Raw genomic sequence first — 57,199 nt, 5'->3', positions numbered from 1 at the left:
ACTGGAACACCACGTCGGCGCCCCGGTCGTTGGGCCCGTGCCGCCAGCGCCGCTTCAGCTCCACGGCCGGGTCCTCGTCGGCGGCCAGCACGTTCGCGCCGAGCGCCGCGGCGACGGCGAGCCGGTCGGGGGTCTCGTCCACGACCACGACCTCCGCCGCGTCGTACGACAGGGCGAACGACGCCGTCAGCAGCCCGACCACGCCCGCGCCCATCACCACGACCCGCCGCCCCCGCACGCCGTCGCCCAGCTCCCGGACGTTCGGCCCGTGCAGGTCGGCGGCGGCGTGCAGCAGGCCGTTGGCGCAGATCGGGCCCATGTGGGCCACGTAGATGCCGAGCATCGGGTTCAGGTCGTCCGGCAGCTCCACGAAGCGATCCTGTAGGGGGTCGGCCACGTAGCCGGTGCGGTGCCCGTAGGCCATCGCGACCGTGGCCCCCTCGCGCACCGCTCGGGTGCGGGTCTCGACCACCGTGCCGACCTGCATGTATCCGATGCCGCGCACGGGGTAGGCCACCGAGGGCGTGCCCTGCCGGAACAGGCCGAGCGCGGGATCCCAGGTGGAGGTCAGGTAGGGATTGTCCCCCTTGACGTAGGTGAGCTCGGTGCCTGCCGAGATCCCGCTGTGCCCGGTCTCGACCCGGAACCCGCCGTCGGGCACCTCGACCAGCTTGTCCTCGACCAGCGTCACCTCGCCCGGCGCCTCGATGCTCAGCATCGCGCCCATGACGGGACCCATGGACGTGCCGTACGCCCTGTCCGCGTGGCCACCGTGGTCACCCATCGAGCATCACCGGCTCCCGCTGTCGTGCCGACCGCGCCAGCGCGAGCGCCAGCCGGTGGGTCTTCAGGGCCTCCCGGTACGGGGCCCGCACGTCGGCCTCTCTACCCTGTACGGCGTCCACGAACGTGCGATCGACCATCGTCTTGGCCTTGCCGCCGTCCTGGACCTGCCGCTCGCCGTCCACGACCAGCTCCGTCTCAGTCAGGTCGAGCGCGATGCCCTCGGCGTGCACCTCCAGCCCCACCCGATGCTTGTGGCGCAGGAGGCAGGTGGTGGCCAGCAGCCCGGTCGCACCGTCCGTGAAGCGCATCACCGCCGCCGTGGCGTGGTCGATCTCGCCGTTCACCGGGCTCTCGGCGGGCACGGCGTGCACCATGCTCACCTCGCCCACCAGCAGTCTCGCCAGATCGAGGACGTGGACCGCCTGCTCGACGGTCTGGCCGCCGGACATCATGGGGTCCAGCCACCACCCGACCGGGGGAACCTTGTCCAGCCAGTGGCCCAGGGCCAGGCGCACCGGCCGGTCGGCCAGCAGCTCCCGCGCCTGGTCGAGAATGTCGAGATAACGCCAGTGGTGACCGACGGCGGACGGCAGGCCGCGCCGGTCGATCTCGTCGGCTATCTTCTCCGCGGTCCCCAGATCAAGTGAAAGCGGCTTCTCCACAAAAATAGGGATATCGCAGGCCAAGATGTCGAGCTCTGGATTACCGTGCGCGAATGGAGGCACACAGACGTAAACGGCATCCAGACCGCCGGCCTCCAGCAGGTCGGTGTGGCTTCCGTAAGCGGGGGAGTCGTGCTTCGACGCCAGTGTTTCGGCCCGGCGCGGATCTGTGTCCGCGATTCCGGCGATCTTAACATCGCCGAAACCAGACAGGACCTCAGCGTGCCTCGCGGCGACATTACCGGCACCTACCATGCCGATACGGGTAGTGGGGATCATAACCCGGCATATCCCACGGTCAGCAGAAAACAAACAACCATGTTCGAAGACGCATGGATAGGGCAGATGTCGCCGACCGTGACCTGAAAAGATCGGGGATGACTGCATGGAGACAGATCTTCGCGCCTTGGCAAGGGTCCGGGAGTGGTACGGGCCGCATTCGAGCACGGCCAGGGAATGGCCGCTCGACGCCCTGCTCCCAGCCAAGGGGACGACCACGGTGAGCGTCGTGCTGCCGGCGCGTGACGAGGAGTCGACAGTCGGCGACATCGTCACCGTGATCCGCCGTGACCTCGTGGAGCGGACACCGCTCGTGGACGAGATCATCGTCGTTGATTCCAACTCCACCGACGCGACCGCGGTCAGAGCGGCCGCGGCGGGAGCGCGGGTGGTGGCGCAGCGAGCGGTGTTTCCCCAGCTCCCGCCCCTGACCGGCAAGGGCGAAGCGCTGTGGAAGGGGCTGGCCGCGTCCAGCGGGGACATCGTCGTCTTCGTGGACGCCGACCTGCGCAACTTCGGCTCCCATTTCGTCTCCGGTCTCCTCGGGCCGCTGCTTCTGGACAGGAACATCCAGTTCGTCAAGGCCGCCTACGAACGGCCTTTCACCGGTGAGGACGGCGTGGTCAGGCGCGGTGACGGCGGGCGCGTCACCGAGCTGGTCGCCAGGCCGCTGCTGAACATGTTCTGGCCGGAACTGTCCGGCTTCGCGCAGCCGCTCGGGGGTGAGTACGCCGCCCGCCGGGAGACCCTGGAGCGGGTGCCGTTCGTCACCGAGTACGGCGTGGAGTTCGGGCTCCTGGTCGACCTCCTGAACCTGGTCGGGCTCGACGCCATGGCGCAGGTCGATCTCGGCTCCCGTACGCACAGCCACCAGTCGGTGGCCGCGCTCGGCCGCATGGCGGGGCAGATCATGGCCACCGCGTGGTCCCGGCTGGAGCGCCAGGGGCGCGTCCTCACCTCGGAGCCCCCCTCCCACACGCTGCTGCAGTTCGGGCTCGAAGGGCAGGCCGATCTGGTGGACGTGGCCGTGGCAGAGCGGCCTCCGCTGGCCTCCCTCGTACTGGAGGAGGATGTGGCATGAACGTTCTGGTGAACGCGGGACCGTGGCTGGCGGTCCCGCCCCCTGGCTACGGCGGCATCGAGAACGTGGTCGCCACGCTCGTCCCGGCCCTGCGCGAACGCGGGGTGCGGATCATCCTGGCCTCGGTGGGGTCGAGCACCCTCGACGTGGACGAGCTGATCAGCGTCTTCGAGCAGGGGCAGTTCGCCCACCTGCAGAAGCCGTACAACCAGGTGATGGGCATTTCGCACGCCCACCAGGCGCGGGTGGCCGCGGAGCTGCGCCGTCGCGACGACATCGACCTGGTCCACGACCACCTGGAGGTCGTCGGGCCCGCCGTGCTGTCGGCCCTGGACGGCCCGCCCGTGCTGCACACCCTGCACTGGGACCTGCGCAAGCACGCCGCCTTCTACCGGTCGTTCCCGCAGTCGATCGCGGTCAACGGCGTCTCGCACTCCCAGCTCGCCCGCGCGCCCAGGGCGGTGCAGGACGTCGCGCTCGGCGCGGTGCACCTGGCGACCCCGCTGGCCGACCGTGACCTGCGGGTCGAGCGGGGCGAGCACCTGGTGGTGATGGGCCGGGTCTGCGGGCTCAAGGGCCAGCACGTGGCCGCCAGGGTCTGCCAGAAGCTCGGCCTGCCGCTGGTGCTGGCCGGCCCGGTCAGCGGCCTCAACACCCCCGCCGAGCTGGACGTCGTGGCCCAGGATCCCTACCATCCGCTGCACGGCCACGCCGACGTCCGCTACTACCTGGACCACCTCGGCGCCTACCTCGACGGCGACCTCATCGCGTGGGCCGGCTCCCTGGGCGGCGACGAGCGCGACACCCTCTACGGCTCGGCCCGCGCGGCCCTGTTCCCCATCCAGTGGGACGAGCCGGGCGGCACGGCCGTGGTGGAGGCGATGGCGCTCGGCGTGCCGCCGGTCGCCCTGCGCCGGGGCTGCATGCCCGAGATCATCGACCACGGCCGCACCGGCTTCCTCGCCGACACCGAGGAGGAGCTGGCGGAGTGGGTCCTGCGGGTGGACGAGCTCGACCCCGAGGAGTGCCGCCGCGAGGCCCGCGTCCGCTTCTCCCCGGCGGTGATGGCCGACCGTTATCTGGAGCTGTACGACCAGGCGGTCAGGCGCGGCCGCTAGGCCGGCCGCCGTCCCAGAACGGAGGTCGTCAGGCGAAGCCGCGTGGCAGCACGGCGACGGGGCACGGTGAGGCGCGCAGCAGCTTCATCGCCTGCTCGCCGATGAACACCCGGTGCGGCTGCGCGTCCTCGCTGGCCGCGCAGACCAGCAGCTCGCCGGGGAGCCACTCGGCCGCGGCCACGGCGGCGGCGACGTCATGCCCCTCGGCGACCTCCGCCTCGGCCTCGATGCCGGTGCCCTCCCACGCCTGCCGGACGGCCAGGGCGAGATCGTCCCTGAGCCGTCCCCGGTCCTCGGTCCGTAGGTCGAAGGTGATCAGCCGGAGCGGCACGCCCAGCCGGAGCGCGGCCTGCGCCACCTGCTCGACGGCGGTGTCGCACTGCGGGCGGTGCACGTAGGCGAGCGTGAGCCGGGTGGGGCCGTCAGGCGGCACGTAGCCGGCGGGCGTCAGCATCACCGCCTCCGGTGACAGGTGCAGCAGGTGGTCGGTGGTGCTGCCGAGCTGGATGCGGCCGTGCGGCCCGCCGTCCGCCGACCCGGCCACCACGAGGTCCGCCCTGATCCGGCTGGCCAGCACCGCCAGCCCGCGACCGGCGCCCCTGCTCTCGAACGCCATGAACTCGGCCGGCACGTCCTCCAGCCGGACCGCCGCGTTGGCCAGGCCCGCCTGCGCCTCGACCGCCAGGCCGGGGCTGCCCGGCGGGTAGATCGACACCACCGTGAGGTCGCCGCCGGTGACACGGGTGATGGCGGCGCCCAGGGCGAGAGCGTCCCGCCCGCCCGAGTCGTCGGTGTAGCCGACGATCACCTGCCCTCCGATCACGAGAGCCTCCATACCCGGTCCGAGGTGGGGATACGCAGCCTTCCTCGGGGACATGAAGGCAGTAATCATCCGAAAGGCCGAGGTGTCGACAAAGATCCACTCGTAAGGTTCTGTCCATCGGCTGTTAACAGATTGGACACCCGTTGTACCGCGACATCGTCGACTTCGCTCTCACCACGCCCGCATGGCTGCACACGCTCGCCGAGGTCGGCACCGACGCCGGGCTGTTCCTCTTCGCGGCGCTGTTCATGCTGACGTGGTGGCGGGCGAGGAACGCCCCGCCTCGCGACCTGGCACTCGCCATCGCCGGGCCGGCCGGGATCGTGTGCGCGTACGTCAGCAGCGAGATCGTGAAGATCCTCATCCGGGAGGAGCGGCCGTGCCGGGACGGGGTCGCGACCATCGCCGCCTGCCCGCCCGTGGGCGACTGGTCGTTCCCGAGCAACCATTCGGTGATCGCCGTCGGCGCCGCCGCGACGCTCGTCCTGATCTGGCGCACCCTGGCCTGGGTGGTGCTCCCGCTGGCCGCGGTCATGGCGTTCTCGCGGGTCTTCGTCGGCGTGCACTACCCGCACGACGTGGCCGCCGGGGCGCTGATCGGTCTGGTGCTCGCGCCGCTGTTCACGCTCCTGCTGGTCGGCGCCGTCACGCCGGTCGTCCGGCTGGTCCGCGCCCGTCTGTCAGTCCCTCAGCGGGCGTAGGTCGTCAGGCCGACCACTCGTGCCGGCCGAGGAACCCGCGCTCGCCCGTGGCGTACTCCTGGAAGGCCCGTTGCACCTCGTCGAGCTCGGCCACCTCGGTCCTGATGAGGTCCGTCTCCTTGTACTCGAGCTCGTAACCGGGCGAGACCTGGATGAAGTGCTGCCCGAAGTTCACCAGGGCGACGAACGGGTTCTGCGGTGACAGGGTGGCCAGCACGTCATGCACCAGGCCCAGATCGGGGTCGTGCACGATCAGGCCGTCACCGGTGTGCAGCTGCATCCCCTGGTGGACGCCGAGCGGCGCGACGTTGTGCACGAGATCGCGCTGCGGGTCGTAACAGGCCACTCCGTGCGCGCGGGCGACCGTGAACACCTGGCCGGACAGCTCGTCCATCGAGTCCAGGTCCATCGCCACCAGCACCTGATCGTGGTAGACGGTGACGAGTCCGGGCAGCTCCTTGGCGATGTCCGGCAGTTGCCCGGCGACGGGCTCGGTCTTCTTGACCTCCAGGTAGGCGGCTCGCGCCTGGTCCCTGGAGATCGGCGCGGGCTCGTTCCAGACCATCAACTCAACGCTCACCCGTCCATCTTGTCGAACCGGTGCCGCATCTGCGTAGGTAGTGGCCGGAAGAACGCGAAACCCTCGTCCCACCAGACCTTCACCCGCGTGGCGCTCCAAGCCCACCGATCCCGCCAAGTACGGACATGGGCGGGCTAAGGCGGGCTAAAGCGGGCTAAGGCGGGCTAGGGAGTGGCCGGGGTCTCCGAGCCGGGGACCAGCTCGACCGTGCAGTACATGCAGCGGCGCGCCTCCACCGGCACGTCGCTGATGCACTCCGGGCACTGCTTCGTGGTGGCCGCCTTGTTCCGGTCGAGCAGCGCGAGCAGCCGGGTCATCGGCAGGACGATCAGCCAGTAGACCACCGCCGCGATGATCAGGAAGGTGATCAGGTGGTTGAGGAAGTCGCCGTACTTGAACTCGCTGCCGTTGACGGTGAAGGAGTACTCGGCGAAGTTCGGCTGCCGTCCGCCGGTGACGGCGCCGATCAGCGGCGTCACCAGGTCGGTGACCAGCGCCTGCACGAGCCCGCTGAACGTGGCCCCGATGATCACCGCGACGGCCAGCTCGACGATGTTGCCGCGCAGAATGAAGTTCTTGAATCCGCCCATGGCACCGCAATATAGCCGGTCAAGAAACGGTCAAACCTTGTCCTGGGAGGCGGGCGTACGCCAGGGCGGTTAGCCGCTCGCGACGGGGTACAGAGTGATCGGCGCGAGGCGCGGGGAAGGTAAGAGGTTGCCGCGGGCGGGGCGGACGAAACCGGGGTTGTCCGGTGGAGCGAGAGGACACACCATGGAAAAGACCGTGAGGGAGCTTCGATGATCGAAGTGTGGCCGGGAGACCCGTACCCACTCGGGGCGACCTACGACGGCGCGGGCACGAACTTCTCGCTCTACACCGAGGTGGCGCACTCCGTGGAGCTGTGCCTGTTCGACGAGGACAACTGGGAGTCGCGGGTGCCGCTCACCGAGGTGGACGGCTTCATCTGGCACGGCTACCTGCCCGGCATCGGTCCCGGGCAGCGCTACGGCTACCGCGTCCACGGCCCCTACGAGCCGGCCCGCGGGCTGCGGTGCAACCCGGCCAAGCTGCTGCTCGACCCGTACGCGATGGCGATCGAGGGCGGGGTCGACTGGCACGAGGCGGTGTACGGCTACCGCTTCGGCTCACCTGACACCCGCAACGACATGGACTCGGCCCCCTACGTGCCGCGCTCGATCGTGATCAACCCGTTCTTCGGCTGGGGGCACGACCGGCCGCCCGCGACGCCGTACCACGACACGGTGATCTACGAGGCGCACGTGCGCGGCCTCACGATCAGCCACCCCAAGATCCCCAAGCACCTGCGCGGCACGTACGCCGCGCTCGGCCACCCGGAGATCCTCGACCACCTCACCAAGCTCGGCGTGACGGCGCTGGAGCTGATGCCGGTGCACCAGTTCGTCACCGACCACATCCTGGAGCAGCGCGGCCTGTCCAACTACTGGGGCTACAACTCCATCGGCTTCTTCGCCCCGCACAACCGCTACTCCAGCCAGGGCCAGCGCGGCGGGCAGGTGCTGGAGTTCAAGGCGATGGTGCGGGCGCTGCACGAGGCGGGCATCGAGGTCATCCTCGACGTCGTCTACAACCACACCGCCGAGGGCAACCATCTGGGGCCGACGCTCGGCTTCCGTGGCATCGACAACCCTGACTACTACCGGCTGGTCAACGGCGACAAGCGCTACTACATGGACACCACGGGCACCGGCAACAGCCTGCTCATGCGGTCCCCGCACGTCCTTCAAATGATCATGGATTCGCTGCGCTACTGGGTCATCGAGATGCACGTCGACGGCTTCCGCTTCGACCTGGCCTCGACGCTGGCCCGCGAGCTGCACGAGGTCGACCGGCTGAGCTCCTTCTTCGACCTGGTGCAGCAGGACCCGGTGCTGTCGCAGGTCAAGCTCATCGCCGAGCCGTGGGACGTGGGCCCCGGCGGCTACCAGGTCGGCAACTTCCCGTCCCGGTGGACCGAGTGGAACGGCCGCTACCGTGACACCATCCGCGACCTGTGGCGCGGCCAGGCGGCCACGCTGCCCGAGTTCGGCTCCCGGTTCACCGGGTCGAGCGACCTCTACCAGGACGACAGCCGCCGCCCCGCCGCCTCGATCAACTTCGTCACCTGCCACGACGGCTTCACCCTCCAGGACCTCGTCTCGTACGACCACAAGCACAACGAGGCGAACAAGGAGAACAACCGCGACGGCACCGACGACAACCGGTCCTGGAACTGCGGCGAGGAAGGCCCGGCGGGCTGGGCCATCGAGTCGCTGCGCGAGCAGCAGAAGCGCAACTTCCTCACCACGCTCTTCCTGTCGCAGGGCGTGCCGATGCTCTCGCACGGCGACGAGCTGGGCCGCACCCAGCAGGGCAACAACAACGGCTACTGCCAGGACAACGCGCTGACCTGGGTGGACTGGTCGGATGTCCGGGAGAACTGGCTGCTGCTGGAGTTCACGCAGAGCCTGGCCGCGCTGCGCAAGCGGCATCCGGTCTTCCGGCGCAGGAGGTTCTTCTACGGCAAGCCGGTGCGTGGCCTGAGCGACATCGCCTGGCTGACGCCGTCCGGGGAGGAGATGGCCGACAGCGACTGGACCGTCGGCTACGCCAAGTCGCTGGCCGTCTTCCTCAACGGCGACGCCATCACCGAGCCCGACCGGCGGGGCAGGCCGATCCGCGACGACTCGTTCCTGCTGCTGTTCAACGCCCATCACGACACCATCAAGTTCACGATCCCGAAGGATTACGGCGAGATGTGGCAGACCGAGATCGACACCGCCATGCCGATCGGGCTGGACGTGCGGATGTGCCGGGCCGGCGAGGGCGTGGACGTGCCCGGACGCAGCGTGCGGGTGCTGCGCCGTGTCTAGGCCCACCTCGACCTACCGACTGCAACTCACTCCCGACTTCGGCTTCGCCCAGGTGGCGGAGGCCGCCGGCTACCTGCGCGAGCTGGGCGTCAGCCACCTCTACCTGTCGCCGATCCTGCAGGCGACCCCCGGATCCCGGCACGGCTACGACGTCACCGACCACTCCAGGATCCGGGAGGAGTTCGGCGGCGCCCAGGGCTTCCGCGAGATGGCCGAGCGGCTCGCCACGCTCGATCTGGGCGTCATCCTCGACCTCGTCCCCAACCACATGAACACCGAGAACGCCCAGTTCTGGTCGGTGCTTCAGCACGGCCGGGACTCGCCGTACGCGAGCTGGTTCGACATCGACTGGGACGGCGGGACGGTGGCGCTGCCCGTGCTGGGCGACGACACCGAGCCGGTGGTCGACGGCGACCTGCTGCGCTACCACGAGCACGCCTTCCCCCACCCCGGCCACTACCGGCTCGTCGACTGGCGCGAAGGGCCCGGCTACCGGCGCTTCTTCGACGTCTCCACGCTGATCGGGGTGCGGGTCGAGGATCCGGCGGTGTTCTTCGCCACGCACGAGGTGATCTTCTGGCTGCTCGACGAGGGGCTGGCCGACGGGCTGCGGATCGACCACCCCGACGGCCTGGCCGACCCGCGCGGCTACCTGGACCGGCTGCGCGCCAGGTCAGGCGGCGTATGGACGGTCGTGGAGAAGATCCTCATCGGCGACGAACGGCTGCCGGACGACTGGGCCTGTGACGGCACCACCGGCTACGAAGTGCTCAACCGGGTCAACGGGCTGTTCGTCGACCCGGAGGGCAAGACGCCGCTCGTCGAGCTGTTCACCCGGCTGACCGGCGAGCGGGACGACTACCTGCCCGTGGTCATGCGGGCCAAGCACCAGGTCATCGACCTGTTCTTCGGCGCCGAGGTCCGGCGGCTGGCCCACGCGGCCGCCTGCGCCCCGGAGGTGGTCGCCGAGCTGCTGGCCGCGATGCCGGTCTACCGGGCCTACGTGGTGCCCGGCGAGCCGCCGCCGCCCGAGGCCGTCGAGATCGTCGAACGGGCCGCCGCCACCTGCTCTCCCGCCGTCCGGCCGCTCGTCCAGCAGGTCCTGTACGGCTCCGCCGAGGTGATCACCCGGTTCCAGCAGGCCTGCGGGCCGGTCATGGCCAAAGGGGTGGAGGACACCGCGCTGTACCGGTGGTTCCCGCTGTCGTGCCTGAACGAGGTGGGGGGCGAGCCGGACCGGTTCGGGACCTCGGTGGAGGAGTTCCACCAGTTCTGCGCGGAGATGCGGCCGGACTCGATGACCACGCTGTCCACCCACGACACCAAACGGTCGGAGGACGTACGGGCCCGGCTGGCCGTGCTGTCGGAGCTGCCGGAGGAGTGGGCCGAGGCCGTGTCGCAGTGGTCGTCGGAGCTCGGCTTCGACCCCCACCTCGACTACCTCGCCTGGCAGAACCTCATGGCCGCCTGGCCGATCTCCGCCGAGCGGTTCGCCGCCTACCTGCTCAAGGCGGCGCGCGAGGCCAAGACCGCCACCTCCTGGATCCGCCCCGACCCCGGCTACGAGCAGCGACTGCGCGACTTCGCCGAGGCCGCCGTCCGGCTGCCGGTGGGCCGCTTCACCGAGCGGATAGACGGCTTCGCCAGGTCCAACTCGCTGAGCGCCAAGCTCGTCCAGCTGATGATGCCGGGGGTGCCGGACGTCTACCAGGGCAATGAGATGACCGATTTCTCCCTGGTCGATCCGGACAACCGGCGTCCCGTCACCTTCCCGCGCACGCCCGCGTCCGACTGGGACCGGGTCAAGTTCCAGGTCACCGGCCAGGCGCTGCGGCTGCGTCGACGCCTCGGCCCCGCCGCGCCGTACACACCGCTGCAGGCCCAGGGGCAGGCGGCGGAGCACGTGATCGCCTTCGCGCGCGGCGAGGGCGGCGGGCCGCAGGCCGTCGCGATCGCCACCCGCCTGCCCGCCCGCCTGGCCGGCAGCGGATGGGAGGACACCACGCTGGCGCTGCCCCCGGGACACTGGCGCGACCTGCTCGGCGGCGGCCTGTACACCGGGCGGACCCCTCTGGCTCACCTGCTCGGCACGCATCCCGTCGCACTCCTGGAGAGACATGATCTTTGAGGTGTGGGCACCCACGGCCACGGCGGTCGAGGTCGACGTCCCCGGCGGCCGGCGGCCGATGTCCGCGAGCCAGGACGGCTGGTGGTCCGCCGCCGTGCCCGAAGCCGGGCACGGCACCAGGTACGGCTTCGTGCTCGACGGCGACGGCCCCTACCCCGACCCCCGCTCCCGCTGGCAGCCCGAGGGCGTCTTCGGGCCCAGCGCGGTGTACGACGACGCCCGCTTCACCTGGGCCGACCACGACTGGAAGGGGCGCGACCTGCGGGGCGGCGTCATCTACGAGCTGCACATCGGCACCTTCACCCCCGAGGGGACGTTCGAGGCCGCCGCCGGGAAGCTCCAGCACCTGACCGAGCTGGGCGCCGACTTCGTGGAGATCATGCCGGTCGCGCCGGTGCCCGGCACCCGCAACTGGGGCTACGACGGCGTCGACCTCTACGCCGTCAACCACACCTACGGCGGCCCCGACGGGCTCAAGACCCTCGTCGACGCCTGCCATCGGGCCGGTCTCGGCGTCATCCTCGACGTCGTCCACAACCACCTGGGACCGTCGGGCAACTTCCTGCACCCGTACGGGCCGTACTTCTCCGGATTCGCCGGCAGCTACTGGGGCGAGGCGGTCAACCTCGACGGGCCGGGGTCCGACGTGGTGCGCCGCTACTTCATCGACAACGCCCTGCAGTGGCTGCGCGACTTCCACATCGACGGGCTGCGCCTGGACGCCGTGCACGCGCTGCACGACCGCCGCGCCACCCACCTGCTGGCCGAGCTGTCCGACGAGGTCGACGCGCTGTCCTGTGCGGTCGGCAGGCCGCTGACGCTGATCGCCGAATCCGATCTGAACGACCCCCGCATGGTGCGCTCGCGCGACGCCGACGGGCTCGGCATGACCGCCCAGTGGAACGACGACGCCCACCACGCGCTGCACACCGCCGTCAGCGGCGAGCACCACGGCTACTACACCGACTTCGCCGGCCTGCCCGCCCTGGCCAAGGTGCTGACCTCGGGCGTCCTGCACGACGGAAGCCGTTCGAGCTTCCGCGACCGCGCGCACGGACGGCCCTTCACCGGCGTGCCCGGCCACCGGCTCGTCGCCTGCCTGCAGAACCACGACCAGATCGGCAACCGGCCCATGGGCGACCGGCTGCCGATGCCCGAGCTCAAACTCGGCGCCGGACTGCTGCTCACCTCGCCGTTCACGCCCATGCTGTTCATGGGGGAGGAGTGGGGGGCCGGGACGCCGTTCCTGTTCTTCTCCGACCACGTCGAGCCGGAGCTGCGCGACAGCGAGGGCGGGCGCCGGCAGCGCGAGTTCGAGGGCTTCGGTTACGCCTGGGAGGCGCCCGACCCGTCGGAGGAGGAGACCTTCCTACGCTCCAAGCTCGACTGGGACGAGCTGAAGGAGGAGGGGCACTGGTCGCTGCTGTGCTGGTACCGCGACCTGACGGCCCTGCGCAAGGCCCTGCCGGAGCTGTCCGACCCCCGCCTGGACCGGGTCCGGGTCGACTGCGACCCGGACGACCGGTGGCTGGTCATGTGGCGGGGGGCGCTGGCGGTGTCGGTGAACTTCTCGCCGGAGTCCGTGACCTTGCCGGTCCCGCTGGGAGCGGTGCTGCTCGCCTCCGACGAGAACGTGTCCGCACGGCCGGAGGGCACGCGGTTGCCGGGCCAGTCCCTGGTGATCCACCGCCCCTGACCGGTTCGTCAGGCGACGACCGCGAGCAGGGTCGTCATGGCGGCGGTGAGCTCCGGGTCACCACTCACCCGCGCACGCTCGCGAGCCTGCTCGACGGTGACGCCCCTGGTCGCCAGCCGCCAGAAGGTGTCCTGATCCATCGAGACACGCGCCGCCGGCTCTCCTGCCGGCGTCGCCATCCGCCACCTGCCGCCCTCCCGGGCAGCGCTCCACTGTCCGCCCGCGGGCCCGAGCACCTCCAGGCGGACCGTCGTGCCCTCCGGACGGTCGAGCGCTCTCACGGCGTACGGCAGTGCCCGCGCGAAGAGCTCCAGCACCGGTGCCATGAGGTCCGGCTCGGTCGCTCCGGGAAGGGAGACGGCGTCGCGCACCTGCTGCTGGTGGACCCAGAACTCGGTGTACTCACGGCCGATGTCCAGCCAGGTGGGGCTGTCGAGGTCCATGGCCGCCCAGGACACGTTCAGGTCGGCGGGCGCCTCCAGGTCGCGTGCCGCCCAGACGGCGTCCAGCCGCGGCCCCAGGTGCTCCAGCAACTCGATCAGCAACCGGGGGCTGAGCTGGCGACTCGCCCGGACGAACTCGTCGTTGGTGCGGGTGAGATAGGCGGGAAGCGTCTCGTCATTGGCGAAGACGGCGCCGCCGTACCCGTCGCGGCTGCCTGACAGGCGGCGCATGTAGTCATTGAGGACATGACCGGCGACGTCGTGCACATCCCAGCCTGGACAGACCGTGGATCTGGCCCAGTCTGCCGGGTCAAGGCCGCGTAGCAGGTCGAGCATGGCCTCCCGCTCGCGCGGGAACAAGGGGCGGACGTCTATGGCCGAGCCGAAAATCTTCATGGCTCCATTGTGGACAACCCTCCGCCGTCCACAGAACGCCGTTCGCCGCCACGCCGCCGGCTGGGCATTGCCGATGCTGGGTGCCTCATCGAACGCACGTCGGAGGCTCTCATGAACATCGTCCTTTCGCTGCCCCACGCGTTGACGTCCCTGTTCGTCGTGGTCGCCGAGCGGATCCCGTTCGACGTCACCGCCGTGCCATGGCGGGTGGGCGCGCCCCACAGGAGGGCCGCCATCAGAGCGATCGGTGGTCCGGCGCTGCTGGTCACCCATCAGCCGACACGGTGGAGACCCGGCCGGACCAGCCTCACGGCCGACGAACGGCGCCTGCTGCGCCGATCCGGGGAGCACCTCGTCGTTTCCACGACGGTGCCACCGCACGAGCTGCCCGGCGGCGTCCAGCTCGCCCGCGCGACGGCCCGCGCGCTGGCCCGCGCGTACGACGGCCTGCTGATCGACCCCCTGAGCGGCACGGCCGTGCCCGCGTGCGAGAGAGCTGAGGGGGAGCCGGTGGACTTCGACCTGGGTGACGACTGGCTGGGCTGGGACATCCACCCCCACGACACCACCACCCGCCCTGGGTCTGCCTCCTCAGTGGGCACCCCACCCCGGAGTTCTCGCGCGCCGGACCTCTCGGCCGTCACCCCGGCCTGGAGCCCTCGCGCGCTGGGGCGGAGCCGTCGCGCACCTGAGCCGGGCGTCCGCGACGGCCTGGGCGTCCGCGAAGGCCTTGGCGTCACCTCGCGAGGACTCCGGCGCTTCGCCGTGCCCGAGATCACCCTCGACGGCGCGGCCTGCACCCACCACCGATGCGCCATCGGCCTGCTGCGCACGGTCGCCCACCGCCTGGTCACCGACCAGCTGGCCTTCGTCGCCGCCCACCCTGACATCCGGCAGCGCGCCATCGACGACCATCTGCGGATAGAGCCGCTCCGGCCCGGTGAGCCGCCCTTCGCCGTCCGTCTCACCCCCTGCGAGACCGGCTCCCCCGAGCCAGGACGAGCGGGCGGCACCACCCGCCTCAAGGTCGCCCCCGCAGGCGGCACCGACCAGGCCACCTGCCTCAGAGCCGCCCCGCCCCCAGGCTTCCCAGACACCTTCGACGCCCGGCCCCATGCGGGTCCTGGAGCCATCCTGACCGCAATCGACGGCCACACCTCGGACCCATCACGGGCTCTCGCCGCTTGAGTGCCTGTGTCCGAACCGGTGATCTTTCCTAATGATCATGCTGCGGGGGCCGGAACATCGAGCACCTCGATTCGCTCTGTGTGATCGCTTGGCTACTGGCATTCAGGAGTGGTGCGGGGCAGCGCGCCGGAGGGGGCGCGTCCCGCAGGGCGTCCGGCCGGTAGCAGCTGCGACGGCCCGACGCCTTCGTCCAATATGGGCGGGAACGCCTGACGGGCCTGTTCGGTCGGCGGATGATGGCCTTGTGGAGCAGCGGCGTTGTCCATGTTGTGGGCGAGAACTGCCGGAATGGTTACGGGCGGACGCCGATGTCCGGTCGCATGGCTTTGAGGAAGGCGTCGACGAGGGCGTCGGCGTACTGCGGGGTGAGCGGGCCTGAGCGGAGCAGCCAGCGCTGGTAGAGGGGGGCGTACAGCAGCTCCAGGGCCAGGTCGAGGTCGGCGTCGGCGGCGAGTTGGCCGGCTCGCTGGGCGCTGCGCAGCCGGGCCTTCTTGGCCTCGTCGACCGGGCCGGCCAGTTTCTCGAGGTATTGGGCAGCCAGTGCCGGATCGTTGATGATCTCGGTGTTGAGCGCGCGGATCGGCTTCTCGAACGCCGGGTCGGCGAACTCGGCCACCGTCGCCCGCATTACCACCCTGAGGTCGGCCTTCAGATCGCCGGTGTCGGGCAGCGCCATGTCCCGCTCCGGCCCGCCCTCGCTGAGCGCCAGGAAGGCGTCCAGGACCACCGCGCCCTTGGAGGGCCACCAGCGGTAGATCGTCTGCTTGCCCACGCCGGCCCGGGCCGCGATGGCCTCGGTGGTCAGCTTGGCGTATCCCACCTCGGAGACCAGCTCGCGGGCGGCGGTGAGGATGGCCTGCCGGGAGCGCTGGCTGCGGCGGGCGGGGTTGGGCTGCTTGGCCATGTGCCGGATCATAGCACCGCAAAAGACGAGACGTGCCGTCTTGACATCATAGCGAGGCGAGACGTACCGTCTCTTTTCGTAAGCATTGGACCCAAGCAAGAGGAGGTGGAGCCCATGACCCGGGTGTGGTTCATCACGGGCGCGTCACGAGGACTGGGCCGGGCGTTCACGGAGGCGGCGCTGCAGGCGGGCGACCGGGTGGTCGGGGCCGCGCGCAACGTCGAGCCGCTCGCCGATCTGGCCCGGCGCTATCCCGACGCCCTGGTGCCGCTGCCGCTCGACGTCACCGACCGCGCGGCCGTGTTCGCGGGCGTGGAGCGGGCGGTAACGGCCTTCGGCAAGCTCGACATCGTGGTCAACAACGCCGGCGTGATGCTTCTGGGCATGCTGGAGGAGGCGACGGAGGGGCAGATCAGAGCCCACTTCGACGTCAATCTGTTCGGCGCGATCTGGGTCACCCAGGCCGTGCTCCCGCACCTGCGTTCCCAGGGTTCCGGCCGCATTTTGCAAGTCACCACGATGGGCACCGGCGGCGGCTTTCCCATGGTCGGCCTGTACGCGGCCGGCAAGTCGGCGTTCGACTCGGTCTCCGAGGCCGTGGCGGGAGAGGCCGAGCAGTTCGGCATCAAGCTGACCATCGTGCAGATGGGCGGCTACGACACCGGCCTGTTCACCACGGGCACCACGATGACCGCGCCCGATCCGCACTATCAGGAGTTGCGCGACAAGCTGATCGAGATGTGGGGCGATGAGGCCGGTCCCGCCCCGGAGACCGCCGCTCCGGTGATCATGGAGCTGGTGGACCTGCCGGAGCCGCCGCGGCGCCTCATCGTCGGCGCCGCGTCCTACGACATGGTCCAGCAGGACCTTCAGGGCCGGGTGGCGGAGTACCGCGCCTGGGAGCACCTCAGCCGCAGAGCGCCGGGATGACCCGCCCGCAGGACGAGCGGCGCGCGCCTGCCGAGGCGCTTCCGACGGAACACCCCGGTAGGGCGGCACGGTGACGCGCGATCACGCCTTCGCTGACCGGCCATCCTCCCAGGTCACGAGCAGGCCCGGCGGCTTCACCACCGCTCCGGTGCCGGGGCGGCCGTTCGCGGTCGTGGGGAACATCCCGTACTCGGCGACGTCGAAGATCGTGAACTGGTGCTTGGAGGCGCCGTCCCTGCCCTCGGCCACGCTGCTCAGCCGCCAACGCCTCCCGCCGCTCAGCACGCTTACGCGCCCGATACGCTCGCATCCCGCACGCCGCCTAGCAATAACGCCGCCGCCCGGTAGACCGGATCGGCAACCGTCCACCACACCACGCACCGTCGGGCACTGCTCACTTCTGGAATATGCCTCGGGACACGCGGCCCTGGCCACTACGAGCAATCCAGAAGTTCAAGTCGGCCCGACCGAAAATCCATGATCACCGGCTCGGGCGCAGGCACTAAGCCCGCCGGTTATGGCCAGGGAATGGGTTCCCGGTGGGACAGGTCCCGGTGGGACAAGTGCAACGGTGGGACAGGTCCCCGGTGCGACAGGTCAACGCGACCACCCGGTTACGGGACGCTCGCTTGTCGGTTACTCGGCGACGGGCAGCTCGCCAGTGGCTGGAGGTTGCCCGGTGCCCGGATGCTGGCCGGCAGAGGCGGGCAGACCCGTGACGGCGGATTGTCCCGTGACGGCGGGCTCGTCCCTGAGGGATGGCTGGGGGGTTGCCGGGGGCTGGGTCGTGGCCGGGGGACTGCTTTGTAACGGGGCGCTCGCTGGCGACGGGAGGTTGCTTCGGGACGGGTGGGTTGCCGACGACGGGAGGTTGCTCTGAGCCGGGAGGCCCTGGGATGGCGGGAGATGGCTTTGAGACGGCGTGCTTGCCGGTGGCCGTGGGCTGGTCTGGGAAGGAGTGCTCGTTGGTGGCTTGGGGCTGTGCGGTAATGAGGTCTGGCCTGTGTCGTGGGGTTGTCCCGTGACGGGGGGCTCGTTTCTGGCGGATGGCTGGGCGGTTGCCGGGGGCCGGGGCACGGGCGAGGTGGGCAGGGTCGGGGAGAAGGCGTGCCACTCACGGGGCTTGTCAGTGGGGCCCGGGGAGGAGGCTGCCCAGACTGCCTCCGCGCAGATGAGGCGAGCGGCCTCGACAGGCTCGGCGTCGCGGACGTGATAGCCCTCTTCGTCACGCCACAGGACGGTGACAATGCCGGTGACCAGCGTCGTGCCACTCATCACGTCCTCGTACACCACCCGGCGGTTCACGGTCAGCGTCTCGTGGTCCGGAGCTCCAGCGCTCTCCCAGCGCCAGCCCCGGCAGGTGTCGCCGGGCTCGGCCTTGTTGACGCGGATGTCGGTGACGAACGTACGGGCACCGTCCCGGTTAAGGATCGCGGAGGTACGCATGCGGGTGACCAGAGCCCGTGCCAGCTCATGGCGGCGCTCAACCGGCCAGTTCACAGCTTCGTGCGAGATCGGCAGCCATTGCGGGCCGAGGTCGGGATACCGCCCCGCCAACGCCCTCCACCAGTCCGGCCACCCCTCACGCTCAGCCGTCTCGGCCAGGCCGCGCTGCCTCAACGTCTCCGCCATCCGGTCGAACGGAGTGTCAGGAGGCAGCCCTCTGGCGGTCAGGAAATCGGCCATGGTCGCCCCCTGCTGGGCGAGCCGCTCCTCCAGTACGGCCTGCTCGCGCGCGACCCGAGCCGCCGGCCAGTCGGCCGCCTCAGAAACCGGCACCTGGACCGGCAGAGCCCTTTGCTGCCCCCCACCGCCAAGACTCCCCGAAGGCCCTGCGCCCGCCCCGGGCACTCCAACGCTCACAGGAACAGCCGACGCCCGAACCTCCGCCGAGAAACGCCCCGCGCCGGCAGCCGGGGTCCTGTCACCTGTCGGAAGCCCCGGTACGTCAGACGCCCGAACCTCCGGGGCGGGCGGGTGGGTCCGCGCGCCGGAGGCCGGTGTTCCGGCGTCTGGCTGCGGGCTTTGGGCATGGGTGGCTGGGCCCCTGAGATCTGGCGGTGGGGCTTGGGTGTGGGTGGCTGGGCCCCTCAGGTCTGGCGGTGGGGCTTGGGTATCGGTGGCTGGGGCTCCCGGGCCTGGAGGGGAGGTTCCTGTATCGGAGGCCGGTGGTCTCCCGCCTGGCGGCAGATCGTGTGTGTCTGTGCCGGAGACCCTCGGGGCCGGCGGGAGCCCCTGGGCGTCGGTGGCCGAGCCCCTCTGGTCGGGTGGGAGGTTCTGGGCGTCGGTGGGTGGGCCGCTCAGGGCCGGTGGCCGGCTCTCCGCCTCGGGAGTCGGCGTATGCGGGTCAGGCAGGAGGCTCTGTGCAGGGGAAGCCGGCGGTGTCGCGTTCGAAAGGAAGTCTTGGGGGTCAGCAGCGGACAGGCTTTCGACATGGTCGGGGCGGGCGTGTCTGGCAGGGTCGAAGGCATCTCTGATCGGCCAGAACCGGATCAGCCATCGTTCGGGCTCCCTGCTCTCGTACGCCTTCTCCAACTCCTCCTCCGACCCGGTCTGCGGAAGCTCCCCGGCAGGCTGGGAGTGCGCGGTCAGGCCGTACAGGAAGTGCGGTGGGCCGATGACGAAGCGCTCGGTGGCGTCCTCCGCGACCGAGCCGACGGCCACGAAGCCGGTGCCGCCCTCGATGGTGGTGTTCTCGACGGGGATCCAGGCGGGGGCCGGCTCGGGTGGCCGCGAGTCCCAGGCTTCCAGGCGGATGTGGGCGAGGTCGCCGTCACCGGGACTCTCCAGGAGGATGTCACCGTCGTTGCGTTCGAAGAAGATGGCGAGCTCCCCGAACTCGACCAGCACCGTGTTGTCGAGACCACGGATCAGACGTGCCACCGGACCTGCCTTCGCCCTCATAGTTGATCACTGGCTTCGGAGCTTAGAGGACTCTGCCGACAAACCAGATCAGCGAGCTCACCGCCTGCGATGCGGCTTATTACGCCTGGGTCCGGAACGTCCGGGAGCGATCGTTCGTACACCAGATGTGACCCAATTCGAAAACCTTGATCAGGGACTGCGAGAGGCGCGGGAGGGAGTTCGGAGGTTCGACCATCTGGCGGGGCGGCGGTCGGCGATCGCGGCCCAGGTTCGGGAGGTCAGCGAGCTGATCGGTCAGCTGGAGGCGGAGCTGGCCAAGGAGCGGCACGATGTGGCCAGGCTGGAGGGCGGCTTCGCGGGGTTCGTGGCCGGATTGGTCGGATCCAAGCAGGAACGGCTGACCAAGGAGCGGGCCGAGGCGGAAGCGGTCCACGAGCGGCTGGACGGACAGCGGGGGAGGCTGGCGCAGCTGACCGGCGACCTCGACCGCACCGACCGCGAGCTCGCCGAGACCGCTGGGGCGCACGAGTCCTACAGGCGCCTGCTTGCTGAGAAGGAGCGCCTGCTCGTGGAGCTGGGAGACGAACGAGGAGCCAGGCTCATGGAGCTGGCCACGCTGCTGGCCGACGCGCTGGCCGATCTCCGGGAGCACGAGGAGGCGCTCCAGGCGGGCATGACCGCAGGCCAGGCCGTGGACCAGATGCTGAGCCTGCTCAACAAGGCACGCGGGGCCTCGACCTGGGACATGCTCGGTGGCGGCGCCTACACCGACGCCGTCGAGCGTCACCACCTCAAGGCGGCGGACCAGACGGCGTGGCATGCCCAGCGGGCACTCGACGTCTTCTCCCGGGAACTCGCCGACCTCGGCTGGGTGGCCGACCCGCGGCTGCCCGAGGTGGACACCCGGTGGTTCGCCGACGTGTTCTTCGACAACATCATCACCGACGCCCTCAAGCACCAGCGCATCAACCGCACCCGCGACGCCGTCGCCGAGATGTCCCAATGGGTCGGCGAAGCCGTGCGTACGCTCACCCAGCGCAGCGGCGAGTTGCACCAGCGTCGAGAGGAACTGCTTCTGGAGAGGGAGCGGCTGATCGCCGCCTGAGCCTTTCAGGGGGAGGGGCTGGTGGGTGGCTGGGCTGTCAGTACGTGTGGGGGCGGCCTCGGGTGATGGCGCGTGCTGCCGTCAGGGATTGGCCGATGGCCGTGGGGATGTCGAGCACCGGAAAGATGACATGGCGTACGACGCGGAGGCGGTCCACTACCAGGATGAGGCGTTTGAGGCGCATCGCCTGACCTGCGCGGAACGTCGGCAGGCGAAGTGCGGCCGCCAGCCTCAGGTCCATGTCGGAGAGCAGGGGGAACGCGATGCCCTCGGCCTCGGCGAAGGCGGCCTGCTCGTCGGGCCGTTGCGTGCTCACTCCGTGGACGGCGATCCCCTCGACGGCGAACTCGGGCAGTCTGTCACGGAAGAGACGGTTCTCCAGGGTGCACCCCATCGCGCCAGGGATTTCGTCCCAGCGTGGCGGCAGGGCATCGGGCGAGCCTGCCGCGGGATAGACGAACAGCACCGTGGCCCCGGCATCCGCGACCACGTCATCCCACCCCGCGTCAGTAACGCCGACCACCTCTGAGCCGACCTGCGCCACCGCGGCCGTATCGATCTGCGCCACGGTGGCCGGACCGATCTCAGGAGCCGAGTCGGGCGGCACCGTGGTCTCGGGCCTTGGGAAGGGCTGCGCTGTGCTCGCGGGGCTTGACGGGAGGACGCTTGTGGGCCCTGGCGCGGGGTCGGGGGTCCCTCGGGGTCGGGTGGGAGCACGGGTGGTGGGGAGGGAGAGTGGGGCGGGGATGCGGGTGCCGAGGAGGGCGTGGACTCGGGCGGTTTCCGAGTTGTGGGATTCCGGCAGGGCGGTGAGGGCGCCGGCGCCGAGCAGCCAGCGGTCCGCCCAGTCCTGCATGGTGATGAGCAGGGGGGCCAGTGCCCAGCCGGTGTCCGTCAGGACGTACTCATGGCGTACAGGCCGGGTCTGGTAGGGGTCGCGGGTCAGGACGCCATGCTCGACCAGGTGCTTCAGGCGGTCGGTGAGGATCTTGCGGGAGATGCCGAGCTCGCCGAGCAGGTCTTCGAAGCGCCGGTGCCCGCGGGCCACCTCGCGCACGATGAGCAGGCTCCACCAGTCGCCGATGACGGCGGCTGCCTGGGCGATCGAGCATTGAGCGTCCTGCGCACGCAACTCCCGGCTCATGAGGCGAATATATCGGGATAAGTCTCTTTAGGGAACTGACTGACCGGCCGTGCCGAGCCGGCGTTCAGTGAAAGGGTTGCTCAGCTCAGGTGGCGTTCCAGTGACTCGACCTTGCTCGTCATGCCGTCGGTGACGCCCGAGCGCATGTCGGCCTTGAGCACCAGTCCCACGCGGGGCGCCACCTCGGCCACGGCGTCCACGGCGTTCTTGATCACCCCCATCACCTCGTCCCAGTCGCCCTCGATCGTGGTGAACATGGCGTCGGTGTGGTTGGGCAGGCCGCTCTCGCGCACGACCTTGACGGCGCGGGCGACGGGCTCGGCGACGCCTTCGCCGACGCCGAGCGGGGTGATGGAGAATGCCACGATCACGATGTGCCCCCTTGAGGCTCCTGACGCGGACCGTCCGCGCCGACGAACGTGGCCAGGAGCCGCTCGAGCCGGTCCTGCTCGTCGGCGGTCAGCTTCGCGAAGATGGCGGCGCTCACCTGGCTCTGGAGATCTTCGATCCTAGCGAGTGTCTGCCGGCCGGTTTCGGTCAGCACCAGTACGGCCGGCCTCGGGGCGCCGTGCGAGCAGGCCCTCCGTTTCAGAGGTGGCCACCAGCGGGGTGACCGCGCGTCCCCTGACCCCCGGCGTCTGGGCGACTTCGGCCATCTTGAGCCCGGCGGCGTCGTCGCTCGCGTACGGCAGGCTTCTGGGGCGAGGTTGCTCCAGAGCCTGACACTGGCCGACGCCGCACGTTCCTGCGGCCGGCCACCTTCACCGACGTGTTCACGATGAAGGGCGCGGCCATCGGGCTGGGCATGATGGCCGCGGTGCTGGGACGTGGCAATACCCGCAGATGATCAAGGTGCGGGGCATCGGCGTCTTCGCCCGGCCGGTGTTCGAGGATCCGGACCGGTCCGCCGGTCAGGCCCTGGAGCCGGCCGGTGACGAGCTCACCGTGCCTCAGATCGCGCGGAAGGTGGGCAAGAGGTATGCGACCTTCCCGAAGGCGCTGCTGCGCCTGATGGGCAAGGGGAGCAGGATGCTCTTCTGGTTCGGGGAGTCGGGTTACGACGCCGGCATCCCCGCCCTCCGCGCGCTCCACCCCGGCCTGCTCAGCCTCGACGGATGGCCGGCCGGTGGTCAGCGCCAGGACGCGCGCTGACCGGTCACTGGTGGATGTGCTCTTCCTCTTCCTCGTCCTCGCTGGGACCGTCGGAGGGCTCGACCCCGAGCACGGCCTCGCGCGGCTCGATCTCGTCGATGTGCTCGACGAGCTGCAGCACGTGCTCGGGCTCGATCAGCCACTGCAGGGCGGAGGCGCCGGTCTCGTCGGCGGAGACGAGCTCCGCCTGCTCGGCGCGCTCCTCGTCGGAGAGCTCGGCGTCGGGGTGGCGGATCTCGGCCAGCGCCGCAGCCTGGAGAGCGTCCACGTCGAGCACTTCGACCGTCAGCTCGACCGTGAGACGTAGGAACTTCTGTGCATCACTCATGGCGACGAGCCTAGGGCAGCTTCCACTCCACAGGCGCCGCGCCTTGCTGGACGAGCAGCTGATTGGCGCGGCTGAACGGCTGGGAGCCGAAGAACCCGTTACGGGCCGACAACGGTGAGGGGTGGGCCGACTCGACGCGCGGCACCTTGCCGAGCATCGGCGCGAGGTTACGCGCGTCGCGCCCCCACAGGATCGCCACCATCGGCTTGTCGCGGGCCACGAGGGCGCGGATGGCCTGCTCGGTGACCTCTTCCCAGCCCTTGCCACGGTGTGAGGCGGGCTTGCCCGGCATCACGGTCAGCACCCTGTTGAGCAGCAGCACGCCCTGGTCGGCCCAGGGTGTGAGGTCGCCGTTGGCGGGGCGGGGCAGGCCGAGGTCGCTCTCCATCTCCTTGTAGATGTTGAGCAGGCTGCCCGGCAGCGGCCGCACGTCGGGGGCGACGGAGAACGACAATCCGATCGGGTGGCCGGGCGTGGGATAGGGATCCTGGCCCACGATGAGCACTTTCACCTCGTCGAAGGGCTGGTTGAAGGCGCGCAGCACATGTGCCCCCGCGGGGAGGTACTGCCTGCCTTCGGCGATTTCCTTGCGCAGGAACTCGCCCATCTGGGAGATCCGCTCGGATACGGGCGCGAGAGCCTCGGCCCATCCGGCTTCGACGACTTCGTTCAGGGGAAGACCGGCCATGGCCGATGAGCTTAGTCAGGTCCGGTACGGCATGCGTACCGAACGGGGGAGAATGATCATAAAGGCGGGCGCCCGCGGGGTGCGGGCGCCCGCGGGGGCTACTTGACAGAGCCGGCCATCATGCCCTGGACGAAGTAGCGCTGGAAGGCGAAGAACAGAATCAGCGGGATGATCAGTGACATGAAGGCGCCGGACGACAGGATGTCGATGTTGGTGCCGAACTGTCGCATCTGAGACTGCAGCGCCTTGGTCATCGGCTGGCTGTCGGTGTTGGCGAAGACCAGGGCGATGAGCATGTCGTTCCAGACCCAGAGGAACTGGAAGATCCCCAGCGAGGCGATGGCGGGCTTGCCCAGCGGGAACACGATCTGGACGAAGATCTTCCACTCCGGGGCGCCGTCCATCCGCGCCGCCTCCAGCAGCGAGGACGGGATGCCGACGAAGAAGTTACGCAGCAGGAAGATCGCGAACGGCAGCCCGAAGGCGACGTGGAACAGCACCACGCCGGGGATCGTGCCGAAGATCCCGACGCCTCCGTAGATCACGGCCACCGGGATGAGCGCGATCTGGATCGGCACGATGAGCAGCCCGACCACGATCAGGAAGAGCGTGTCGCGGCCCTTGAAGTCCATCCAGGCGAACGCGTAGGCCGCCATCGCGGCGATCCCGATCACCAGGATGGTGGTCGGCACGGTGATCGCCACCGTGTTCCAGAAGGACGCGGTGAAGCCGCTGGCCAGCAGGCTGCGGTAGCTCTCGAAGGTGATCTCGGCCGGCTTGGTGAAGATGGTCCACCAGCCCTCGGCCGCGTTGACCTCCGGCGTGCGCAGCGAGACCACCAGGAGCCCGAGTGTGGGCACCAGCCAGAACAGTCCGAGCAGCACCATCACGACCTGGAGGGCGCCGCCTCCCAGGCGGTCGACGATCCGGCCGACCAGGCTTCTCTGCGGCGCTCCCGCGTGCGTCGGCGCGGGGGCCGGGGCCGTCGCGGTCGTCATGTGTCTTCCCTCCTGAACCTGCGGATATTCATGATCATGAAGGGCAGGACCAGAATGAGCAGGAAGATGGCGAGCGCGCTGCCGAGCCCCTGGTTGTTCCCGCCGCCGAACGACACGCGCCACATCTCCAGCGCGACCACGTTCGCCTCCGGCTGGACCGACGCCGGCGCGATGATGAAGACCAGGTCGAACACCTTCAGCGTATTGATGATCATCGTGACGAAGACGACGAGCAGCACCGGTGAGAGCAGCGGCACGGTGATCCGCCGGAACACCTGCCATTCCGTGGCGCCGTCGATGCGGGCGGCCTCCAGCGAGTCACGCGGGATGGCCGCCAGTCCCGCCGCGATCAGCACCATGGCGAATCCTGCCCACACCCAGACGAACGCACCGATGATCGCCGGTGTGATGAGCGTCGGGCCGAGCCAGGTCAGGCCGTTGTAGGCGCCCACGAAGTTCGCCTGCGGTAGTCGTACGTCATAAGAACCCGCAGGCAGGCCCTCGAACCGGAAGGAGCCGTCCTCGGCCGTGGTGGCGGTGCCCGCCACCTGGCCGTTGCTGACCGCTTCCACGGTCATGCCGGGCAGCCCCTTCTCGGAGCCGTCCACGGCGCCGTTCACACCGCCGCCACCGGGGGTGAAGTCGAACCAGACGGTGCCCGAGAGCTGGTCGCCGCCCGTGGCGGCGCGGGCGGGCTGGGCCTCGGCCGGCATGAACTCCGGCTTGACGCCGACGATCGGGATCAGCACCGGCTGACCGGACTGCATCGGCTGCTTGGTGACGACCGCGCCGCCCTCCGCGGCGACCGCGGACTGCTCGCCCTCACGCGGCCGGGCGCCCGGATAGCCCTGCGAGGAGGAGAACGTGTCGTGCACGGTGGTCAGGATGGCGTTGGCCACGCCCTTGTCCGGGTCCTCGTCGTACACGAGGCGGAAGATCACGCCGGCGGCCATCAGGGAGACGGCCATCGGCATGAAGACGATCAGCTTGAACGCGGTCGCCCACTTGATGCGCTCGGTCATCACCGCGAAGATCAGACCCAGCGTGGTGACCATGATCGGCGCGGCGATCACCCAGATGAGGTTGTTCCGGATGGTCTTGAGCATGCTGCCGTCGGTGAAGATCGTCACATAGTTGCCGAGCCCGACGAACCCGTCACCGGGAGCGTCGAACAGGCTGCGGAAGATGGAGTAGACGATCGGATAGACCACCCAGATACCCAGCAGCAGGGCCGCGGGGAGCAGGAAGGCGACGGCCATCATCGGGGATGGGCCGAGGCGTCGTTGCTTACGGGGGGTGTGAGCGGGTCCCGAGGTGGACCCGCCCGAGGTTTCCTCGGGCGGGGCCTGCGGGCCGTCCAACCTTTCGGTCACGGCCTTACCCTCTTTACTTCCAGGCCTTCTTGGCCTCGGCTTCGAGCGCCTCCTGGGCGCCCTTGATGTCGGTCGGCTTGCGCAGGAAGTCCTGCAGAACCTTCCACTCGCCCTTGCCGTCGGTGCCGCCGAACGCGCTCGGCGCCAGGTCGGACATGTCGTAGCGGACCGCGTCGCCGGCGGAGATGATCGTCTGGCCGAGGGCCTTGGTCAGCGGGTCCGGGTAGTTGTCAGGCGAGACGTTCTTGTTGGGGGAGAGGTAGCCGGGCAGCTTGGCCCAGATCTCGCCGCCTTCCTTGGAAGCCAGGAACTGCAGCAGCGCCATGGCTCCGGGGGAGTCCTTCATGGCCACCGCGACGTCGCCGCCGAGCACGACGGGAGCGGTGTCGCCGACCTTCGGGAACGGGAAGTACTTGGCCTCCTCGCCGACCTTGGCGCCCGACTCGACGGCCGTGACGGCCACGAAGTCGGCCTCGATGACCATGGCGGCCTCGTCCTGGCCGTAGACCTTGGTCACACAGGTCGGGAAGTCGGTCTGCAGCGCGCCGCTGTTGCCCTCGGCGAGGAACTCCTTCTTGCCCACGATCTCGGCGATCTTCTCCAGGGCGGTGCCGACGCTGGCGTCGGTCCACGGGATCTCGTGCTTGGAGAGCTGGTCGTACTTCTCCGGGCCCGCGGTCGACAGGTAGACGTTCTCGAACAGGTCGGTCAGCGTCCAGCCGGAGGCGCCGCAGAAGGAGAAGGGCGGGGTGCCGGAGTCGGCGATGGTCTGCCCGGCCTTGATCAGCTCGTCCCAGGTGGTCGGCGGCTGCACGCCGGCCTCCTCGAACGCCTGCGAGCGGTACCACACCAGCGACTTGTGCGCCGCCTTGATCAACACGCCGTACACCTGTCCGTCGGCGGAGCCCAGCTCCTTCCAGTACGGCGTGTAGTTGGCGTCGATCTCCTTGGTGACGTCCGCGCCGAGCGGCTTGAGCGCGTCCTGGTCGGCGTACTGCTGCACCAGGCCGGGCTGCGGGAGGATCGCCACGTCGGGCGGGCTGCCGCCCTGGATGCGCGGGCCGAGGTAGGCGCCGGTGTCCTCGCCGGTGGAGGCGTAGGTGACCTTGGCGCCGGTCTTGTCGGAGAAGGCCTTGAGGACCTGCTCGAAGTTCTTCTGCTCCTCGCCGGTCCACTTGGCGGCGACTTCGAGTGAGACGCCCTCAAGGGTCTTGGCGGCGGCCTGGGTCGGCGACGCCTCCCCGGTCGGCTGCGTGGTCGTCGGCGCGTTGCCGCCGCAGGCGGTGACGGCTACCGCCAACCCCGCCAGGATCGCTACTGCTCTGCCTTTTCGCATGGCTGCCTCACTGGGTTTTGATGATCTCTTCGAGTTCGGCTTTCAACGAGGCCGCCACGTCGTCGGCGGACTCGGAAGACTGGGGTTTGAGCGCCTTGGCGACCGTGCTGGCGATCACCAGGCTGAGCTGGTTGTAGTTGGCGCCCGCCGCACGCGGCTTGGCGGCCAGGATGCTCTCCTTGAGTACGGGAAGGTACGGAAAGCGGTCGATCAGCTCGGGATCGTCGTAAAGCTCCGTCCACACCGGCGGGAAGGACCCTTCGGTGAGGACACGGCGCTCGTTCTCCAGACTCGTGAAGTAGCGGATGAACTCCTGTGCGGTGTGCTGGTGCTTGGAGAAGGCGCTGACGGCGAGATTGATGCCGCCCAGCGCGCTGGAGCCGGGCCCGTTGAGCCCGGGCAGTCTGGTCACCGCCACCTTGTCGCCGAGCCTGACCCTGGCCGGGCCGTAGGCGTGCGGCCAGTTGCGGGCGAAGGCGAGCCGGCCTTCCTGGAAGGCCAGGCGGGACTCCTCCTCCTTGTAGTCCAAGGCCTCCTCGGGGATCCACTCCTCGCGCAGACCCTGCTTGAGGAAGTCGAGCGCGATCGCGGCCTTGGCGGGGTCGAGGGTCACCGTGGAGCCGTCGGGGCTGAGGATCTGCCCGCCCGCCGACTGCACGGCCTCGGAGAAGTTGACGGTCAGCCCCTCGTAGGCGAGGAACTGCCCGGCGTAACCCTCGATGTCATGCTTTTTCGTGATTTTTAGGGCTTGTTGGCGAAGTTCCGCCCAAGTGCGTGGCGGTTTCTTCACCAGGTCGGTGCGGTAGTAGAGCAGACCCGCATTGCTCGTGTAGGGGACCGCCCAGAGCTTGTCCTGATAGATGGCGGTCTCCACGACAGGCGGCAGGAACTTGTCGAGCGGGAACAACCCGCGCTCCAAGGGGATGATCCAGCCGTTGTCGGCGAACTCCGCCGTCCATACGACGTCGAGTCCGAGCACGTCGTAACGGTCGCTCTGAGCTTGCAGGTTGGCCGCTATCTGAGCGCGTTGCTCGTCGGCGACCTCGGGTAGTTCGAGCAGCGTCACCTTTTCGGCCGGGTGGGCCTGGTTCCAGCGATCCAGCAAGGGTTGCAGGTATGCCGTGGTGTCGCGCCCCGTGGCGAAGGTGATCGGGCCGGTTCCGCTGGCTCCGGTTCCACCGCCGCCCTCTTGGCTCACTGTCGAGCATCCGGCCACCACGAGGGCGGCCAGTGCGACTGACAGTGAGCGAATCATCCGGTTGAGCTCCGGTTTCTTCGGGGTTACATACATGTTAGGTAGATGCATTCATGTTAGGCAGCCAGTAATCTGGTGGTCAACGGGTGTCCACGTAACGCATCCGTAACACACGGGGAGGTGAGGTGTGCGGCTTCACCTGCTTGCGCTTCTGGCGAAGGAGCCTGCCCACGGCTATGAGCTCAAACAGGCGCTCGAACAGACCTTCGGCAGCGCCTATCCATCGCCCAACATCGGGCAGATCTATGTGACGTTGAGCCGGCTCGAAAAGGACGGCCTCGTCCGGGCCGTGGACGTCGAGCAGTCCAACCGGCCCAACAAGAAGGTCTATTACCTCACCGCCAAGGGCCGCGACGTGCTCACTCTATGGGTGGACGAGCCCACTGAGGGGCCGCGGGTCCGCGACGAGTTCTTCATGAAACTGGTCCTGGCGCCGCTGACCGGCATCGCGGACCGGATGGCCCTGATCAACCGGCAGCGCCGCCACTACCTGTCCCTGATGGGCGACCTCAACGCCCTGCTCGACGACACCGAGCCCGACGATCGGGTGGCGACACTGCTGATCGAAGGTGCCATGCTGCACCTGCAAGCCGATCTCGAGTGGCTCGAACGGTGTCAGGAGGACCTGGCATGACCCATGCCGTGCTGAAGACGGTCAATCTGGTGAAGGTCTACTCCGGCGGCGCGGTCCCCGTGCACGCCGTGCGGGGGGTGGACCTGGTGGTGGAGCCGGGTGAGTTCATCGCCGTCATGGGCCCGTCAGGGTCCGGCAAGTCCACTCTCGTGCACATGCTCGGCGGGCTGGACGCCCGCACCAGCGGCGAGATCTGGGTCGACGGCAAGCGCGCCGACAGCCTCTCCGAGAGCGCGTGGGCACTGCTGCGCAGGAAGAAGATCGGATTCGTCTTCCAGTTCTTCAACCTGGTCGCCAACATGACCGTGACCGACAACGTCGAGTTACCCGCGCTGCTGGCGGGGGCCTCGCCCCGGGTCGCCCGCGAGCGCAGGGAACACCTGCTCGGCGCGCTCAACCTCACCGACCGCGCCGACGCCTCGCCCGCCCAGCTCTCGGGCGGCGAGCAGCAGCGGGTCGCCCTGGCCAGGGCGCTGGCCAACGAGCCGAGCGTGCTGCTGGCCGACGAGCCCACGGGCAACCTCGACAGCCGCAACACCCGCGACGTGCTCCGCCTGCTCAGCAAGGTGCACAAGGACGGCCAGACGATCATCATGGTCACCCACGACGCCCGGGTGGCCGGCCTCGCGGACCGCGTGGTCTGCCTGCTGGACGGCGAGATCGTGGACGACGGCCGGATCGCCCGCCGCCGCACCGGGACCGCCGGAGCGGTGATCGACCTCAGATGAGTCCCGTAACGAGCCCCGTAATGAGCCCTGCGATGAGCCCCGTGATGAGCGCCGTGATGAGCCCCGTGATGAGCGCAGAATGAGCAGCACAGCACGAGCGGGCGGTCGCTGGATCCGGGCCGACCTGCGGGCCAGAAGGGGCCAGGCGGCGCTGACCGTGCTCGCCGTGGCCGGCATCGTGGCCGCTCTGATCACCGCCGTCACCCTGCTCGAAGACGGCACGAACCCGTGGCGCAGCCTGTTCGCCCAGACCGAGGGCGCGCACGTCTGGTTCTACACCAAGGACCATTCCGCCCAGGTGGCGGGCACCGGGGGCCTCGACGGGGTCACCCAGGTGGCCGGCCCCTACCGATCGGCGCCCGTCACGGTCGTGCGGGACGGCAAGAAGGAGCCCGCGGCGCTGCGCGCGATGCCCGCCACCCCGCCTCAGGTGGCGCACCCGGTGGTGGCCGAGGGCAGCTGGCTGGACCCCGCGCAGGCCGACGGCGTGGTGGTCGAGCGCTCCTTCGCCCGCGCGCTGCGCCTGCGGATCGGCGAGCCGCTCGCCATCATCGCGCTCAGCGGCGAACGCCACCCGCTGTACGTACGCGGCATCGCCGACTCCGCCGAGCAGGGCTTCTACCCGGAGTGGACGCCCGGCCTGGCCTGGGTGCTGCCCCAGACGCTCGACCGGATCGAGCCGATGCTGGGCCGCAGCGAGTGGGTGACCGGGCTGCGGCTGGCCGACGCCGACGCCGCCCAGGTGGTCTCCCAGCGGGTCGTCGTCACGCTCGACGACCAGGTCCAGCGTCTCTACACCTGGCGCGAGGTCCGGGCCGCGATGGAGCTCGACAACCGGCTGCTCGGCACGCTGCTGGCGCTGTTCGGCATGGTCGGCCTGGTGGCCGCCGCGCTCGCGCTGGCCAACGCGGCCGGCGGCCGGGTGCTCGGTCAGCTCCGCGACCTGGCCACGCTCAAGTCCATGGGCTTCACCGCGGCGCAGGTCGCCCTGCTGCTCGTGGTCGAGCACGGCGCGCTCGGCCTGCTCGGCCTCGCGCTCGGCACGCTGGCCGGCTGGGGGTTCGCGGTGGCGCTGCTCGGCGCGACCTCCGTCGCGCCGATGCCGGTGCTGGCCATCGTCGCGGGCACCGCGCTGGTGGTGCTCGCCGCCGTCGGCCTGCCGGCCTGGCGCGGCGGTCGCACCCCGCCCATCCCGGCCGCCCCCGCGCAGCCGCTGCGCGGCCACCTGTCCCGCCTGGCCAAGCTCGCTCTGCTGGTACGGCTTCCGCCCGCGCTCGTCCTGGGCAGCCGGGACGCCTTCACCAGGCGGGTGCCCGCGTTCCTGACCGCGTTCGGGCTCGCCGTGCCGATGATGATGATCACCATCGGGCTGGGCGTGTGGGCCACGCTGGACAACTTCGCCGACCACCCCGAGCAGGTGGGCCAGCACGCCGCCCTGCACGTCGGACCGGGCAAGCTCGAAGCGGCCGAGGCCGAGCGCCTGGTCAAGGCGGACGAGGATGTGCTGGCCGTCTATCCGGGCACCGACGTGAACGCCCTGGCGGCCGGTGAGGGCCGCTCGGTGCGGGTGCGGGCCATCGGCGGCTCGGCGGACCCGTACCCCTTCCCTGTCGTCGAGGGCCGCATGTACGGCGAGCCGGGGGAGGCGGTCGCCGGTCAGGGGCTGCTCGACCTGCTGGGCGTGGGGATCGGCGACCGGGTGCGGCTCACCGTGGGCGGCTCGCCGCTGATCGTGCGGATCGTGGGCCGGGCCATCGAGCCGGACCAGGACGGCGAGGTGCTGTCGGTGGGGCTGGACAGCCTGGCGCCGAAGGACTCGGTGCCGCCCGAGTTCTACGCGCTGGCGCTGCGGCCCGGCGCGGACCGGGGCGAGGTGGCGGCCAGGTTGCTCGCCCAGTCGAGCGAGGGGCTGGACGTGCAGGCGGTGGTCAACCCGGCCGACCGGCTGGCGATCATCCGGGTGCTCATCGTGGCGCTGATCGCGGTGCTCGCCCTGATCGGGCTGGCCAACCTGCTCACCGCCAGCGCGCTCGGACTCCGCGACCACGCCTTCGACCTGGCCGTGCTCAAGGCGATGGGGCTGACGCCGCGGCAGGTCATGGCCACCCTGGTGACCGGCACCGGCCTGCTGGTGGTGCTGGGCGTCGCCGTGGGGACGGCGGCCGGCGCGTCGGTCGTGACCTGGCTGATCGACCTGCAGGGACACACCAGTGGGGTGGGGGCCGGAATCGGCCGCCCACCCTCTGGTCTCTCACTGTCGATCGCCGTGCTGGTCGCCGTGGGCACGGCCCTCGCCGTCGCGCTCATCCCGGCCCGCCGGGCGGCCCGTGCCCAGGTGCCCGTCACGGCACGTTGACGCCGCCCTCACGCTTGAGCGCGAACCAGTAGAAGCCGTGGCCCGGCAGCGTGAGCAGGTAGGGCCGCGGCCCCACCTCGGGGAAGTGCACCCCGCCGCGCGCCTCGATCGGCGTCATGCCCTCGAACCTGCGCAGATCGAGCTCCACCGGCTGGGGGAACTTCGACAGGTTGTTGACGCAGAGCATCACGTCGTCGCCGTCCTCGCGGACGTAGGTGAGCACGCTCGGGTTGGAGGACCACATCTCGGTGTAGGCGCCGACGCCGAAGACCGGGTGGTTGCGGCGGATCTGCAGCATCTTGCGGGTGAAATGGAGCAGTGAGCCCTCATTCCGCTGCTGCGACTCCACGTTGACCGCCTGGAACCCGTAGATCGGGTCCATCACGGCGGGCAGGTAGAGGCGCCCCGGGTCGGCGGTGGAGAAGCCGGCGTTACGGTCCGGACTCCACTGCATCGGCGTGCGCACCGAGTCACGGTCCTCCAGCCAGATGTTGTCGCCCATGCCGATCTCGTCGCCGTAGTACATGACCGGCGAGCCCGGCAGGCTCAGCAACAGGGCCGTGAACAGCTCGATGCGGTCCCTGTCGTTGTCCAGCAGCGGCGCCAGCCGACGGCGGATGCCGAGGTAGGCCCGCATGCGCGGATCCTTGGCGTACTCGTTGTGCATGTAGTCGCGCTCTTCCTCCGTCACCGTCTCGAGCGTGAGCTCGTCGTGGTTGCGCAGGAAGATGCCCCACTGGGCGCTGTCGGGAAGCTTCGGAGTGCGCGACATGATCTCGGAGATCGGCTCGCGCGTCTCCTTCCTGACCGCCATGTAGATGCGCGGCATCAGCGGGAAGTGGAAGGCCATGTGGCACTCGTCGCCACCGGTGGTCGGATCGCCGAAGTACTCGGTGACGTCCTCCGGCCAGCCGTTGGCCTCGGCCAACAGCACCCGGTCCGGGTACAGGCGGTCCACCTCGGCGCGCACCTTCTTCAGGTACGCGTGCGTCTCCGGCAGGCCGGAGCACGCGGTGCCCTCCCGCTCGAACAGGTAGGGGACGGCGTCCAGGCGGAAACCGTCGATGCCGAGGTCGAGCCAGAAGCGCAGGACCTCCAGCATGGCCTCCTGCACGGCCGGGTTGTCGTAGTTGAGGTCCGGCTGGTGGTGGAAGAAGCGGTGCCAGTAGTACTGCTTGCGGACCGGGTCGTAGGTCCAGTTGGACTCCTCGGCGCCGATGAAGATGATCGGCGCGTCGCCGTAGGCGGTCGGTTCGTCCGCCCAGACGTAGAAGTCGCCGTACGGCCCCTCGGGGTCGTGCCGGGATGCCTGGAACCAGGGATGACGGTCGCTGGTGTGGTTCATCACCAGGTCGGTGATGATGCGCAGGCCACGCTCGTGCGCGGCCTCGATCAGCTGGACAAAGTCCCCCAAGTCTCCGAAGTCCGGGAGGATCTTCATGTAGTCGGAAATGTCGTAGCCGCCATCGCGCAGCGGCGACTCATAGAGCGGCAGGAGCCACAGGCAGTCGACTCCCAGCCACTCGAGATAGCCGAGCTGGTCGATGAGACCGCGCAGGTCTCCGGTGCCGTCTCCGTTGGAGTCCTTGAACCCCCGGACGAGAACCTCGTAAAACACCGCCCGCTTGTACCAGGAGGGGTCCTCCGAGATGAAGGTCTCGGCGACCGGCTCCGGTGATGGGGATGCGTTGATCATAATGTCGCTCACAGAAGGAGATGTGGGCAGGACGAAGTCACCGGTTTCCCCGGCGTTGTTATCTGGTGACCGCGCCGCGTGGGGTCGTCATCCCTGCGAACCCATGCCCTTGACAGGACCGGATTTGTGATCCGGTGCCCGCTTGTGCGGCGCTTACGGGCCGAACACTACCAGCCCGTTGGCTTTCCGGAACCCGCTTGTGCTGTGCGAGCTGTAATACCCAAGAGATCTCTGTGTAATCGTGATGTTACCGACCGTTCTTCTCCCTGTAACTAGAAGGGGGCAGACAGGTCACCCAGGTCGGTTTCGTAGTCGCTGAGCCAGAGACCGAAAAGGACCAGCCCCCGCACCCAGAACCGGTCGTTCCAGCCGCTGAACCGGGTCAGCGCGTCGGGCCCGCCCGCGATCACCTCGTGCAGCTCGTCCGAGAGCAGGCCGGGCACCCGGGTGGCGACCACGCCGAGCATCTGGTGCGAGTAGGCGCGCGCGGGAGCGGCCGTGGAGCGCAGCGGAACGCGCCGGAGCGGCTGCTTGATCACGTTCGTCGACGGCAGCGCCGCCACCCGCGGGTTGGCCGCCTGCAGCACCTCGCGGTAGAAACGGCCCTTGTCCTTGCGGGTCACGCCCACCGAGAGCGCGGCGTCGAAGAAGTCCGGATGGATGAACGGCGCGGCGAACGACGACTCCGGCCCCACCAGGTTGACCGCCGAGCGCGCGATGCCCCGCACGGTCCGGGTGTGCAGCACCGACAGCGGCAGCTCCGCCCGGTGGCCGTGCAGCATCGAGGTGGCGGCGGCGAACTGCTCCTGCACCGTCTCGGCCATCCACTGCGCGGCGGCCTTGGACAGCATCGGCTGCGTCGGCGCGCCGAGGCTCAGCGAGCCCAGCACCGCGGCCGACCGCTCGGCCTGCGTGGTCGCCTCCAGCGCGGCCCCGCTGACCATGAAGTTCTTCAGCAGCGGGCCGCCCGCCAGCCCGTCGACCAGCACCCGGCCGGCCTGGTGCACCTGCTTGGCGAAGGGGGCGTACCACGCGTGGTGCGGCGTCAGGTATTCGAGCCTGCGCGCCACCTCCCGCGCGTCCTCCGGGTAGTCGGCGGCGTCCTGCATGATCACCCGGTGCGGGATGCCCAGCTCGCGGGTGATCGAGCGGGCGAACGCGATGTCGGTGTCGTTGCCGTCGTCGGGGCTCGTCGTCCACGACTCCACGTCGAACCCGCGCGCCTTGGCCACGCTGCCCAGCAGCCGCGAGTCGTAGCCGCCGCTGATCGGCACGAGCAGCTTGCGGCCGTCGTAGTCCTTGTAGACCTCGTGCAGCAGCTCGACGATCTCGCCCGCGCTGGTCCACGCCTCGTAGGGCTCGCGCCGCAGCCAGCGCGGCAGCCGGCGCTCGGTGGCCAGCCTGCCCTGGTCCCACACCAGCGCCCCGGAGCCGGGCAGCCGGCTGATGTCCGCGTAGGGGGTGGCCTCGCCCAGCGGGAAGGTCACCTGGAGGATCGACGCCCAGGCCGACCAGTCGATCGAGACCGGGACCAGCGAGATCAGCGGCTGGATCAGGGAGGAGAAGTAGACCGCCTCGCCGAGCCGTACGTAATAGACGTCGACCAGCCCCAGCGCGCCCGCGTGCAGCGTGACGCGCGAGCCGTCGCCGATCAGGCCGGGAGTCTCGTACGTCTCCGCGACCGACATCCAGTCGTCGACGAGCTCGCTCCGCTCCAGGGCGGGCCTGCGCTCGCCCCAGGAGAACGCGAACGCCTCACCGGCCCGTTGATAGGGCGGCAGCGGCGTGGAGCTGAACAGCGCCGCCTCGGCCGTCTGGAGCGCGGGCCTGACCCGGGGCCCGGCGGCGGACAGCTTGCCGAGCAGGGCGCCGTCGATCCGGCCCAGAGCGCCGCAGACATAGGGCCGCACGTTGAACTGCACCGGATGTCATCCCTTCGAGCCGCTTCCCGCAAAAGAGTATCCTTTGCCGGGCTGAGAGACGGAGGTCCACGTGTCCATCGAGCTGGAAAGCACGCGCAGGGCGTTGCGGGATGCTGTCGCACAGGCAGAGCACGCCGCCGAGCTGGCCCGGTTGCTGGCCGCCGCCCAGAGCAGGCTGGCGGAGGCGGAGAGCCGGGCAGGAGAGGCCAGGGAGCTCGCCGAGAAGCTGACCGAGGCCGAGGAGCGGCTGGAGGACGAACGCACCGCGGTGGACAAACTCCGCAAGGAGCTCGCCGAGCAGCGCTACCAGGCGGAGGTGGCCAACTGGAAGCTCTCCTCGATCAAGGTGGCCCGCTGGAACCGCCTCGGCGACGCCATCAAGAGCGGCAAGAACAACCCGATGCGCCTGGCCAAGGGGCTCAAGGGCGCCACCAGGCCGGTCAAACGGCCCATCGCGCCCAAGCGCAAGCCGGTCGCCGGCGCCGGCCAGGGCAAGGACGAGCGCCCCGGCGCCGCCTTCCAGGCCACCACGTCCACCAGGACGCTCGGCGGGGCCTCGTTCAAGCTCAAGCCGTACCGCGTCCCCACAGGCCCCAACACCCGCCCGCACATCACCGCGGCGGTGATCGCCGACCCCCACGTCGAGGCGCTGCTGCGCTACGAGTGGCGGCAGAGCACCGGCTTCACCCCGCGTGACTTCGCCAGGGTGCTGCCCCAGGAGGTGCCGCACCTGCTCGTAGTGGAGTCCGTGAGCCAGGGGCCGTGGGCCGGGGAGCTGCGCGGCGAGCCGGGGCAGGGGCTCAGGGCGCTGCTGGCCTGGTGCGCCGAGCGGGGCATCCGCACCGTGTTCTGGCACACGCAGGGCGACGTCTCCGACTACGCCGCCGCGGCCGAGCTGTTCGAGCACCGCTTCACCACCGATCTGACCGTCGGCTGGCCCCGCCTGCAGTTCGGCGTCCAGCCGCGCGTGCACAACCCGCTGCCCCTGGCGGGCGGCCGCATCGACCGGGTGCTCACCCTCGACCAGCTGCTGCCCGGTCACCTGAGCTATCCCGACGTGCTCACCTCCTACCGCTGGCCCGCCGCGGTCGACTGCCCGCCCGGCACCCCGCAGTGGCGGCTGACCGAGCTCGCCGCCTGCGGCACCCCGATCGGCGACGACCCCGACACCCGCCGGGCCCATGTGGCCCTGCGCCGCGCCTACAGCGGCGGCACGATGACGGACCGGATCGACACCATGCTGGAGGCGGTCGGCCTGCCCAGCGCCCGCGCCACGCTGGACGTCTCGGTGCTGCTCGTCATCCCCGACGCCACCCGCATGGAGCACGCACTGGCCCAGCTCGCCCGGCAGAGCGGGGTGGTCCAGGCGATCGTCATCGGCCCTGACGAGGCCGAGCAGCGCGCCCGCGACATGCTGCCGGACGCCGACGTGGTCTTCCGCCGCCTGCGCCCCGATCTGACCGTCGGCGCCATGCTCGGCCACGGGCTCGACCTGTGCGAGGCCGACCTGGTCGCGGTCATGGACCCGCGCGACGTCTACGGCGGCCACTACCTCACCGACCTGCGCCGCGCCTTCCTCTTCAGCACCGCCGACATCGTCGGCAAGGCCGCCTTCTACGCCCACCTGCGCAAGCCGCAGGCCACGCTGCTCAAGCAGCCGGACGCCGAGTACGCCTACCTGCCGGAGATCGCCGGGGCCACGCTGCTCGCGCGGCGCAACGCCCTGCGCGAGGTGGGCTTCGCCGACCTGACCGACGGCTGGGACGAGGTGCTGATGCGCCAGTGCCGCCAGGACGGCGTCAAGGTGTTCTCCGCCGACCGGTTCGGCTACGTGCGGGTCCGCGACGAGGACCGCTGGCTGCTCGGCGCCGCCCACCTGGTCGAGTACGGCTCCGCCGAGCCGCACGCGCTCATCTGACGCCGTGACGCCGGGGCGGCTGGCCGGGGTGCTCGGCGAGCCGCCGGAGCCGGAGGGCACGTGGGCGGCCGAGGCCGCGTACGTGTCGGCTGCCGCGCTGCGGCGGCGGATCCCGCCCGCCGAGCTGGCCGGGCGGGTCCGGTCGCTGCCCGGCGTCGCCGGGGTGGAGGTGCGGCCCAACGGGTTCCTGCGGATCGTGGTGGCGGTGCCGGGCGCGCTGGTGGAGGAGGTCGAGCCGCTCGGCCTGCCGGATCCCGGCTGGCCGGACTTCCCCCGGACCTGGGACAACCCCGGTTTCGTGGTCCGCTACGGGCATGCCCGCGCGGCGGCGGCGCGCCGGTGGGCGCGGGAGCTCGGGGTGCCCGTCGGCGGCTTCAGGCCCGAGCTGCTCGACGACCCGCACGACCGGGCCGTGCTGCGGGTGCTGGCGGAGCTGCCGGGGCGGCTGGCGAGCCGGGATCCGGGCTGGGAGACTTACCTGGTGCGGCTGGCGCTGGCCTATCATGACGCGCACGAGCACGCCCCGGCGACGCCGATCGGGGACGAGCCGCCCGGTGCGGTGCACGGGGCGAGGGTGCGGCTGGCGCAGGCCGTACAGGATGTGCTGATGGGACCGGATCGGTTGTGAGGGTAAACAAAATATCCGGTCAAACGGCGAAAAAGCGTAAAAAATCCGCTCAGGTACGGTGATCGCGTCTCGATACGTGGGCAGGCTGTCCGGGGCGAACGGTGGTTCGGATAGCCTCGTTCGGGTGAGTCGATTCGCCCATCCTGCCGGGGACCGTCACGCTGAGACGCCGCCCCACGAGCGCCCCCCGCTGGCGCCCGCCGACCTCAACCGGATCAACCCCGCGATCTGGCCGCGAACGTCGAGCCGGGTCGATGGCACGCTCACGGTCGGCGGGCTCGACGTCCGCGAGCTGGCCCGTGAGTACGGCACCCCGCTCTACGTGCTCGACGAGGACGACGTACGGTCCCGCATGCGCGACTACGCCACCGCCTTCGCCGGGTCCGAGGTGCACTACGCCGGCAAGGCGTTCCTGTGCAAGGAGATCGTCCGCTGGCTCCAGGACGAGGGCCTCGGCGTCGACGTCGCCAGCGGCGGCGAGCTGGCCGTCGCGCTCAGCGTGGGCTTCCCCGCCGAGCGCATCACCCTGCACGGCAACAACAAGTCCGCCGCCGAGCTCACCAGGGCGCTGGAGGCCGGCGTCGGGCACATCGTGGTCGACTCCTACGAGGAGATCGCCCGCCTGGGCTACCTCGCCGAGCGGCTCGGCAAGCGGCCCAAGGTGATGGTCCGGGTGACCACCGGCGTCGAGGCGCACACCCACGAGTTCATCGCCACGGCGCACGACGACCAGAAGTTCGGCCTGTCGCTCAACAGCGGCGCCGCCGCCGAGGCCGTGCGCCGCATCCTCGCGCTGCCCACGCTGGAGCTCGTCGGCCTCCACTCGCACATCGGCTCGCAGATCGTCGACACCGCCGGGTTCGAGGTGGCCGCCCGCCGCCTGGCCTCCCTGCTGGTGCAGATCAAGGAGGAGCACGGCGTCGTGCTCCCCGAGCTCGACCTCGGCGGCGGCTACGGCATCGCCTACGTCGACGAGGACGAGGCCCCCGACATCAAGCTCGTCGCCGACGGGCTGCGCGAGATCGTGCGCAAGGTCTGCACCGACGCCGGCCTGCCCGTGCCCCGCCTGACCGTCGAGCCCGGCCGCACCATCGTCGGCCCCGGCGGCATCACCCTCTACGAGGTCGGCACCGTCAAGGACGTCGAGGGGCTGCGCACCTACGTCAGCATCGACGGCGGCATGAGCGACAACGTCCGCACCGCCCTGTACGGCGCCGAGTACACCGCGGTGCTGGCCAGCCGCGAGAGCACCGCCCCGCCGATGCTCAGCCGCGTCGTCGGCAAGCACTGCGAGAGCGGCGACATGGTGGTGCGCGACTGCTACCTGCCCGCCGACCTGGCTCCCGGCGACCTGATCGCGGTCGCCGCGACCGGCGCCTACTGCCGGTCGCTGGCCAGCAACTACAACTACCTGCCCAGGCCCGCCGTGGTCGCCGTCTCCGGCGGCAAGGCCCGCGTGATCGTGCAGGGCGAGACCGAGGACGACCTGTTGAGAGGGCAACTGTGAGCAAACCGTTGAGGGTGGCCCTCCTGGGCTGTGGAGTCGTCGGCTCCCAGGTCATCCGGCTCATTCACGAGCAGAGCGCCGACCTGGCCGCGCGCATCGGCGCCCCCGTGGAGCTGGCCGGCGTGGCCGTCCGCCGCCTGGGCCGCAAGCGGGACGTCGAGGTCGACCCCGCCCTGCTCACCACCGACGCCGAGTCGCTGGTCACGCGCGACGACATCGACATCGTCATCGAGGTCATCGGCGGCATCGAGCCCGCCCGGTCCCTGATCACCGCCGCCCTGTCCAGGGGCAAGTCCGTCGTGACCGCCAACAAGGCGCTGCTCGGCGAGGACGGCGCCACCCTGCACGAGGCCGCCCGCGCCGGCCGCGGCGACCTCTACTTCGAGGCCAGCGTCGCCGGCGCCATCCCGCTGCTGCGCCCGTTGCGCGAGTCCCTGGCCGGCGACCACGTCAACCGGGTCCTCGGCATCGTCAACGGCACCACCAACTACATCCTGGACAAGATGGACTCCACCGGCGCGTCGTTCACCGACGCCCTGGAGGAGGCCCAGACCCTCGGCTACGCCGAAGCCGACCCCACCGCCGACATCGAGGGCTTCGACGCGGCGGCCAAGGCGGCCATCCTGGCCGGGCACGCCTTCCACAGCCGGGTCACGGCCGCGCAGGTGCACCGCGAGGGCATCACCGAGATCACCGCCACCGACGTCGCCTCCGCCAAGGCGATGGGCTACGTCATCAAGCTGCTGGCCATCTGCGCCCGCTCCGACGACGGCCGCTCGGTCGGCGTCCGCGTCCATCCCGCCATGATCCCCAGGACCCACCCGCTGGCCGGGGTCAGGGAGGCCTACAACGCGGTCTTCGTGGAGGCCGAGTCGGCCGGGCAGCTCATGTTCTACGGCAAGGGCGCGGGCGGCGCGCCCACGGCCTCGGCCGTCCTCGGCGACCTGGTGGCCGTGGCGCGCAACCGCCTGGCCGGCACCCGAGGCGCGGAGGAGTCCACCTACGCCTCCCTCCGGGTGCACCCGATCGGCGAGACGGTCACCCGGTGCCACGTGGCGCTGGACGTGGCCGACAAGCCCGGCGTCCTGGCCACGGTGGCCGAGCTGTTCGCCAAGCACGACGTGTCCATCCAGACGGTCCGGCAGGAGGGCCACGGCGACGACGCCCAGCTCGTCATCGTCACCCACCGCGCCACGGACGCCGACCTGACGGCCACCATGGAGGACCTGCGCGAGCTGGACGTGGTCCGGGCGGTGGCGAGCGTCATGCGGGTGGAGGGCGACGATTGACCTCTCCCTGCCATGAATGACGGGGATTCTCCCGCATCGCTGCGGGAGGTTACTGGTTCTGTCCTATGCCGCTTGCGCGGTGAGGGTTTCGAGGGCTGCCCCACGAGACGGTGCCCGTGCTGGTCTTGTGCTCTCTCCGCAGTCGTTTCGGGTGTCCGCCGGCCCGGCGGCCACCTGGTGCGTCTGCCGAAGGCGGATACCCTCGGCGAGGATGTTGAGCGCTGCCGCGACGTCGCGGTCGTGGTGCTCACCGCAGGACCGGCAGTCCCATTCGCGGACGCCCAGGGGGAGCTTCCCGACCTTCCAGCCGCAGCACGGGCACAGCTGGGAGGACGGAAACCAGCGGTCGATCTTTATGACCGTCCGCCCGTACCGCTGGGCTTTGTATTCCAGCATCGCGAGGAAAGCGCCCCATCCGGCGTCGTTGACGCTCTTGGCCAGCATCCCCTTGGCGAGGGCTCCCACCGACAGGTCCTCCACGTAGATCGCTTGGTTGTCGCGGATCAACGCGGTGGACAGCTGATGGTGGAAGTCTCGGCGGGCGTCAGCGACCTTGGCGTGCTGGCGGGCGACCTTGAGCCGGGCCTTGGCCCGGTTCGCGGACCCCTTCTCCTTCTTCGCGTGCTCGCGCTGGAGTTTCCCCAGTTTGCGCTCCCGGCGGCGCAACCAGCGCGGATTGTCGATTTTCGTGCCGTCGGGCAGGACCGCATACGCGGTCAACCCCACATCGATGCTGCTCTCATCCTCGGTCTGTGGAAGCGGGATGCCGATGCTCTCCACGACGAACGACGCGAAATAACGCCCGGCCGCATCCTTGATGATCGTGACCGAGCCTGGATCGGACGGCATGGCGCGCGACCAGCGAACTTCGACCTCTCCGATTTTCGGCAGGACCAGACCCCGGTCGGTGACCTTGAACCGGGCGTTCTTGGTGAACCGGATCGTTTGGCGGTGGTCTTTGCGGGACTTGAACCGGGGCGGCCCCAGCTTCGGGCCGGGCCGTTCGCCGGACACGGAGGTGAAGAAGTTGCGGTACGCGGTCGAAAGGTCCGCGAGGGACTGCTGGAGCACCACCGCCGATACTTCGCCCAGCCACGCCCGCTCGGGGGTCTTCTTCGCCTCGGTGAGCCTCGCGGACAGCACCGCGTCGGGGAGGAACGGCTGCCCAGCTCGGTAGGCGTCTTGCCGGGCGCGCAAAGCAACGTTGAACACCACACGAGCGCACCCGAACGCCCGAGCCAGCGCATTGCGCTGCCCAGCGTCCGGATAAACCCGGTAGCTGTAGCGCAGCTTCACCGAACACCACCTCCTACACACTGCAATCATTCGCACACTTTCTGCGAACTCGAACAGGTTAGCGGCTACTCCATGACCACGCCAGGCGAATACCGACGAGGCATACATCGAGCAGCAACGTTGACCAACGCGACGGCCCGTGGTCCGCACGCTCCTGGCCGCTCCGCCCCAAGCCGGGCCCATCTACTGATGGGAATCGCATCCATCCCTGGCTTGAACCGTGAAGGCTGGGGCTTTCTGCGGACATTCGGCAAACGGCGTAGGGTAGGCGCCGATCAAGTCCCGCAGGTCAAGGAGCAGCGCGCATGACCTTCAGTCCAGCCGGTTTCCTGCGCACGCCGGAGCAGGGGCTGGCCCGCCTGCACTGGCACGAGGACGCCTGGGCCGTCGACGGTCAGGCGCTCGACCCCGAAGTGCTGCACACCCTGCGCGGCCTCGACATCGACTGGCCCGCGCCCGACACCGGGTCGCCTGTGACGGGGGCCGGGTTCGACGCCGAGTGGGCCGGGGTCGAGGTCGCGCTCGACGGGCTCGCGCGGCTGGCCGCCGCCGGGGTGCCGCTGACGGCGGCGCACGCGCCGCCGTGGGTTCCCACCGACCTGGCCGCCCTGCTCACCGACCGGAGCTGGCTGGACCACGCCGCTGACGACACCGCTGACGACACCGTACGCAGCCTGGCCGACCTGCGGCGCGAGGAGCACAGCGTACGGCTGCGTCGTCTGGCCGCGCAGCCGGCCACGATCGCCAAGGTCAGCGTGGTCATGGCGACCAAGCGGCCTGGCTTCGTCGCCGGCGCGCTCGCCCAGATGGCGCGGCAGCGCGGGGTGGAGGTGGAGGTGATCCTCGGCCTGCACGGAGTCGCCTACGACGAGGTGCGGCAGGCCGCCGAGGCGTGCCCGCTGCCGCTGCGCTGGATCGAGGCCGAGGCCGGGACACCGTTCGGTGAGGTGCTCAACCAGGCGGCGGCCCTGGCCGGCGGCGACTACCTCGCCAAGTGGGACGACGACGACTGGTACGGCCCGGACCACCTGGCCGACCTGCTCATGGCGGCCGATTACTCGGGCGCCGACGTGGTGGGGGCCTCCGGGGAGTTCTTCTACCTGGAGCCGTTGCGCACCACGATCAGGCGTACGACGTTCGCGTCCGGGGCGGCCTATCCGAGCGAGGTGTGGGCCGATCACATCGCGGGCGGCACGATCATGGTGCCGGTGGCGAAATTTCGCGATATTGGGGGATTTCCGGGGCTTCCTAAGGCGGTGGACCGTGAATTCCTCAAGGCCGCGAGCGAGGCCGGAGCCCGCATCTACCGCACCCACGGCCTGGGATACATGTTGCGCCGTGGGCTGAGCGACCAGCACACCTGGCAGCTCCCGCTCGCGCACTTCCTCAAAGTCGCCACCAACCAGTGGCACGGCTTTCGCCCGAGCCTGCTCATGGAGCCCGATCTGCTGACGGAGTCGAGCATGAAGCCGAGCATGAATGCGAGCACGATGTCCAGCACCGGACCGAGCACGGGGGCCCGCACGGGGCCGAGACTGCTGGAGACAGCATGAGGGTGCGCGGCAACGACTATCGCGTCCTCGACCCGCCCGAGCGGTTCACCCCGGAGCTGCGCGTCAGCGTGATCGTGCCGGCCTTCGGCGGTCAGGACAAGCTCGACCTGGTGCTGGCCGCGCTCGCCAGGCAGACCTATCCGGCGGAGCTGACCGAGGTCATCGTCGTCGACAACGGCAGCACGCCACCGCTGCGGCTGCCCGGCACCCGCCCGCCGGGCGCCCGGCTGATCCGCTGCGAGAGGCCCGGTCGGCCCAGCGCCCGCAACGCCGGGCTGGCCGAGGCCGCCGGCGACGTCATCCACTGGCTCGACTCCGACGTGGTGCTCACCCCAGGCGCCGTCGAGGCCCACATGCGCTGGCATCACGCCGCCCCCTACCTCGTCGTCGGCGGGTTCATGCGCTTCAGCGAGGCGCCGCTGCCCGCCGAGCTGCCGGACGACCTGGAGTCCTACTTCGAGCCCGCCGAGCCGCACCGCTGGATCATCGACCTGCTGGAGCGCACCGACGGGCTGACCAAGCGCACCCCGCGCCCCTTCAGCCTGCACGTGGGCGGCGCGACCTCGGTCAACGCCCGGCTGTTCGAGCTCGCGGGGCCGATGGACGAGGAGCTGATCCTCGGTCAGGACACCGAGATGGGCTACCGGCTGGGCCAGGCCGGCGCGGTCTTCGTACCCGAGCCGCGGGCCCTCGCCTACCATCTCGGCCCGACCATGCGGATGCGGCACAAGGAGCGCATCGACCGGGTCAGCTTCGCGTTCGTGGGTGACCGGATCCCCCTCTACCGCTGGCTGCGCTCCCATCCCGGCCGCCAGTGGAAGATCCCGTACGTCGAGGCCGTGGTGGACGGCACCGTCGGCTACGAGAGCGTGCGCGCCACCGTCGACGCTCTGCTGGCGGGCACGCAGCACGACCTGCGCGTGGTCATCGTCGGCCCGTGGGAGGGGCTCGACCAGGACCGGCGTGCCCCGCTGAAGGATCCCAACCTCGAACTGGTCCTGGTGCACGGCCATTTCGAGCACGAGAGCCGGGTGCGGTTCGCCACCACCGGCGAGGTCGACCTGGCCGTCCCGTACGTGCTGCGCCTGCCGCCCGGCTGGGCCCCCGGCGAGGACTCCGTGGCGAGCCTGCTCGACCTGGCGCGCACCGGACAGCACGGCCTGATCAACGTGCTGCTCGACGAGTCGCCCGCCGGCGTGGTGGCCGCCCGCCTGGAGCGTCCGGCCGCCTTCGCCCGGGCCCGGATCGTCGCCGGGCCGCAGGAGAACCTGGACGACGTCGTCGACGACGTCTCCTCCGTCACCTGGGTCGACGGCGAGACCTACGGCTTCACCAGCGAGCCCGCCAAGCCGCTCGGCCGACGCGGCGCCTACAACGCCAGGATCAAGGCCGAGGCCGACGTCGAGCGGCTGACCGGGGAGAACGAGCGGCTGCGGGCCCAGGTCGTCAAGTGGCGCGAGGAAGCGGGCACCTGGCGCAAGGACGCCGTCGAGTACCGGCGCGACATCGGCGCCCTCCGCAAGGAGGTCTCCGAGCTGCGCCGCGAGCTGGCCGCCGCCCAGCGCGCCCAGGACAGCCTGCGGACCGTCATGGCGGCCACGGTCAGGCGCGCCCTGGGCAGGAAGACCGGCAGATAGCCCACCCTGCACGAGCCCGGCCTCAGGCACGAGCCCTGAGGCACGGGGTCCGGCCTCAGGCACGAGCTGGGCCTCAGGCGCGGAGCCCGGCTGGTGGTCAGTTGGGGCGGAGCGCGGACTTGAGGCGGCCGAGCAGGGTGCGCTCGCCGGTGTCCGCCGGCGCGGTGGCGGCGAACGGCTCCGGGGCGGGGGCCGTCACGGCCGGCGCCTGTGGCGGCGCCGGCTTCGGCCAGTAGCGGTCCGGGGGCACATGCCGTACGCCATGGGTGGTCTCGATGATGTCGTCCAGGTCGTCGCCGAGGTCGGCGAGCAGCTCCGCGCGGGCCAGCGCGGAGGTTCGCTCCAGGCGGGCGGTGCGGCCGTCGGGCAGGTCCACGATCAGCACGCCCGTCAGGTCCTTCTGCACCGTCTCGATCATGCGCTCCAGCGTCGCCCGGTGCAGTGGCACGTCCACCGGTCCCCGATAGCGGAACGGCGTGGGCGCGGGCGTCGGCGAGGCCTCGTCGATGAGCCTGATCCGCTCGTCGTGCGCGAAGACCTCCCGCAGCACCCGCAGGTCGAACCAGGGGTCCTCCAGCACCGAGCGCCGCCCGTCGCGCAGCAGCGACCAGGGCGCGACCAGGGTCACGACCACGTCCTGCAGCTTGCCGTCGAGCGCCGCGGACACCGCCTGCCGCACCACCGACTCGGGGGTGTCGGCGATGTCCAGCACGATCTCGACGTACGGGACCAGCCAGTGGCGGCCCCGGTCCTTGCGCAGGTCGCGGCGGAGCGGGATGCGCTGCGCGAGGTGCGGCTCGACGGCCCGTACGGCGCGTTCCCGGTCGCGATGCTGGGCGGGCAGCCCCAGGTGGACGGCCTGGGCCTCCAGCTCCGGCACGAACACCACGCCGTGCATGGCCAGCCGGTAGGCGAACTCGGTGTCGCCGCCGCGGGTCACGCCCGGGTCCAGGCCGCCGACGGCGTGGAAGATCTCTCTCGGCAGGGCGATGGTGGGCCCTGTGCACACGTGGTAGGGATTGCGGCTCTTGCGCAGGCCGTCGGTCTTGGCGATCGTCGCCTCGGTGGAGCTCCCCGGGGCGTGGGCCAGGTCGAACACCTCGCCCAGGTGGCGGGCCCGGTAGACCTCGCCGGGCGTGAGCGGCGGCGTCTCGACGAACTTCTTCATCCCGATGGTGACCAGATAGTCGGTCACGTGGTGCCAGCGGGCCATCGCCTCGATGTGCTCGCGGCAGGCCACCATGTCGGCGTCGAGCCGTTGGATGATCTCGCCGTCGGCGGCCTTCACGCCGGTGTTGACGGCGTTGGAGATGCCCCAGCCGGTCTCCGGCCGGACGATCCGGATGTTGTCCGGCCGCAGCTCCGGCAGGCGGATGGGCGGCTCGCTGCCGTCGTCCACGACCAGGACCTCCATGAGATGGCCCGGGTACGTCTGCGCGGCGAGCGCCGCCAGTGTCAGATCCAGGTGCGGCCCGCCGTGCGCGGGAATGACCACGCTCACGGACAGGGTGGGCGACCAGGCGCCGAGCTCCGGTGGAACCAGAGCGGAATAGTCGTTCTGCGGCATAGCAGGACGCGCGTTCATCGTGAGACCCCCTGCGACGAACCCTAGCGAGAGATGCTGAGATTTTCCTGAATAATGACGTTCTTGAGGGCTCTGTCCACGCACTGGACTCGGCTCCGCGTCCACCCTGCCGACCCCGTACACTCGGTGCCCAACAGCGCAGGTAGGGAGACATCAATGAGCAGGTCCTGGCGTGGCCTCATCGAGGAGTACCGCGATCGGCTTCCGGTCACCCCGAAGACGCCCGTCGTCACGCTGCTCGAAGGCGGCACCCCGCTGGTGCCCGCGCACCGCGTCTCCGCCCTCACCGGATGCGACGTCTTCCTCAAGGTCGAAGGCGCCAACCCGACGGGCAGTTTCAAGGACCGCGGCATGACGATGGCCATCAGCAAGGCCGTCGAGGAGGGCGCCAAGGCGGTCATCTGCGCCTCCACCGGCAACACCTCCGCCTCGGCCGCCGCCTACGCCGTGCGCGCCGGCCTCACCTGCGCCGTCCTGGTGCCCCGAGGCAAGATCGCCATGGGCAAGCTGGCCCAGGCCCTCGTCCACGGCGCCACGCTCCTGCAGGTCGAGGGCTCCTTCGACGACTGCCTGGAGATGACCCGCAAGCTCTCGTCGAGCTACCCGATCGCGCTGGTCAACTCCGTCAACCCGTTCCGGCTGCAGGGCCAGAAGACCGCGGCCTTCGAGATCGTGGACACGCTCGGCGACGCCCCCGACATCCACTGCATCCCGGTGGGCAACGCCGGCAACATCTCCGCCTACTGGATGGGCTACCAGGAATACGCCACCGACGGCGTCTCCACCAAGCGCCCCCGCATGTTCGGCTTCCAGGCCAGCGGCGCTGCCCCCATCGTCGACGGCGCGCCGGTCACCCACCCGCACACCATCGCCACCGCCATCCGCATCGGCAACCCCGCCTCCTGGCAGCTCGCCACGGCGGCCCGCGACGAGTCCGGCGGCGTCATCAAGGCCGTCACCGACCGTCAGATAGCCGCCGCCTACAAGCTGCTGGCCCAGGAAGAGGGCGTCTTCGTCGAGCTCGCCTCGGCGGCCAGCGTCGCCGGCCTGCTCCAGGCGCACGCCGACGGCCTCGTCGCCCCCGGCCGGCGGATCGTCTGCACGGTCACGGGCAACGGGCTCAAGGACCCCGACTGGGCCATCTCCGGCGCTCCCGCTCCGGTCACGATCCCCATCGACGTGCACGCGGCCGCCGCGGCTCTCAACCTCGCCTGACCATGCGGGCGGCTGCCGCCCTCTCGGCGCGTGCGTGGCTTACGTGATGGTCCTTCTCGCGTGTACGGATGCCGTACGAGATGGGTGGGTTCATGTACGCCCACAGAGAAATTGACCGCAGCTTCATAGAGGAATGACGCGGACAATGGCGAGAAAGGCTCAGGAATGACGACCGTTCACATCCGCGTGCCGGCGACGTCGGCCAATCTGGGGCCGGGGTACGACGCCCTGGGGCTGGCGTTGAGCCTCTACGACGACATCGACGTCTCGATCGCCGACAGCGGCGGCGTGGAGGTCGTCGTGGAGGGCGAGGGGGCCGGGGAGCTCGACACCGGTGAAGGGCATCTCGTCGTCAAGGCGATGCGCCGGGCCTTCGACCGGATGCGGACGCCGCAGCCTGGCGGGATTCGGTTGCGGTGCCATAACAGGATTCCGCACGCTCGCGGGCTGGGCAGCTCGTCCGCGGCCATCTGCGCGGGGATCCTCGCGGCGCGGGCCCTGGCGCATGACGGCGACCTGACCGACGATGAGGTGTTCGCGCTGGCCGACGAGATGGAAGGGCACCCGGACAACGTCGCTCCCTGCCTGGCCGGCGGGCTGACGATCGCCTGGACGCAGCACGGCGGCACACCACGTATGGTGAAACTGGTACCCGATGCGAGCATCCGGCCCGTAGTGATCGTTCCGGCGACGCGGCTGGCCACGGAGACCGCCCGGGAGCTGTTGCCGAAGGATGTGCCCCACAAGGACGCCGCCTTCAATGCCGGCAGGGCCGCGTTGCTGATCGCCGCGCTGACCCAGCGGCCTGAGCGGGCGTTGCTGCTCGCCGCCACGGAGGACCGTCTCCATCAGGACTACCGCGCGCCTGCCATGCGCGAGAGCGCGGATCTGGTAGAACGTCTGCGTGCAGTGGGCGTGCCCGCGGTCGTTTCGGGAGCGGGTCCCACGATCCTTGCGTTTTCAACATCGGATTCGCAGGATTTGATCGCGCCAGAAGTGGGTAATGACTGGCACATCCAGCTAATGGACGTCGACCCAGTTGGTGCGAACGTTCAGGTTCCCGAGACACGCTGATGCCTCTTTAGACCTTCAGGGAATAGCCGTGTGCGCTGGTGATGTTAGGCTGATAGCCGCACCAGATGCCCCCTTGTTGGGTGCGCGTGCTTGTCAGCCGTACATCGCTGCATCATGCTTCACGTCGCGAGGCGTGAGCAGCGCGGCTGTCTCCCCGGAATCCGTTGCCTCCGGTTGGCCCACACCCGGTTGGCCCAACGTGAGGCGGCGACGACGGGGATCTACGCGTTCGAATCACCTCGACATCTGGCTGGCGGCAGCAATCTTAGGGGTTGTCATCCACTCGTCACCGTCCTGTGGCGGCCTGGACGAGCCCCTTGCCAAGAGTGGCGACCGTCCCCAGCGGCGGCCGAAGATCGCAAAAGTGCACCCCGGTTCGGTCTGTCCCGCCGGATCGCAAGCACATCCGGGACGCCCGGCGAATGAATCCGGCGCCCGACCCCTGGGAAGGACCTTTTAGTTGAGCGACACCACCGAACTCCTCTCCGACGCACCAGGCACACCTGCTGCGACCGGCGACACCCCCACCCGTGCCGCGGCCAAGCCGCGTGCGCGTCGCTCCGGCACCGGCCTGTCCGCCAAGGTGCTGCCCGAGCTGCAGAAGATGGCCGCCGAACTGGGCATCAGCGGGACCGGGCGCATGCGGAAGAGCCAGCTCATCGCGGCCATCCAGGAGAAGCAGGGTGGCGGCACCGGGGACGGCGCGCCCGCCACGGCAACCGCGACCGAGGCGCCTGTCGCCGCCGACGCGGCTCCCGCCGCGGAGCGGCCCACCCGCACCCGTCGGGAACGTTCCCGCACCAAGACCGTGGAAGAGCCGGTCGCGCAGGCCGCCGCCGAGCCGGTGGTCACGGCCGCCGAGCCCGTCGTGGCTCCGGCCGAGCCGGTCGTCGAGCAGGCCCCGCAGGCCGCTCAGCCCACGCAGTCCACCGAGACCCCGCAGGGTGACTCGCGTGGCGACCGTGGCGAGAGCCGCCGTGAGCGTCGCGGCCGTGGCGAGCGCCGTGACCGCGGCGAGCGTGGCGGCAACGACCGCGCCGGCGACCGCGGTGAGACCCGTGGCGAGAGCCGCGACAGCTCCCGTGACGGTGGGCGCGACGGACGTGACACCCGTGACAGCCGTGACATCCGTGACGGCGGCCGCGACAGTGGTCGTGACGGCGGTCGTGACGGTGGCCGTGACAGCGGTCGCGACGGCGGCCGTGACGGTGGCCGTGACGGGCGTTCCGACCAGCGCGAGCGCGCTGCCGACTCCGGCGGTCGTGGCAACGACCCGCGCGGTGGCGGCGACGACGACGAGCGGGGCGGACGCGGGCGCCGGGGCCGCTTCAGGGAGCGCAACCGTGGCCGCGGCCGCGAGCGCTTCGACAGCAGCGAGCCCGTGATCGGCGACGACGACGTGCTCATCCCGATCGCCGGCATCCTCGACATCCTCGACAACTACGCCTTCGTCAGGACGAGCGGTTACCTTCCGGGCAGCAACGACGTTTACGTCTCGCTCGCCCAGATCCGCCGCAACGGTCTGCGCAAGGGTGACGTCATCACCGGCGCCGTCCGTCAGCCGCGCGACGGCGAGCGGCGCGAGAAGTTCAACGCCCTGGTCCGCCTCGACACCGTCAACGGCATGGACCCGGAGCAGGCCCGTAACCGGCCGGACTTCAACAAGCTGACGCCTCTCTACCCGCAGGACCGCCTGCGCCTGGAGACCGAGCCGAACATCCTCACCACGCGGATCATCGACCTCGTCTCCCCGATCGGCAAGGGCCAGCGCGGTCTCATCGTCTCGCCGCCCAAGGCCGGTAAGACGATGGTGCTGCAGTCGATCGCCAACGCGATCACCCGCAACAACCCCGAGTGCCACCTCATGGTCGTGCTCGTGGACGAGCGGCCTGAAGAGGTCACCGACATGCAGCGCTCGGTCAAGGGCGAGGTCATCCACTCGACCTTCGACCGTCCCGCCGAGGACCACACCACCGTCGCCGAGCTCGCCATCGAGCGCGCCAAGCGCCTGGTGGAGCTGGGACACGACGTGGTCGTGCTGCTCGACTCGATCACCCGTCTGGGCCGCGCCTACAACCTGGCCGCCCCGGCGTCCGGGCGCATCCTGTCCGGTGGTGTCGACTCCACGGCCCTCTACCCGCCCAAGCGCTTCTTCGGCGCCGCCCGCAACATCGAGAACGGCGGCTCGCTGACGATCCTCGCCACGGCCCTGGTCGAGACCGGGTCGAAGATGGACGAGGTCATCTTCGAGGAGTTCAAGGGCACCGGCAACATGGAGCTCAAGCTCAACCGCTCCCTGGCCGACAAGCGGATCTTCCCCGCGGTGGACGTCGACGCGTCCGGCACCCGTAAGGAAGAGATCCTCATGGCCAAGGACGAGCTCCAGATCGTCTGGAAGCTCCGCCGCGTGCTGCACGCGCTGGACATGCAGCAGGCTCTGGAGCTGCTTCTGGAGAAGATGAAGGAGACCTCCTCCAATGCGGAGTTCCTCCTCCAGGTCCAGAAGACGACCGTGAGCAACGACCGCGACTAGCGCGCGTCTCGTGACGAAGCGGCGGGGGAGAACCCCCGCCGCTTCCTCGCGTTCCGGGCCGTTCTACCGCACGTCCACCAGACGCTGCGGTGACAGGGCCGCTCGGGTGCTCCGCGTGCCCGGCGACGTGACGCGGAAGTAGCCGTCGGTGCCGGCCTTGAAGGACTTGGTGTACTTGCCGGACCGGTTCGTCCTGGCAAAGGCGACGAGCTTGTACGTCCTGGTGCCCTTGGCCTTGAAGTGGACTTTCAGTCTCTTGCTCACGTACGGCTCGGCGCCCCGGTAGGCCTTGCCGTACACCCGGAAATACCTGCCCTTCTTCACCTTCTTGGCCGCGCCGATCGTGACCCTGGCCCGAGTCTTCCCCGAGACGCCCTGGGCGGCCGCCCGCACGGTGAAGGGCGCCACCCCCTTGAGGACCTCCCCGCCGCGCGTGGCGTAGATCTCCAGTGTCCACGCGCCGGCGGTGCTGTCGTCGCCGAAGTAGGCCGTGCCCCGGTGGTAGCCGCCGGGCTCCAGGGCCAGGTTCCCCAGGTCGTAGTACTGGCCGCCCCTGTCGCTGACGAGCTTGGCCGACACCATGCCGGAGCCCTCGACCGTGGTCTCGACCGAGACCTTCACGTCCTTGCCCCTGACCAGCGGGACGGGGTCGGGGTCGACGGAGGCGGAGGTGATGCGCTGCTTGCCGGCCACCCTGACGGTGAAGTCGTTGGTCCGGGTGGTCTGGCGGACGACGCTGACCGTCAGCTTCCAGCGGCCGGCCGGGTCGTGCTCGCCGATCGTCCACTTCCCGGTGACGACGGCCTCGCGCTTGAAGTCGAACGTGACCGGCCGGGCGGGCTTCCCCGGCGCCGCGATCACGCCGGTGACCTTCCTGACGGTCATCGGGTCCCGGAGCTTGAGCGTCACACCGGCTCCGGCCTCGCCCTGGACCGGAACGTACGCATTGGCCGAGACATCCCCCATGAAGTCCGGCCCCGAGTCCTGCGCGGTGGTCAGCGCGTGCTGTGAGGCGTACGCGCCGGTGGCGGTGAGGCCTGAGCCTCCGAAAAGAACGGCGACCCCCGTGGCGGTCGCGAGCAGCGACCGCACCCTTCTCTTCATCAGATGAAAGATCCTTAGTCGGTGAAAGTGATGCTTGGTGCGGCGGAGCCTAGTGTGACCGCCGCGACCGTCGCCATAAACACCGGGGGAATGGCTGGTGGCCCTGGGTGGTTGAACCATCTGGCACACTGGTAGCTGACCGATTTCGCGGTTCCGGCTCCCGCCCATGCGCATCTGACGCACCAGCTGGCGACCCGGCGACCGCACCCGAAAGGACAGCCATGAAGCGCGACATTCACCCCGACTATCACGTCACGCACGTCACCTGCACGTGCGGCGCCACCTTCACCACCCGCAGCACCGCCAAGAACGGCGTGATCCACGCTGACGTGTGCTCCGCCTGCCACCCGTTCTACACGGGCAAGCAGAAGATCCTGGACACCGGTGGCCGAGTGGCGCGCTTCGAGAAGCGCTTCGGCAAGAAGCCCTCGGGCAACTAGCTTCACCGACGCCGATCCGGACGCACCCTAGCGTGCGCCGGGTCGGCGTTCTTGGTGAAAGGCCCGCTCACACGCAAGACGAAGGATGCACGGTGAACCTCGACGAGTTGCTCAAGGAGTATTCCGAGCTGGAGTCGCAGCTCGCCGATCCCGCCGTGCACGCCGACCAGGGCAGGGCCCGCACGCTCGGCAAGCGATACGCCCAGCTCACCCCGGTCGTCGGCACCTACCGCGAGCTGGAGGCGGCCCGCGACGACCTGTCCGCCGCCAAGGAGCTCGCCGGTGAGGACGAGGGGTTCGCCGAGGAGGCCGCCGAGCTGGAGAAGAAGCGCATCCCCCGGCTGGAGGAGCGGCTCAAGCACCTGCTGATCCCGCGTGATCCCAATGATGACAAGGACATCATCATGGAGATCAAGGCGGGCGAGGGCGGTGAGGAGTCCGCGCTGTTCGCGGGTGACCTGCTGCGCATGTACCTGCGCTACGCCGAGCGCATCGGCTGGAAAGCCGAGATCATCGACAGTCAGCCCTCCGACCTGGGCGGCTACAAGGACGTCGCGGTCGCGATCAAGGCCAAGGGCGACGACGGCGTGTGGTCCAGGCTCAAGTTCGAAGGCGGGGTGCACCGCGTGCAGCGGGTGCCCGTCACCGAGTCGCAGGGCCGCATCCACACCAGTGCCGCAGGGGTGTTCGTCTACCCCGAGGCCGAGGACGTCGAGGTCCAGATCGACCCCAACGAGCTGCGCATCGACGTCTACCGCTCCAGCGGCCCCGGCGGGCAGAGCGTCAACACCACCGACTCCGCCGTCCGCATCACCCACCTGCCCACCGGCACCGTGGTCTCCTGCCAGAACGAGAAGAGCCAGCTGCAGAACAAGGAGTCGGCGATGCGCATCCTGCGCGCCCGGCTGCTGGCCATCGCCCAGGAGCAGGCCGACGCCGCCGCGCAGGCCGAACGCAAGTCGCAGGTGCGCACCGTCGACCGTTCCGAACGCGTACGCACTTACAATTATCCCGAGAACCGTATTTCCGACCACCGGGTCGGCTTCAAGGCGTATAACCTCGACCAGGTTCTCGACGGTGAGCTCAATGCCGTCACCCAAGCCCTCATCGACGCCGAAATGGCGGAGAAGCTCGCACAACACTCATGACATTTCTGCTGGACGAGATCGCCCTCGCCACCGCGCGGCTGGCAGAGGCAGGTGTGCCGTCCCCGCGCACGGACGCGGAGGAGATCGCGGCATTCGTCCACGGCGTGCGCAGGAGTGAGCTGCACACCGTCAAGGACGCCGACTTCGACGCGCTGTTCTGGGAAGGCGTCGCCAGGCGAGAGGCGCGCGAGCCGCTCCAGCACATCACCGGCCACGCCTACTTCCGCTACCTCGAGCTCGCGGTCGGGCCCGGCGTCTTCGTCCCCCGCCCCGAGACCGAGGTCATGGCGGGCTGGGCCATCGATACGCTGCGCGCCATGGACGTCACCGCGCCCATCGTCGTCGACCTCGGCACCGGCTCGGGCGCCATCGCGCTGTCCATCGCCCAGGAGGTCGCGCTCTCCGAGGTGCACGCCGTCGAGGTCGACCCCGACGCCTACGGCTGGGCCAAGCGCAACATCACCGAGCACGGCCAGGGCCGCACCCACCTGCACCCCGAAGACCTCGCCGAAGCCCTGCCCGAGCTCAACGGCAAGGTCGACCTGGTCATCTCCAACCCGCCCTACATCCCGCCCGGCGCGATCCCGCGCGACCCCGAGGTCCGCGACTACGACCCCGCCCGCGCCCTCTACGGCACCGGTGACGACGGCCTCGGCGAGGTGCGCGCGGTCGAGCGCACCGCCCGCCGGCTGCTGCGCGCCGGCGGCTGGGTGGTGGTCGAGCACGCCGACGAGCAGGGCAGGTCGGTATATCTCACGTTCCCGGAGGACAACGGCTGGCGTGACGTACGGCTCCGCCAGGACCTGACCCGAAGGGACCGCTTCGTCACCGCCAAGCTCGGCCAGGACTAGGATGCACGCCGTGGGGAAAAGCTTTGACTGCACCGACCTCGAACAGCGGGCCGAAGGCCTGGTCGAGGCGACCGCCGCCGTCCGCCGCGGCGAGCTCGTCGTGCTGCCGACCGACACCGTCTACGGCATCGGCGCCGACGCCTTCACACCGGCGGCGGTGACCGCGCTGCTGGAGGCCAAGGGGCGCGGCCGCGACATGCCGCCGCCCGTCCTCGTCGGCACGGTCAGAGCCGCCAGCGCGCTGGTCGAGGACCTCGGCCCCTACGGCCAGGACCTGATCGACGCCTTCTGGCCGGGCCCGCTCACGCTGGTCTGCAAGGCCAACCGGGCGCTGTCGTGGGATCTGGGCGACACCAAGGGCACCGTGGCGCTGCGCATGCCGCTGCACCCGGTCGCGCTCGACCTGCTCAAGGAGACGGGCCCGATGGCGGTCTCCAGCGCCAACCGCACGGGCTCCGCCGCGGCCGTCACGGCCGCGGAGGCCCAGGAGCAGCTCGGCGAGTCCGTCGCCGTCTACCTCGACGGCGGCAAGACCACCGACAGCACGCCGTCCACCATCCTCGACCTGACCACGGCCGTCCCCCGCCTCCTCAGAGCGGGCGCGATCCCCGTCGGCAAGCTTCGCGGCATCATCGGGTACGTCGCCACCGACGAGTGACGTATACCGTCTGCTTATCCCGGCTGCGCGGGCGGCCGGCTCGACATTACGGTGAAGCCCGGAGCAGCGACGTCCGGGAGTGACCCATGAGCAAGTTCGACGGCATGGATCCCAAGCTGGTCCGTGACCTGCTGGGTGAGGCGAAGCGGGCGGCGGAGGAGCTGCGCAGGGTCGAAGGGCGCGTCGGCCAGATCATGACCGGCGCCGGCCTGGCGACCCAGACCACCCACCGCCCGGCCCAGGTGGCCGACGCGGCGGACAAGATGGTCAAGGACGTCACGGCCCGGCTGGGGGTGCTGGAAAAACGCGTCGCCGACCGCGACACCACCCGCCCGTCGACCGCCGACCCCAAGCAGAACGGCTACGACAACCCTCCCACCGACACCGGCAAGCCCGAGGGCAAGCCGGACGGGAAGGTCGAGGACGGTAAGCCGGACGCGAAGACCGGTGACGGTAAGCCGGACGGGAAGGTCGAGGAGGGTAAGCCGGACGCGAAGACCGGTGACGGTAAGCCGGACGGGAAGGTCGAGGAGGGTAAGCCGGACGCGAAGACCGGTGACGGTAAGCCGGACGG

The 57,199-nt window shown here is 70.0% G+C and carries 50 protein-coding genes (1 of these 50 cut by a window edge); 27 read left to right on the top strand and 23 right to left on the bottom strand.

The window, feature by feature from the left end; translation table 11 throughout:
- Positions 1-784: the 5' portion of a zinc-binding alcohol dehydrogenase gene (locus ACIBQX_RS30310; RefSeq protein WP_397010402.1), read on the bottom strand. 377 nt of this gene lie to the left of the window's left edge; only the first 784 of its 1,161 coding nucleotides appear in the window; it begins with the start codon at positions 782-784; its stop codon lies beyond the left edge, outside the window.
- Positions 777-1,703 (bottom strand): Gfo/Idh/MocA family protein, encoded by a 927-nt coding sequence (locus tag ACIBQX_RS30305; protein WP_397010740.1) that lies wholly within the window; start codon positions 1,701-1,703, stop codon positions 777-779. Before ACIBQX_RS30305 ends, ACIBQX_RS30310 begins: the two co-directional genes overlap by 8 nt.
- Positions 1,704-1,833: 130 nt before the next feature.
- Between ACIBQX_RS30305 and ACIBQX_RS30300 the strand changes: the two genes are divergently transcribed.
- Both ACIBQX_RS30300 and ACIBQX_RS30295 read left to right on the top strand, forming a co-directional pair.
- Positions 1,834-2,808: a glucosyl-3-phosphoglycerate synthase gene (locus tag ACIBQX_RS30300; RefSeq protein ID WP_397010400.1), complete on the top strand. Its 975-nt coding sequence runs from the start codon at positions 1,834-1,836 to the stop codon at positions 2,806-2,808.
- Positions 2,805-3,926: a glycosyltransferase gene (locus ACIBQX_RS30295; protein ID WP_397010398.1), complete on the top strand. Its 1,122-nt coding sequence runs from the start codon at positions 2,805-2,807 to the stop codon at positions 3,924-3,926. The genes ACIBQX_RS30300 and ACIBQX_RS30295 overlap by 4 nt, the downstream gene beginning before the upstream one ends.
- 28 nt (positions 3,927-3,954) lie before the next feature.
- Here ACIBQX_RS30295 and ACIBQX_RS30290 read toward each other — a convergent pair whose 3' ends face one another.
- A complete protein-coding gene (locus ACIBQX_RS30290) occupies positions 3,955-4,749 on the bottom strand; it encodes a universal stress protein (RefSeq protein WP_397010396.1) in 795 nt (264 codons plus the stop codon).
- 143 nt (positions 4,750-4,892) lie between these two features.
- On the opposite strand from ACIBQX_RS30290, the gene ACIBQX_RS30285 reads away from it, so the two are divergent.
- Positions 4,893-5,450 carry a phosphatase PAP2 family protein gene (locus ACIBQX_RS30285; protein WP_397010394.1) on the top strand — a complete coding sequence of 186 codons (558 nt, stop codon included), beginning with the start codon at positions 4,893-4,895 and terminating at the stop codon, positions 5,448-5,450.
- 4 nt (positions 5,451-5,454) lie between these two features.
- Here ACIBQX_RS30285 and ACIBQX_RS30280 read toward each other — a convergent pair whose 3' ends face one another.
- Positions 5,455-6,030: a hypothetical protein gene (locus ACIBQX_RS30280; protein WP_397010392.1), complete on the bottom strand. Its 576-nt coding sequence runs from the start codon at positions 6,028-6,030 to the stop codon at positions 5,455-5,457.
- A gap of 164 nt (positions 6,031-6,194) precedes the next feature.
- On the bottom strand, positions 6,195-6,620 hold the full coding sequence (mscL, locus tag ACIBQX_RS30275) for a large conductance mechanosensitive channel protein MscL (protein WP_397010390.1): 426 nt from the start codon (positions 6,618-6,620) through the stop codon (positions 6,195-6,197).
- 210 nt (positions 6,621-6,830) lie between these two features.
- On the opposite strand from mscL, the gene glgX reads away from it, so the two are divergent.
- The 3 genes from glgX to treZ are packed head-to-tail and all read left to right on the top strand — an operon-like array spanning position 6,831 to position 12,748.
- Positions 6,831-8,924: a glycogen debranching protein GlgX gene (gene glgX / locus ACIBQX_RS30270; RefSeq protein ID WP_397010388.1), complete on the top strand. Its 2,094-nt coding sequence runs from the start codon at positions 6,831-6,833 to the stop codon at positions 8,922-8,924.
- Positions 8,917-11,052, top strand: a complete 2,136-nt coding sequence (gene treY / locus ACIBQX_RS30265; RefSeq protein WP_397010386.1) for a malto-oligosyltrehalose synthase — start codon at positions 8,917-8,919, stop codon at positions 11,050-11,052. The genes glgX and treY overlap by 8 nt, the downstream gene beginning before the upstream one ends.
- Positions 11,042-12,748 carry a malto-oligosyltrehalose trehalohydrolase gene (gene treZ / locus ACIBQX_RS30260; protein WP_397010384.1) on the top strand — a complete coding sequence of 569 codons (1,707 nt, stop codon included), beginning with the start codon at positions 11,042-11,044 and terminating at the stop codon, positions 12,746-12,748. The genes treY and treZ overlap by 11 nt, the downstream gene beginning before the upstream one ends.
- Before the next feature lie 8 nt (positions 12,749-12,756).
- Here treZ and ACIBQX_RS30255 read toward each other — a convergent pair whose 3' ends face one another.
- A complete protein-coding gene (locus ACIBQX_RS30255) occupies positions 12,757-13,587 on the bottom strand; it encodes a maleylpyruvate isomerase family mycothiol-dependent enzyme (protein WP_397010382.1) in 831 nt (276 codons plus the stop codon).
- Positions 13,588-13,698: 111 nt separating this feature from the next.
- Here ACIBQX_RS30255 and ACIBQX_RS30250 point away from each other — a divergent pair, with 111 nt between their 5' ends.
- On the top strand, positions 13,699-14,775 hold the full coding sequence (locus ACIBQX_RS30250) for a hypothetical protein (protein WP_397010380.1): 1,077 nt from the start codon (positions 13,699-13,701) through the stop codon (positions 14,773-14,775).
- Between the two features lie 292 nt (positions 14,776-15,067).
- On the opposite strand, the gene ACIBQX_RS30245 is transcribed toward ACIBQX_RS30250, so the two are convergent.
- Positions 15,068-15,679, bottom strand: a complete 612-nt coding sequence (locus ACIBQX_RS30245) for a TetR/AcrR family transcriptional regulator (RefSeq protein ID WP_397010378.1) — start codon at positions 15,677-15,679, stop codon at positions 15,068-15,070.
- Between the two features lie 114 nt (positions 15,680-15,793).
- Between ACIBQX_RS30245 and ACIBQX_RS30240 the strand changes: the two genes are divergently transcribed.
- On the top strand, positions 15,794-16,609 hold the full coding sequence (locus ACIBQX_RS30240) for an SDR family NAD(P)-dependent oxidoreductase (protein ID WP_397010376.1): 816 nt from the start codon (positions 15,794-15,796) through the stop codon (positions 16,607-16,609).
- 81 nt (positions 16,610-16,690) lie between these two features.
- On the opposite strand, the gene ACIBQX_RS30235 is transcribed toward ACIBQX_RS30240, so the two are convergent.
- Together ACIBQX_RS30235 and ACIBQX_RS30230 are read right to left on the bottom strand one after the other, a co-directional pair.
- Positions 16,691-16,894: a hypothetical protein gene (locus ACIBQX_RS30235; RefSeq protein ID WP_397010374.1), complete on the bottom strand. Its 204-nt coding sequence runs from the start codon at positions 16,892-16,894 to the stop codon at positions 16,691-16,693.
- A 351-nt stretch (positions 16,895-17,245) separates the two neighbouring features.
- Complete coding sequence (locus tag ACIBQX_RS30230) at positions 17,246-18,388, bottom strand: hypothetical protein (RefSeq protein ID WP_397010372.1); 1,143 nt, start codon at positions 18,386-18,388, stop codon at positions 17,246-17,248.
- Between the two features lie 1,252 nt (positions 18,389-19,640).
- On the opposite strand from ACIBQX_RS30230, the gene ACIBQX_RS30225 reads away from it, so the two are divergent.
- Positions 19,641-20,579, top strand: a complete 939-nt coding sequence (locus tag ACIBQX_RS30225; protein ID WP_397010370.1) for a hypothetical protein — start codon at positions 19,641-19,643, stop codon at positions 20,577-20,579.
- A gap of 37 nt (positions 20,580-20,616) precedes the next feature.
- On the opposite strand, the gene ACIBQX_RS30220 is transcribed toward ACIBQX_RS30225, so the two are convergent.
- The 3 genes from ACIBQX_RS30220 to ACIBQX_RS30210 form a co-directional block, all read right to left on the bottom strand.
- A complete protein-coding gene (locus ACIBQX_RS30220) occupies positions 20,617-21,723 on the bottom strand; it encodes a winged helix-turn-helix transcriptional regulator (protein WP_397010368.1) in 1,107 nt (368 codons plus the stop codon).
- Between the two features lie 80 nt (positions 21,724-21,803).
- Positions 21,804-22,094 carry an MTH1187 family thiamine-binding protein gene (locus ACIBQX_RS30215; protein WP_189138474.1) on the bottom strand — a complete coding sequence of 97 codons (291 nt, stop codon included), beginning with the start codon at positions 22,092-22,094 and terminating at the stop codon, positions 21,804-21,806.
- Positions 22,091-22,267, bottom strand: a complete 177-nt coding sequence (locus tag ACIBQX_RS30210; RefSeq protein ID WP_397010366.1) for a hypothetical protein — start codon at positions 22,265-22,267, stop codon at positions 22,091-22,093. Before ACIBQX_RS30210 ends, ACIBQX_RS30215 begins: the two co-directional genes overlap by 4 nt.
- 299 nt (positions 22,268-22,566) lie before the next feature.
- Here ACIBQX_RS30210 and ACIBQX_RS30205 point away from each other — a divergent pair, with 299 nt between their 5' ends.
- Positions 22,567-22,875, top strand: a complete 309-nt coding sequence (locus ACIBQX_RS30205) for a hypothetical protein (RefSeq protein WP_397010364.1) — start codon at positions 22,567-22,569, stop codon at positions 22,873-22,875.
- 4 nt (positions 22,876-22,879) lie between these two features.
- Here the strand turns inward: ACIBQX_RS30205 and ACIBQX_RS30200 are convergent, their stop codons facing one another.
- The 6 genes from ACIBQX_RS30200 to ACIBQX_RS30175 all read right to left on the bottom strand — a co-directional run bounded on the left by ACIBQX_RS30200 (position 22,880) and on the right by ACIBQX_RS30175 (position 28,853).
- A complete protein-coding gene (locus ACIBQX_RS30200) occupies positions 22,880-23,203 on the bottom strand; it encodes a hypothetical protein (RefSeq protein WP_397010362.1) in 324 nt (107 codons plus the stop codon).
- A 10-nt stretch (positions 23,204-23,213) separates the two neighbouring features.
- Complete coding sequence (locus ACIBQX_RS30195; RefSeq protein ID WP_397010360.1) at positions 23,214-23,891, bottom strand: uracil-DNA glycosylase; 678 nt, start codon at positions 23,889-23,891, stop codon at positions 23,214-23,216.
- Between the two features lie 98 nt (positions 23,892-23,989).
- A complete protein-coding gene (locus ACIBQX_RS30190) occupies positions 23,990-24,889 on the bottom strand; it encodes a carbohydrate ABC transporter permease (protein WP_397010358.1) in 900 nt (299 codons plus the stop codon).
- Positions 24,886-26,262 (bottom strand): ABC transporter permease subunit, encoded by a 1,377-nt coding sequence (locus ACIBQX_RS30185; protein ID WP_397010356.1) that lies wholly within the window; start codon positions 26,260-26,262, stop codon positions 24,886-24,888. The genes ACIBQX_RS30190 and ACIBQX_RS30185 overlap by 4 nt, the downstream gene beginning before the upstream one ends.
- Before the next feature lie 13 nt (positions 26,263-26,275).
- On the bottom strand, positions 26,276-27,598 hold the full coding sequence (locus tag ACIBQX_RS30180) for an ABC transporter substrate-binding protein (RefSeq protein WP_397010354.1): 1,323 nt from the start codon (positions 27,596-27,598) through the stop codon (positions 26,276-26,278).
- 7 nt (positions 27,599-27,605) lie between these two features.
- The gene (locus tag ACIBQX_RS30175; RefSeq protein ID WP_397010352.1) at positions 27,606-28,853 is read right to left on the bottom strand and encodes an ABC transporter substrate-binding protein; all 1,248 of its coding nucleotides are present in this window, start codon (positions 28,851-28,853) and stop codon (positions 27,606-27,608) included.
- 127 nt (positions 28,854-28,980) lie between these two features.
- Here ACIBQX_RS30175 and ACIBQX_RS30170 point away from each other — a divergent pair, with 127 nt between their 5' ends.
- From ACIBQX_RS30170 to ACIBQX_RS30160, 3 genes are all read left to right on the top strand, one after another.
- Positions 28,981-29,487 (top strand): PadR family transcriptional regulator, encoded by a 507-nt coding sequence (locus ACIBQX_RS30170; protein ID WP_397010350.1) that lies wholly within the window; start codon positions 28,981-28,983, stop codon positions 29,485-29,487.
- Positions 29,484-30,215: an ABC transporter ATP-binding protein gene (locus ACIBQX_RS30165; RefSeq protein WP_397010348.1), complete on the top strand. Its 732-nt coding sequence runs from the start codon at positions 29,484-29,486 to the stop codon at positions 30,213-30,215. The genes ACIBQX_RS30170 and ACIBQX_RS30165 overlap by 4 nt, the downstream gene beginning before the upstream one ends.
- A gap of 79 nt (positions 30,216-30,294) precedes the next feature.
- Positions 30,295-32,571 (top strand): FtsX-like permease family protein, encoded by a 2,277-nt coding sequence (locus ACIBQX_RS30160; RefSeq protein ID WP_397010346.1) that lies wholly within the window; start codon positions 30,295-30,297, stop codon positions 32,569-32,571.
- Here ACIBQX_RS30160 and treS read toward each other — a convergent pair.
- Positions 32,558-34,267, bottom strand: a complete 1,710-nt coding sequence (treS, locus tag ACIBQX_RS30155) for a maltose alpha-D-glucosyltransferase (RefSeq protein WP_397010344.1) — start codon at positions 34,265-34,267, stop codon at positions 32,558-32,560. The genes ACIBQX_RS30160 and treS overlap by 14 nt on opposite strands.
- 272 nt (positions 34,268-34,539) lie before the next feature.
- Positions 34,540-36,189 (bottom strand): asparagine synthetase B family protein, encoded by a 1,650-nt coding sequence (locus ACIBQX_RS30150; protein WP_397010342.1) that lies wholly within the window; start codon positions 36,187-36,189, stop codon positions 34,540-34,542.
- A gap of 70 nt (positions 36,190-36,259) precedes the next feature.
- On the opposite strand from ACIBQX_RS30150, the gene ACIBQX_RS30145 reads away from it, so the two are divergent.
- From ACIBQX_RS30145 to ACIBQX_RS30130, 4 genes are all read left to right on the top strand, one after another.
- On the top strand, positions 36,260-38,107 hold the full coding sequence (locus ACIBQX_RS30145) for a hypothetical protein (protein WP_397010340.1): 1,848 nt from the start codon (positions 36,260-36,262) through the stop codon (positions 38,105-38,107).
- Positions 38,108-38,111: 4 nt separating this feature from the next.
- The gene (locus ACIBQX_RS30140) at positions 38,112-38,735 is read left to right on the top strand and encodes an anticodon-binding protein (RefSeq protein ID WP_397010338.1); all 624 of its coding nucleotides are present in this window, start codon (positions 38,112-38,114) and stop codon (positions 38,733-38,735) included.
- Positions 38,736-38,859: 124 nt separating this feature from the next.
- Positions 38,860-40,242, top strand: coding sequence for a diaminopimelate decarboxylase (gene lysA, locus ACIBQX_RS30135; protein WP_397010336.1), 1,383 nt, complete (start codon positions 38,860-38,862; stop codon positions 40,240-40,242).
- A 14-nt stretch (positions 40,243-40,256) separates the two neighbouring features.
- The gene (locus ACIBQX_RS30130) at positions 40,257-41,531 is read left to right on the top strand and encodes a homoserine dehydrogenase (protein ID WP_397010738.1); all 1,275 of its coding nucleotides are present in this window, start codon (positions 40,257-40,259) and stop codon (positions 41,529-41,531) included.
- Positions 41,532-41,594: 63 nt separating this feature from the next.
- On the opposite strand, the gene ACIBQX_RS30125 is transcribed toward ACIBQX_RS30130, so the two are convergent.
- A complete protein-coding gene (locus ACIBQX_RS30125) occupies positions 41,595-42,827 on the bottom strand; it encodes an RNA-guided endonuclease InsQ/TnpB family protein (RefSeq protein WP_397010334.1) in 1,233 nt (410 codons plus the stop codon).
- Between the two features lie 305 nt (positions 42,828-43,132).
- Between ACIBQX_RS30125 and ACIBQX_RS30120 the strand changes: the two genes are divergently transcribed.
- On the top strand, positions 43,133-44,380 hold the full coding sequence (locus tag ACIBQX_RS30120; protein WP_397010332.1) for a glycosyltransferase family 2 protein: 1,248 nt from the start codon (positions 43,133-43,135) through the stop codon (positions 44,378-44,380).
- Positions 44,377-46,017, top strand: coding sequence for a glycosyltransferase (locus ACIBQX_RS30115; protein WP_397010330.1), 1,641 nt, complete (start codon positions 44,377-44,379; stop codon positions 46,015-46,017). The genes ACIBQX_RS30120 and ACIBQX_RS30115 overlap by 4 nt, the downstream gene beginning before the upstream one ends.
- Before the next feature lie 97 nt (positions 46,018-46,114).
- Here the strand turns inward: ACIBQX_RS30115 and ACIBQX_RS30110 are convergent, their stop codons facing one another.
- Positions 46,115-47,602, bottom strand: a complete 1,488-nt coding sequence (locus ACIBQX_RS30110) for a glycosyltransferase (protein ID WP_397010328.1) — start codon at positions 47,600-47,602, stop codon at positions 46,115-46,117.
- A gap of 156 nt (positions 47,603-47,758) precedes the next feature.
- Between ACIBQX_RS30110 and thrC the strand changes: the two genes are divergently transcribed.
- The 3 genes from thrC to rho all read left to right on the top strand — a co-directional run bounded on the left by thrC (position 47,759) and on the right by rho (position 52,424).
- Positions 47,759-48,817: a threonine synthase gene (thrC, locus tag ACIBQX_RS30105; protein WP_397010326.1), complete on the top strand. Its 1,059-nt coding sequence runs from the start codon at positions 47,759-47,761 to the stop codon at positions 48,815-48,817.
- Positions 48,818-48,982: 165 nt separating this feature from the next.
- Positions 48,983-49,891 (top strand): homoserine kinase, encoded by a 909-nt coding sequence (gene thrB / locus ACIBQX_RS30100; RefSeq protein WP_397010324.1) that lies wholly within the window; start codon positions 48,983-48,985, stop codon positions 49,889-49,891.
- A gap of 460 nt (positions 49,892-50,351) precedes the next feature.
- The gene (gene rho / locus ACIBQX_RS30095; protein ID WP_397010322.1) at positions 50,352-52,424 is read left to right on the top strand and encodes a transcription termination factor Rho; all 2,073 of its coding nucleotides are present in this window, start codon (positions 50,352-50,354) and stop codon (positions 52,422-52,424) included.
- Between the two features lie 63 nt (positions 52,425-52,487).
- Here the strand turns inward: rho and ACIBQX_RS30090 are convergent, their stop codons facing one another.
- Positions 52,488-53,528 (bottom strand): hypothetical protein, encoded by a 1,041-nt coding sequence (locus ACIBQX_RS30090; RefSeq protein ID WP_397010320.1) that lies wholly within the window; start codon positions 53,526-53,528, stop codon positions 52,488-52,490.
- A 221-nt stretch (positions 53,529-53,749) separates the two neighbouring features.
- Here ACIBQX_RS30090 and rpmE point away from each other — a divergent pair, with 221 nt between their 5' ends.
- The 5 genes from rpmE to ACIBQX_RS30065 all read left to right on the top strand — a co-directional run.
- Positions 53,750-53,968 carry a 50S ribosomal protein L31 gene (gene rpmE, locus ACIBQX_RS30085; protein WP_397010318.1) on the top strand — a complete coding sequence of 73 codons (219 nt, stop codon included), beginning with the start codon at positions 53,750-53,752 and terminating at the stop codon, positions 53,966-53,968.
- A 92-nt stretch (positions 53,969-54,060) separates the two neighbouring features.
- Positions 54,061-55,116, top strand: coding sequence for a peptide chain release factor 1 (gene prfA, locus ACIBQX_RS30080; RefSeq protein WP_397010316.1), 1,056 nt, complete (start codon positions 54,061-54,063; stop codon positions 55,114-55,116).
- A complete protein-coding gene (gene prmC / locus ACIBQX_RS30075; protein WP_397010314.1) occupies positions 55,113-55,967 on the top strand; it encodes a peptide chain release factor N(5)-glutamine methyltransferase in 855 nt (284 codons plus the stop codon). Before prfA ends, prmC begins: the two co-directional genes overlap by 4 nt.
- A 1-nt stretch (position 55,968) precedes the next feature.
- On the top strand, positions 55,969-56,625 hold the full coding sequence (locus ACIBQX_RS30070; RefSeq protein WP_397010312.1) for an L-threonylcarbamoyladenylate synthase: 657 nt from the start codon (positions 55,969-55,971) through the stop codon (positions 56,623-56,625).
- An 86-nt stretch (positions 56,626-56,711) separates the two neighbouring features.
- The coding region (locus ACIBQX_RS30065; protein ID WP_397010310.1) for a hypothetical protein at positions 56,712-57,199 on the top strand (488 nt) is incomplete at its 3' end.

It is taken from the genome of Nonomuraea sp. NPDC049714 (assembly GCF_044465295.1).
GTDB lineage: Bacteria > Actinomycetota > Actinomycetes > Streptosporangiales > Streptosporangiaceae > Nonomuraea.
This window is presented reverse-complemented; position numbering and strand designations above follow the sequence as displayed.

Bases quoted from the DNA above. Each gene is read 5' to 3' on its own strand.
- ACIBQX_RS30115 (WP_397010330.1), top strand. From the start codon at position 44,377: ATGAGGGTGCGCGGCAACGACTATCGCGTCCTCGACCCGCCCGAGCGG.
- ACIBQX_RS30300 (WP_397010400.1), top strand. From the start codon at position 1,834: ATGGAGACAGATCTTCGCGCCTTGGCAAGGGTCCGGGAGTGGTACGGG.
- ACIBQX_RS30110 (WP_397010328.1), bottom strand. From the start codon at position 47,602: ATGAACGCGCGTCCTGCTATGCCGCAGAACGACTATTCCGCTCTGGTT.
- thrB (WP_397010324.1), top strand. From the start codon at position 48,983: ATGACGACCGTTCACATCCGCGTGCCGGCGACGTCGGCCAATCTGGGG.
- ACIBQX_RS30245 (WP_397010378.1), bottom strand. From the start codon at position 15,679: ATGGCCAAGCAGCCCAACCCCGCCCGCCGCAGCCAGCGCTCCCGGCAG.
- ACIBQX_RS30200 (WP_397010362.1), bottom strand. From the start codon at position 23,203: ATGAGTGATGCACAGAAGTTCCTACGTCTCACGGTCGAGCTGACGGTC.
- treS (WP_397010344.1), bottom strand. From the start codon at position 34,267: ATGATCAACGCATCCCCATCACCGGAGCCGGTCGCCGAGACCTTCATC.
- ACIBQX_RS30120 (WP_397010332.1), top strand. From the start codon at position 43,133: ATGACCTTCAGTCCAGCCGGTTTCCTGCGCACGCCGGAGCAGGGGCTG.
- ACIBQX_RS30070 (WP_397010312.1), top strand. From the start codon at position 55,969: ATGCACGCCGTGGGGAAAAGCTTTGACTGCACCGACCTCGAACAGCGG.
- ACIBQX_RS30160 (WP_397010346.1), top strand. From the start codon at position 30,295: ATGAGCAGCACAGCACGAGCGGGCGGTCGCTGGATCCGGGCCGACCTG.
- ACIBQX_RS30305 (WP_397010740.1), bottom strand. From the start codon at position 1,703: ATGGTAGGTGCCGGTAATGTCGCCGCGAGGCACGCTGAGGTCCTGTCT.
- prmC (WP_397010314.1), top strand. From the start codon at position 55,113: ATGACATTTCTGCTGGACGAGATCGCCCTCGCCACCGCGCGGCTGGCA.
- treZ (WP_397010384.1), top strand. From the start codon at position 11,042: ATGATCTTTGAGGTGTGGGCACCCACGGCCACGGCGGTCGAGGTCGAC.
- ACIBQX_RS30195 (WP_397010360.1), bottom strand. From the start codon at position 23,891: ATGGCCGGTCTTCCCCTGAACGAAGTCGTCGAAGCCGGATGGGCCGAG.
- ACIBQX_RS30090 (WP_397010320.1), bottom strand. From the start codon at position 53,528: ATGAAGAGAAGGGTGCGGTCGCTGCTCGCGACCGCCACGGGGGTCGCC.
- ACIBQX_RS30175 (WP_397010352.1), bottom strand. From the start codon at position 28,853: ATGATTCGCTCACTGTCAGTCGCACTGGCCGCCCTCGTGGTGGCCGGA.
- rpmE (WP_397010318.1), top strand. From the start codon at position 53,750: ATGAAGCGCGACATTCACCCCGACTATCACGTCACGCACGTCACCTGC.
- ACIBQX_RS30165 (WP_397010348.1), top strand. From the start codon at position 29,484: ATGACCCATGCCGTGCTGAAGACGGTCAATCTGGTGAAGGTCTACTCC.
- ACIBQX_RS30255 (WP_397010382.1), bottom strand. From the start codon at position 13,587: ATGAAGATTTTCGGCTCGGCCATAGACGTCCGCCCCTTGTTCCCGCGC.
- mscL (WP_397010390.1), bottom strand. From the start codon at position 6,620: ATGGGCGGATTCAAGAACTTCATTCTGCGCGGCAACATCGTCGAGCTG.
- ACIBQX_RS30220 (WP_397010368.1), bottom strand. From the start codon at position 21,723: ATGAGCCGGGAGTTGCGTGCGCAGGACGCTCAATGCTCGATCGCCCAG.
- ACIBQX_RS30250 (WP_397010380.1), top strand. From the start codon at position 13,699: ATGAACATCGTCCTTTCGCTGCCCCACGCGTTGACGTCCCTGTTCGTC.
- thrC (WP_397010326.1), top strand. From the start codon at position 47,759: ATGAGCAGGTCCTGGCGTGGCCTCATCGAGGAGTACCGCGATCGGCTT.
- ACIBQX_RS30190 (WP_397010358.1), bottom strand. From the start codon at position 24,889: ATGACGACCGCGACGGCCCCGGCCCCCGCGCCGACGCACGCGGGAGCG.
- ACIBQX_RS30205 (WP_397010364.1), top strand. From the start codon at position 22,567: ATGATCAAGGTGCGGGGCATCGGCGTCTTCGCCCGGCCGGTGTTCGAG.
- glgX (WP_397010388.1), top strand. From the start codon at position 6,831: ATGATCGAAGTGTGGCCGGGAGACCCGTACCCACTCGGGGCGACCTAC.
- ACIBQX_RS30240 (WP_397010376.1), top strand. From the start codon at position 15,794: ATGACCCGGGTGTGGTTCATCACGGGCGCGTCACGAGGACTGGGCCGG.
- ACIBQX_RS30180 (WP_397010354.1), bottom strand. From the start codon at position 27,598: ATGCGAAAAGGCAGAGCAGTAGCGATCCTGGCGGGGTTGGCGGTAGCC.
- ACIBQX_RS30295 (WP_397010398.1), top strand. From the start codon at position 2,805: ATGAACGTTCTGGTGAACGCGGGACCGTGGCTGGCGGTCCCGCCCCCT.